Raw genomic sequence first — 55321 nt, forward strand, 5'->3', positions numbered from 1 at the left:
CCTAAGGTAGCGAAATTCCTTGTCGGGTAAGTTCCGACCTGCACGAATGGCGTAACGACTTCCCCGCTGTCTCCAGCATAGACTCAGTGAAATTGAATTCCCCGTGAAGATGCGGGGTTCCTGCGGTTAGACGGAAAGACCCCGTGCACCTTTACTATAGCTTTACATTGGCATTCGTAGTGGCATGTGTAGGATAGGTGGTAGGCTTTGAAACCTGGGCGCCAGCTCAGGTGGAGCCACCCTTGAAATACCACCCTTATTACTATGGATGTCTAACCGCGGCCCGTTATCCGGGTCCGGGACAATGTATGGTGGGTAGTTTGACTGGGGCGGTCGCCTCCTAAAGAGTAACGGAGGCGCGCGATGGTGGGCTCAGAACGGTCGGAAATCGTTCGCTGAGTGCAATGGCATAAGCCTGCCTGACTGCGAGACTGACAAGTCGAGCAGAGACGAAAGTCGGTCATAGTGATCCGGTGGTCCCGCGTGGAAGGGCCATCGCTCAACGGATAAAAGGTACGCCGGGGATAACAGGCTGATGACCCCCAAGAGTCCATATCGACGGGGTTGTTTGGCACCTCGATGTCGACTCATCGCATCCTGGGGCTGGAGCAGGTCCCAAGGGTATGGCTGTTCGCCATTTAAAGCGGTACGTGAGTTGGGTTCAGAACGTCGTGAGACAGTTCGGTCCCTATCTGCCGTGGGTGTAGGAATATTGAAAGGATCTGTCCCTAGTACGAGAGGACCGGGATGGACGGATCTCTGGTGGACCTGTTGTGGCGCCAGCCGCATAGCAGGGTAGCTATATCCGGACGGGATAACCGCTGAAGGCATCTAAGCGGGAAACCCACCTTAAAACGAGTATTCCCTGAGAACCGTGGAAGACGACCACGTTGATAGGCCGGGTGTGGAAGAGCGGCAACGCTTGAAGCTTACCGGTACTAATAGTTCGATCGGCTTGATCGTTCTCATTCCTTATGCCCATCTGACAAAGTCAGATGGATGGCACAACAAAGACCAGCGAACAGCTCTGACAGAGCCCCAGGCATTACGCCTGATGTAATGTCGTGGCCAATCGCTCAAAAGCTTCTCGAATAACGTGCGTTTTGCCGACCTGGTGGTTATGGCGGAGCGGCTGCACCCGATCCCATTCCGAACTCGGCCGTGAAACGCTCCAGCGCTGATGGTACTTCGTCTCAAGACGCGGGAGAGTAGGTCGCTGCCAGGTCTGCTAAACGCACGTTGCTTACATCCAGAAATTGGATGAAGCGAAATCACATCCAATCGGATGCTAAATCTTCTCCGCACGAAAAGGCCCGCCAAGGGACATCGGGCCGCGCAAGCGGCCCTTTCATTTGGTGAGCCATCTATCTATCTATAGGCCATCCTGTCTAAAGACACCGGCCTACACACAAGTTGACGCGGGGTGGAGCAGCCCGGTAGCTCGTCAGGCTCATAACCTGAAGGTCACAGGTTCAAATCCTGTCCCCGCAACCAAATACAGGCCCGCCTCGCGCGGGCCTTTTTGTATCTGGAGGTCGGCCGGGCTGGTTCAACCACCGCTGCCTGCTTGAGCCCATCGGCGGCTTTCCGTCTGGCCGAAGGTCCATACTGCACCATGCTCGACGCGTAGCGCATGGCAGCCTGACTTAACCCTGTTGCCTTCTCGACGAGACGGAGCGGAACAGTGCGCCGCGTGCTGAAATGTGGACGCTAGCGGTTGTTCAAGTGAGATTGTGACGGAGCGCCCGCTCCGACGACAATGTCGTAGATCCGCAAACAGACCCTCGTATTTTGATCCGCGCCAGTCAGCCATAAGCAGGAGACCACTTCAATGCCGCTCGAATCCCAAAGATCTGCCCGTTCCGGAAATCTATAGCCAGGTCGTCGTCGCGACAGGAAGCAAGCTGGTGTTCGTCTCGGGGCAGCAGCCGGAAGACATACACGGCAAGCTCGTTGGCCATGGCGATTTCGCAGCCCAGGCACGCCTGGCGTTCGGAAATCTGGGCCGTGCGCTTGCTGCCGCCGGTGCTCGGCCTGAGCACGTCTGCAAGATTACAATCTACATCGTCGACTACAAACGCGACGAACACGTGCCGATCATCGAACAGGCCCAGATCGAGCTGTTCGGGAATCACAAGCCAGCAAACGTCGTGGTCGGGATAGCTGTGATGTCTCCAGGCTACCTGATAGAGGTCGATGCTATCGCGGTCATCGGCTAAGCGCGACGTCCAGGCGACCGAGATTTGCACGATCAGTGATATCTGCCGATCTGGCCGTGGCGGCTTCATCCCTGCAGCACGATAGGAAAACCGCCTCGATCGCATAGCGACCAGGCAGCCAAGCCGGTAAGCCTCTACTTACTTTTGGTTGCCCGCGAGCTGATATCAGAGAGGTCAGGTCGTTGGGCCAAGCGGCTGCAAACTTCGGCGATAGCGACCCGGGGCCTGGCCGATCAGCCGGGTGAAAGCCTGCGAGAACGAAGGCGCCGATTCGTAGCCGACCGCTCGTCCGATCTCGTCAACAGTGCGGTTGGTTTCCCTGAGCGCCTTGGCCGCGAGATTCATCCGCCATCGCGTGACATAGGCCAGCGGTGGCTCACCGACCAGTCGCGTAAACCGCCGCGCGAACGTGGCCCGTGATTGCGAGGCACCGGCAGCCAACGATGCGACAGTCCAGAGGGCAGCCGGGCGCTCGTGGATGAGACGAAGCGCTTGTGCCACCCCCTTGTCGCGCAGGGCCCCGAACCAGCCCGCCGTGCCAAGCGGCTGGCTTTCGATCCAGGCCCGCAGCAGGAAGACCAGCACGCTGTCCAGAAGGCGCGGCGCGACGAGGTCATGGCCGGTGAGGTCGCCGCTTGCTTCGACCCGCAGCAGCTCCGTCGCCAGACGCAACGGTGCGTTGGCTTCTATCTGCGCACGGGTCAGATGGATCAGTGGCGGCAGCAGCGATATCATTGGATGCGGGCCGCTCCCGTCCAGCTGATATTTGGCGCACAGAAGCGTCGTGCCTGCGTTGTCGCCTGGTTGTTGGCTCGACCTCGCCGATAGCGCCGCGGCCATGGATGACAATGGCGCGTCTACCGGGTCGCTAAGCGTATGCCCCACTCCGCTGCCGACGAGGATTAAGTCGCCTTCCGACACACGAATGAGTTCGCCGGCCAGGCGCAGCCAGCATTCGCCACGCTGCACGAGGTGTATGGCGGCGTTCCTCATCGGCTCGACCGAGATACCCCAAGGCCGCCTCAACGCGGCGGTGCCGATCAAGACGCTGCCCAGACGTACCGAGGCCAGGACATCCGACAATACATCCACGGCCCAGCAACTCCTGCCTCGTCATATCAAGCAATCTGAGACGGTCGGATACGAATATGCAACTCCTACCCATCGATTATCTCACAACTGTCAGCGAGAATCTCGACCATGGCTGCTGCATCACCAGCGCCGCACCGAAGCTCGAGCAACAGGACAGACATGATGCGCGACCAGCAATCCGTACACACGGCAAAGACGGGCAATTCGACGGTCGAAGAAGGCAACAAGGCCGTCGTGCTCGACTTCATTGAGAAGTCGGTGAACCGGGGGGAGATAGATGCCGCCTCGGCGCATTTCGGCGAGAGCTACACGCAACACAATCCCAATATCGCCGATGGCGCCCAGGGCTTTCGCGATTATCTGCGGCAGCTCAGGCAGAATTTTCCGCTGGTGCAGGGCGAAGTCAAACGGATCTTCGCCGACGGCGATTTCGTCATCGTGCACATGCACGCGAGGCGCGAACCGCAAGAGGCAGGCCTCGCCATCGTCGACGTCTTCCGGCTGCAGGAAGGCAAGCTCGTCGAGCATTGGGAAGTCCGCCAGCCCGTCACAACAAGCGATCTGCATGACAACAGCATGATCTGAACGGTGGAGAGATCGGCACGCGACGGCGCGAGCTGTTGATGTAGACAACCCGCGCCTTGCCGAAGCTTTTCGCTGCTGGCCGCCTCAGCCGGCTCGCCGCAACGATGCCTGATAGACCAGCGATGTCCAGCTGTTGCTCGAGGCAAGGTGGCAATAGAGCAGCGCCAGCGCGCCGGATTTCCTCAGGTCGAGAAACGCCTCGTCGCTCAGCTTGTTGAAGGCCGGCTCGTCGATCACCTGGAAGTCGGTGAGGTTGAGGGTCTCACCGCCTTCCAGCGTCACCTTGCTCTGGCGCGGCGCGAACAGGCCGTGCGCGTCGATCTTGTCGATCATGGCACGCGTCGCATTGAAGTCGGTCTGGAACTGGCTGCAGAAGGCGAGCGCCTGTTTCGAGGCTTCGGCCGCCTCGTTGCCGTCGAAGAAGGGCACGATCTTGTCACCGCCCGCGCGCGATGATGCCTGCTCGACGACGCGTTCGCTGGCGCGGTCGATGCACAGCGTCAGGCGGCCGGTCGTCTTCGATTCATCGGCGAGAATGAAGGGGTAGCGGCGGACATAGGCGGGGATGTAATGCGGCTCCGCCCATTTGCCGTCGGCGCCGACGAACAGGTTCTGGTCCTGGCGCAGGCCGGTGATGATCACCGGCGCCTTGGCGTCGCCGATGAAGACGATGGGATAAGAGCGCATCGCCGCCGGCATTTCCGAGGCGACCACGGGGATGGCGTGCGCGGTGCGGGCAAAGGAGAAATCGGCCCGCGCAGCCAGGCCAAGCGAGCCGTGCCGCAGCGGATTCAGCGCCTCGGGCTTCGCGTAGAACAATGGCAGCGCGTTGACCGCCGGGGTCGGGGCCGTTTCCTGTTTCGCATCGGTCATTGTCGCTGTTCTCTCCTCTTGCGCCCACCCTGGGTTTAAGCCTGCAGCCGCCAGGGTGCAATGTGCAGCCGGCGCCTATGGACAGCTTGTCGCCGAGCGGCGCCATTGGTTGGCGACCAGGCATTCAAGGCGAGCGAGCGGCATGGCATCGGCTGACGCAAAGCCCTGGCAGATCACCTCATACGTGCTTGCGGCCGCCGGTTTCTCGGAACCAGCTGTCGGGGTAGGGATACCACCAGTCCTGGATCGCCGGTCTGTGGTCGATGATCACCATCTTCGAGCGGCGGAAGGCGTCGAGCCCCTGGCGGCCGAGCTCGCGGCCAAGGCCTGAGGCTTTCCAGCCGCCGAAGGGCAGGGCGTCATTGTCGATCAGCGGGTTGTTGACCCAGACCATGCCGGCCTCGAGCCGCTCTGCCGCCTCATGCGCCTCGGCGAGATCGGTGGTGAACACCGAGGCGCCGAGCCCGAACGGGCTGTCATTGGCGAGCCGGATCGCCTCGTCGAAATCCTTGACCCGGCAGATCGCGGCGACGGGCCCAAAGCACTCCTCGCGCACGATCGCCATGTCGGGGGTGACGCCGGTCAGGATCGTTGGTTCGTAGAACCAGCCGGTGTTGTGCGCCGACGGGATGCGCCCTCCCGTCACTGCCTTGGCGCCGCTTCGGATAGCATCGTCGACCAAGCGCATGACCTTCGCCCGCGCGGCTTCGCTGACCAGCGGGCCGATCTCGGTCTTGTCCATGCCGTTGCCGATGCGCAGCGCCCGCGTCTTCTCGGCGAACAGGTCGACAAAGCGGTCGTGCACCGAATCGACGACGAAGAAGCGCTCGGCCGAGGTGCAGACCTGGCCGGTCAGGTGGAAGGCGGCGGTGACAGAACCGGCCGCCGCGACCTCCAGCGGGGCGTGCTTGCTGATGATCAGCGGATCGCTGCCGCCTGCCTCGATGACGCACGGCTTCATGCGTTCGGCGCAGGCGACCGCCACCGCCTTGCCGGCGGTGACCGAGCCGGTGAAGGCAACCGCGTGGGTGCGGTCGGATGCGATCAGCGCCTGTGCGGTGGCGGCTGCGCCCGGCAGGCAGGAGACAAGTCCTTCAGGCAGGGAGCGGAATACGCTCATATAGTCGAGCGTCGACAGCGTCGTCGCCTCGGCCGGCTTGATGATGCAGGCATTGCCGGCGGCAAGCGATGCCGCCACCGTCCAGCACATCAGCAGGATCGGAAAGTTGTAAGGCATGATGTGGACGGAGACGCCATACGGCTCGTAGCGCGCATATTGGAACGAGCCGGCCTGTGTCGTACCGGCGATCTTGCCGGCGTCGTCGCGCGCCATTTCGGCATAGTAGCGGAAGATCGGCGCGCAATTGGCGATTTCGCCGATCGCTTCCGGATAGGGCTTGCCCATCTCGCGCACCATCAGCTCGGCGCAGCGGGTGAAGTCGGCCGCCTCGATGGCGTTGGCGACGGCATGCAGGTACTTGGCCCGGCTCTTGGCGTCGAGTTCTTTCCACGCGGCCTGCGCCGTGGTCGCCGCGGTGAGCACAGCGTCGATCTCGCCGTCGCTGGCGGCAGCGATAGCGCCGACGGTTTCCAGCGTCGCCGGATCGATCACCGGTTTTGCCGCACCGGTCATCGGCCGGTAGTCCGGATTGACGAAGAAGGTCGGCCGGTCGGGGGAGAAATGCATGGACGTCCTCTCGAGACCCGCTCAGCGGATCATGTAGACCTTCTTGATCGTCTCATGGACAGTACAGACGCCCTTCCAGTCCTGCGGGAAGAAGGCTGCCGTGTCCGGCTCGATCTCGATCACTTCGCCGGATTCATGGACGTAGGTGCAGCGGCCCTCAAGGAAGTGGCAGAACTCGTCGCGGGTGACGTGGCAGTGCCATTTGCCCGGGGTGCAGACCCACAGGCCGCATTCGGAGCGGCCTTCCGGCCCCTTGTAGAGCAGCTTGCCCGAGGTGCTGGACTCTCCTTCGATCATGGTCGGGATGACGCCCCAGTCGACGAGGTCGGTGATGGCAAGCGGGGATTGCATGATGGGCGTGGTCATAGCGGTTTCCTTGGAGCTCAGCGGCACATGAAGGCCTTGGTCAGCGTTTGCGTGATGATGGAGGTGCCGGTCCAGCCGGCGGGAAAGAACACCAGCGTGCCGGCCTCGACCGGAACCTGTTCGCCATTCTCGTGGACATAGGTCCCTTGGCCCGACAGAAAATGGCAGAACTCGTCGGCGGCAAAGGTGACTTTTCGCGAGCCCGGCGTGCACGACCACAGGCCGCATTCGCTCGAACCGTCCGGGTTCTGTGACAGGATCTTACCCGAGGCGCGCGGCGAGCCGGCAAGCGTGTTGCTGCCCGCGCCCCAATCCTCCAGTTCCACGGTCGAGGCCTGCGGCCAATGCGGTGTCGGCATGTTGTGAAGCTCCCCTACGCGGCGATGTCAGGCCAGCATGTAGACGTTGCGCATGGTCTCATGCACGGTGCATTCGCCCGTCCAGCCGGCAGGGAACATGACCACGGTCCCGGCCGCGACTTCTATCACTTCGCCGACATCCGAGCGGTAGGTCGCGCGGCCGGCAACGAAATGGCACAATTCATCGCGCGGGATCGAGAGGCGCCAGCGGCCGGGCGTGCAGACCCAGATGCCGGATTCCGGCTGGTTGTTCGGCCCCTTGTGGACAAGCCTGCCGGTCGAGTGCGAAGCGCCGTCCAACGCATCGGCTTGCGCGCCCCAGTCGACGAGATCGGTGCGGGTCGAGGCCTGGTAGAGGTGCGGGGCAGACGAGGTCACAGCAGCGCCTCCAGCAAGCCGGCAGCCTTCTCCGGGCCGTTCTGCGCCTGCATTTGCGCCGAGGTCTTCGCCAGCTTGGCCTTCATCTTCGGATCGGTCAGGCAGGTCTCGATCCTGCTGATCAGCTGGGCATCGCTCCAGTCGTAGCGCGGCATGCCGAAGCCGTGGCCGGTTTCCTGGACGCGGGTGGCGTTGTCGTGGCCGTCCCAGACATAGGGCATGATGATGGCCGGCTTGCCGAAATAGAGGCACTCGGTGAACGAGTTGTTGCCGCCATGGTGGATGACGGCATCGACCTGCGGAATGACTGAGGGCTGCGGGAACCAGCTTTCGACGATGACGTTGCCCGGCATATCCGTATACTGATCCTTGTAGCCGCCGACATTGACCAGCGCGCGGTAGCGGGTCTTGCCCAGCGTCGCGATGATGCGCTTCAGCAAATCGATATCACCGGCGCCGAGGCTGCCGAAAGAGACATAGAGCAGCGGCCCGTCATTGTTCTCGGCGAAGGTAGGCACGGTATAGGGCTTTTCCTGCCGCACGCAGCCTTCGAGATACTGGAACTTTGCCGGGTCGAGCGGATGGCGGCGCTTGAATTTTGCCGCTTCGGGATAGAGCAGCAGATTGAGATAGGGCGAGGCCTCGAAGAACTGGCCGACCGGATAGGGTGCCTCGTCGTTGGCGGTGAGGAAGGCGTTGAAGTCGTCATGGATCGGCTTGATCACGGCGTTGAAATGGTCGCGGTAGCGCTGGTGGCCGACATGGTCGTTCTCGCCGCAGCCCGACAGATGCGGCGGGATATCCTCATCCTCGATCTCGTTTTCCGAGCAGGAGATGACGCGCACCCACGGCTTGCCGAACTGCTTGATGGCTGGGAACAGGATAACGTTGTCGACGCAGATGACATCAGGCTTGATGGCGGCCAGCACGCGCGGCAAATCCTTTTGCGCCCATTTGGCGCTGTCGACGATCGCCGTCCAGCAATCCTTCACATAGTTGTCGACCTGGTCGTAGGGCGATTTGCGAAAATTCGGGATGTGGCCATTGATGAAATCCTCCCAGAATTTAGCCATCTGTTCGGGCGGCATCGGCTCCGACAGGTTCACCGGGTGCGCCTCGAAGCCGTAACCCTTGTAGACATCGACGAAGCCGGGGTCGGACAGGAACACAGCCTTGTGGCCGCGCGCCTCGACGGCCTGCGCGATGCCGACGGAATTGAGCGCCGGGCCGTAAGCGGCCTCGGGGAAAAACGCGATCGTCTTCTGCGCCATCAAGCTTCTCCTATTCTGCGAAAATTCTGACATCGGCGGCATCCCAGCCGAGTTCGATCTGGTCGCCCGACGAGACCGGCCGACGGTCGGCGGCATCGGCGGTGACGCGCACCAGGAACGGTTTGGGCGACAGCGGCGTGCGCACATGCAGTTGCAAGTCGAGGCCGTGATAGGCGAGCGCCTCGACCGTGCCGTTGGTGCGGTTGGCGGTCTGTGCCTCTGGGAACAGCCGGATGCGTTCGGGCCGCACTGAGGCGACGGCGGGCGCGCCGGATGCAAGCGCGGCGGGAACCTTCCCGGCGATACGCGCGCCGTTCGTGGCGATCACGCCATCGGCTGACGCCTTGCCCGGGACGAAATTCATGACGCCGATGAAGTCGGCGACGAAACGGTCGGCGGGATGCTCGTAGATCGCATGCGGCGTGTCGCATTGCAGCAGTCTGCCGTCCTTCAGCACCGCCATGCGGTCGGCCATGACCAGCGATTCTTCCTGGTCGTGGGTGACGATGACGAAGGTGATGCCGACCTCGTGCTGCAGGCGCTTCAGTTCCAGCTGCATGGCGCCGCGCAGTTTCTTGTCGAGCGCGCCGAGCGGTTCGTCGAGCAGCAGCAGCCGCGGCCGCTTGACCAGTGCACGGGCGAGCGCAACGCGCTGCTTCTGGCCGCCCGACAATTGCTCCGGCTTGCGGTCGGCGAAGGGGACGAGTTCGGTCGTCGCCAGGATGGCATCGACGCGGGAGCGGATTTCAGCCTTCGGCAAACGCTCCATCTCGAGGCCATAGGAGACGTTGGCGCGGACGCTCATATGCGGGAACAGCGCGTAGGACTGGAACATCAGATTGACCGGCCGCTTGTTGGGCGGGGTGCGGGCGATGTCCTTGCCGTCGAGCAGGATGCGGCCGTCGCTGGGCGTCTCGAAGCCGGCCAGCATGCGCAGCAAAGTCGTCTTGCCGCAGCCGGAGGGCCCGAGCAGCGCGAAGAACTCGTTCTCCCTGATGTCGAGCGAAATACCGTCGACGGCGGTGACGCGGCCGAAATTCTTCGACACGTGATCGATGGCCAGCAGCGTGCGCGGTTCGCTCATTGGCCGATGATCCCGCGGTTGAGCCGCTGCGACAGGGTGAGCGCGGTGATCGAAACAGCCATGACGATGGTCGCCAGCGCGTTGATCTCCGGCGTGATGCCGAAGCGGATCATGGCGTAGATCTGCATCGGCAGCGTGGTCGAGGCGCGGCCGGCGCCGGCGGTGAAGAAGGCGATGATGAACTCGTCGACCGACAGGGTGAAGGCGAGCAGCGCACCGGCGATAACCGCCGGCAGGATGACCGGCAAGGTCACGCGCCGGAAGGTGGTGATGGCGGAGGCGCCGAGATCCGCCGAGGCCTCGACAATCGACCAATCGAAGCTCTTCAGCCGGGCACGCACGACCGAGCAGACGAAGGCGAGGTTGAAGACGACATGGGCGAGGATGATGGTGTGCAGGCCCATGGTCAGGTTCAGCATGGAAAAGAACGACAGCAGCGCGATCGCCAGCACGATGTCGGGGATGATCATCGGCGCGAAGATCAGGGCTTCGAGCCCCTTGCCGTAGTGCCGGCGCATCTCGACGCCGATGGCCAGCAGCGTGCCGAGCAGCGTGGCGATGGCTGTGGACACCAAAGCCACGATCAGCGTGTTCAGCGCTGCCGACAGGATGGCGTTGTTGGAAGCAAGAGAAGCATACCATTTCAGCGAAAAGCCCGACCACGCCGTCGGCAATCCGCCTTCGTTGAAGGACAGCGCCACCAGCACGGCGATGGGGATGTAGAGGAAGGCGAAGACGAGGCTGAGCACGAGCCGGAGCGTGCGCCGCGTCGCGGGGGAGCGCTCAGCCATCGGCGCCTCCGCTCGCCTCTGCTGCCCGTCCCGCGGCGCGGTCAGCGGCCAGCGCCTGCGCCATCAGCACCAGAAGCATGATGGCGATCAACGCCATGGCGAGTGCGGCACCGAAGGGCCAGTCATTGGCGGTCAGGAACTGGTCGTAGACGAGGTTGCCGATCATCTGGAAACGGCCGCCGCCGAGCAGCGCCGGGGTGACGAAATTGCCGATCGACAGCACGAAGACGAAGACGGCACCGGCGGCGATGCCGGGCACGGTGAGCGGCAGGATGACACGGCGGAACGTCGTGGCGGCGGAAGCGCCGAGATCGCGCGAGGCCTCGGCCAGTTCCGGGTTGAGCCGCGACAGCGGCGCGTAGCAGGCGAGGATGACGAAGGGCAGGTAATTGTAGACGAGGCCGGCAATGACGGCGCCTTCAGTGTAGAGCATCGAGGGCGGCTCGCCGGTGTAGCCGAACCAGCGCAAGAGCTGCGTGATCAGGCCCTCGCGATTAAGCAGCACGATCCAGGCATAGGTGCGGATCAGGTAATTGGACCAGAACGGCAGCACGGCAAAGAACAGGAACACCGGCTGCCACCGGCGCGGGGCAGCTGCGATGGCATAGGCGGCGGCATAGCCGATCACCACAGCGATCAGCGTGGCGGTGCCGGCAATGCGCGCGGACTTCAGGAATATCCCGGCATAGAGCGGGTCGAAGACCAGGCCGAAATTCTCCAGCGTAAAAGTGTAGTCGATGCCGCCATAGATGCCGCGCCGGAAGAAGGCGAGCGCCAGCACCAATGCGCATGGAACCACCATCAACGCGGTCAGCCAGACCAGCGCGGGAGCCATCAACAGGGAGGAGCGAAGTCGGGTCTGGGACAATGTTTGGATACCGCTCAGGGCCGGCAGCAGGCGCTGCCGGCCGTGATGTCTTCGCCGCTTACTGCGCGGCCTTGATCTCGCTGACGATCTTGGAATAGTCGCGCTGGGCCTCGCCGACGTCACGCAGTTGTTCGAACTTGACGAGGTCGGCCACCGGCATCGCCATGTTGGGGAACTTTGCCAGGAAGTCGGCCGGCAGGCTTTCCATCGCCGGCTTGTTCGGCACCTTGTAGTCGATGTTCTGCGCCGCCCAGGCGTGGTTCTTGGCGTCGAGCATGAAGTTGATGAACTTGAAGGCGTCGTCCTTGTGCTCGGACGCCTTCATCACCACCATCGTGTCGACCCACAGGTCCGAACCTTCCTTCGGGATGACGTATTTGATCTCGGGCTTGTCAGCGATGCCGTAATTGCACCAGCCGTCCCAGGCCTGCACCATCAACGCCTCGCCGGAGACCAGCTTGGAGTAGAAGGTCGTGTCGTCATAGGCGAGCAAGGTCTTCTTGGCCGAGATCAAGAGGTCCTTGACCTCAGCCATCTTGGCCGGGTCGGTCTCGTTGACGGAATAGCCCTTGTCGAGCTGCCCGGCGGCCAGCAGCCAGCGATCGGTCGCCAGCATGGTCGTCTTGCCCTTCAACTCGTCGGAGGGCGCCAGCAGGTCGCTCCAGCTGGTGGGCGCCGTCTTGACCAGATCCGAACGGTAGCACAGGCCTGTCGTGCCCCAGGTGTAGGGCACCGAGAAATTGTTGCCGACATCGTGCGGCAGTTTTGTTGCTTCGGGATAGAGGTTGGCGAGGTTGGGGATCTTGGCGTGGTCGACCGGCTCGGTCAGGCCGAGCTTGTTGAGCACCTCGGCGAAGGGCGAGGAGACGAAGACCACGTCATAGCCCTTGCCGCCGGCAGCAATCAGCTTGCCCATGATCTCTTCATTGGTGGCGTGCACCACCACTTCGCCAGAGACGCCGGTCGCGGTCTTGAAGGCGGCCATGGCATCGGGCGCCATGTATCCGTCCCAGTTGGAAATGACGAGATCGGCGGCCGTCGCCGGCGCCGACAGCGCCATGGCAAGGCCAAGAGCGATTGAGGATATTTTGAGCGCACGGCGCCGCAGGCTGGTAGCGGTCATGGCAGACTCCCATTCGGTTTGATCGTCGAATTCATTTGCGGACCAAGGCCGGCGACCCGCGCCGCTGCCTCGATCCTGTTCCCTCGGTCTTTCTTGCCGATTATGCTGACAGTACTATTGCAGAAAAAAGTACGTCAATCCATAATTTGTCACCAGACCGAAGAATCTGACCGATTGTGCTCGTACTGGCGATCGGCCAAACCAATGCGGTCACATTCGTATTCTGAGAATTGTCATGCAAGCAGCAGCCCGACGACCTCGCACCAACCATCTCGATCTGGCGCAGCGCATCCTCGATGTCGCGCGCCAGCGCGGCTTCGAGCCCGGCGCCCGCCTGCCCGAGCAGCAGATCGCCTCGCTGTGCAATGTCTCGCGCACACCGGTTCGTGCCGCACTCAGCCTGCTCGCAGAGCGAGGTGTCGTGCGCTGGGAGGCCGATTCCGGTTATCATCTGGCGGTCGACCTCGCCGCGCAGCCGGCCATTGCCGCCGAGCTTCCCAGTGCTGAGGAAGACGAGCTTGCCGAAGCGATCCTGCGCGATCGCTCGGCGCGAAGGCTTGACCAGACGGTGACCGTCGCAGGGCTGATGCGGCGGTACGATGCCGACCGCAAGACGGTACTAAAAGCGCTGAATAAACTGACGGAAGAGAATCTGCTCGACCGCGCGCCCGGCCAGTCCTGGCTGTTTCGCCGCGCTCCGGACGATCCGGAGGCGCAAGGCGAAAGCTACGAGTTCCGGCTGCTGATGGAGCCGGCGGCGATCCTGACGCCCGGCTTCCGGCTGGACGGTGCGCGGGCGGCGGCGTTGCGCCAGGGCATGGAAGCGCTTTCGGCATTGCCGGACGCGACCTTGGACACGCGCGAGTTCCAGCGCTTGGACATGGATTTCCACGGCATGATCGCGGAGGGCTGCGCCAACCGCTTTGTGTCGGATGCGCTGGCCGATCATCTGCGCCTGCGCCGGCTGCCGGGCATCTATGCCGGCGTCAACGTGTTTCGGCTGCGGCAATCGCTCCGCGAACACTTAGGCATACTCGACTATCTTGAAAGCCGGCAGTATGAGGTGGCTGCCGATCTGCTTCGCATCCACCTGCGGCTCTCCCGCAACCAGCGACCGCAGGCGGCCAGCCGCGGCGCGCCCGCACTGTTCGGCATGATCAGCCGGCCGGACTGAAGAGGAATAATTGACGCGTAAAGCCAGCCCGACCATCGCGCTGTTTCCCGAAGCCAGTTTCGGCGCCGCGTTGAATTGCGTCGGTATCGCGCAGGCATTGCGCGCCAGGGGCGCCCGGCCCGTCTTCATTTGCCATGCCGGTTTCTCCGGCGTCTTTGCCGACTACGGTTTCCAGGAATACCAGCTGCCGACTGACGAGCCGCTGAGCGACAGCGAGCGCCAGAGCTACTGGCAGGCCTTCGTGCGGCGGCACCTGCCGCATTTCCGGCTGAGCCCGATCGACCAGCTCGAAACCTATGTCGCGCCGACCTGGCAGGCGATCGTCGATACCGCTGTCAATGCCGAGGCGCCGCTGCGCCAATTGCTGGCGCGGCTGAAGCCGGATGCGGTGGTGCTCGACAATGTCATCATGTTTCCGGCGATCGCAGCCGCCGGTTGCCCGTGGGTGCGCGTCGTCTCCTGCGCCGAGACGGAGCTGCCGGATGCCGAGGTCCCACCTTATCTGTCCGGGATGGCTGCCAACGACCCGCAACGCGCGGCGTTCGAGGCGCGCTATCTCGCGGCATCAGCGCCGGCGCATGACCGCTTCAACCGGTTTCGCGCGGATGCCGGTCTGACGCCGTTGCCCAAGGGGCTGTTCCTCGAAACATCGCCCGACCTCAACCTGCTGCTGACGCCAACGATCGTGCGGCGTGAGCGCGCCGAGCCGCTCGATCCGGAGCGCTTTGTCTATCTCGAAGGCTGCGTACGGTCGGAAGGGCCGTTCGAGGTGCCGGTGTTTCCGCGCAATGGCGGGCCGCTGGTCTATGTCAGCTTCGGCAGCTTGGGCGCCATGGATGTCGGGCTGATCGAGCGGATGCTCACCGTCTTCGACAGGCTGCCGGCGCGCTTCATCGTCAACGTCGGCGGCCTGCGCGATGCCTATCGCGCGGTGCCGGACAATGTCTATCTCGACGCCTGGTTTCCGCAGCCTTCGGTGGTGGCGAAATCGGACCTGTTTATTCACCACGGAGGCAACAACAGCTTTTGCGAGGCACTGCGCTTTGGCGTGCCGTCGCTGATCGTGCCCTATTGCTGGGACGGACATGACAATGCGCAACGCGCGGGAGAGACGGGCGTCGGCGACCATATCGGTCGCGATGCCTGGACCGAAGGGGGATTGGAGAGAGCCATTCTCGGCCTGCTGGCCGACGATGTGATGCGCGCCCGCCTCAGGGAGAATGCAGCCCGGATGGCGCTGACCCCTGGAACGGATGTGGCCGCGCAAGCCATACTCTCTCTCATAGGTACGTGAACCAAAATGCAGGACAAAAATACCAACACCGCTCTCTTCACCGGCAACGATCCCAAGAGCTGGCTCACCCAGCACGGCATCACCGAAGTCGAATGCCTGGTGCCCGACATTAACGGCGTGCTGCGCGGCAAGGCGCTGCCGGCGGCAAAATTCCTCAAGGCGCTGGAAGACCGCGCGCTGTTCCTGCCGAGCAGCGCTTTCCTGGTCAGCATTGACGGCCGCTATTCCGGCTCGATCGACGAAGGCTTTGCCTATCAGGACCCGGATATGCGCATGGTGCCCGATGTCTCGACGCTGTGTCTGGCCCCGGGCGGCGGCGTGGGCAAAGCGTACGTCTTCGCCGATGCTTTTCACATGGACGGCCGGCCCTGGATGGCCTCGCCGCGCCATGTCTTGAGGGCCGTGCTCGACCTCTACCGCCAGCGCGGCTGGCGCGCGGTGGTCGCGCCCGAGGTCGAATTCTATCTGACCGCGCCCAATCCCAATCCCGACCAGCCGCTGACCGCGCCGGTCGGCGCCAATGGCCGCGCCGAAGGCTCGCAGCATCCCTACGACATGGTGGCGCTGGAAGAATTCGAGCCGGTGATAAGGCGTGTCTACGACTATGCCGCCGCCGCCGGCCTGCCGCTCGACACGCTGATCCATGAATCCGGCACGGCGCAGCTGGAGATCAATCTGCTGCATGGCGACGCGGTGCCGTTGGCCGACCAGGTGCTGCTGTTCAAGCGGCTGACGCGCCAGGCGGCGCAACAGAGCGGCATGCATGCCACCTTCATGGCCAAGCCGATTGCCGCACAGGCAGGTAGCTCGATGCACCTGCACATGTCCGTCGTCGATGAGAAGACGGGCGCTGCGTTGTTTGCCGATACCGACGATGCCGACACCGAGATGTTCGGCCATTTCATCGGCGGCCTGCAGAAATATGTGCCCGAGATCATGCCGCTGTTTGCGCCCAACGTGAATTCGTTCCGCCGCATCCGGCCGAACCACAGCGCGCCGGCCAACATCGAGTGGTCGCACGACAACCGCTCCTGCGGCCTGCGGGTGCCGGCCGGCGGGCGCGCGGCGCGACGGGTGGAAAACCGGCTGCCGGGTGCGGATTGCAATCCGTATCTGGCGATCGCCGGCTCACTGCTCGCCGGCTATCTCGGCATCGAGCAGAAGCTGGCGCGCTCGGCGGAAGCCACGGGCAATGCCTACAAGATCAAAAGCACGCTGCCGAAAACCATGGAGGAGGCGCTCGACCGCTTCACCGCATGTGAGCCGGTACGGGCGCTGCTTGGCGAGGATTTCTTCCAGACCTATCTGCGCGTCAAGAGCGTCGAGCTCGACCTGTTCCAGAGCGTGGTGACGAGCTGGGAACGCGATCACCTGCTGTTGAAGGTGTGATCATGGCCTCTAGTTCAACGGGTTTCAATTCCGGTCTCGATATCGGCAAATCCTATTATGTCGCCACCGCCAATCCGGCGCCGGACCATCCGGCGCTGGTGGGCGATGTCGACGCCGACCTGGTGGTGGTCGGCGGAGGCTGCACCGGCCTGTCGGCCGCCCTTCATGCCGCCGAGCGCGGCCTGAAGGTGGTGCTGCTCGAAGGCGGCAAGATCGGCTGGGGGGCATCGGGCCGCAATGGCGGCCAGATGATCCCCGGTCTGCGCAAGGGCGCCAAGGGGCTGGTCAAGCTCTACGGCTCCGAGCGGGCGAAGGTGCTGTTCGATCTCGCCTTCGAGGCGCGCGGCCTGGTGCTCGACATTATCGAGCGCCACGCCATCGATTGCGATCTGAGGCTGACCGGCCATCTGGTCGGTGCAGTCAACGGCTCTGATCTCAAAGATCTTGAAGACGAGGCCAAATGCCTCGAAAGCGTGATGAAATTCCGCGACGTCGAGATCCTGTCGGCGGCGGAGGCGCGGGCCAAGGTCGATACGCCTTACCACGGTGCGATGTATGAGCCGCTCGGCGGCCACATGCATCCGCTGAACTACACGCTCGGGCTTGCCCGGGCCGCTGTCGCGGCCGGTGTCGTCATCCATGAGAATTCGGTGGCGGTGAAGCTGGAGCGCGAGCCTTCGATCCGGGTCTCGACCGCGAAGGGGTCGGTGCGGGCCAAGCATGTCGTGCTTGCCGGCGATGCGTTGCTCCACGGGTTGGAGCCGCGCGTCAACAGCCGCATCATGCCGGTCGGCAACTACATCGTCGCCACCGAGCCGCTGGAGGGCAAATGCAACGTCATCCCGGCCAATGTCGCCGTGTCCGACACGCGCTTCGTCGTCAACTACTACCGCATGTCGGCGGACGGTCGCCTGCTGTTCGGTGGCGGCGAGCGCTACACGCCATCGCCGCCGGCCGACATTGCCGGCTTCGTGCGGCCGCATATGGAAGCCACTTTCCCGCAACTGAAGGGCTGTCGCATCGACCATGCCTGGGGCGGGCTGGTGTCGGTGACGACGTCGCGGCTGCCGCATGTCGGGCACTATGGCGAGGTCTATTTCGCGCATGGCTATTCCGGCAAGGGCGTCATCCTGTCGACCCTGTCGGGCAAGCTCCTGGCCGAAGCGATTACGGGCGACGCCTCTCGGCTCGATCTGTTCTCGACGCTGACGCCGCTGCCGTTCCCGGGCGGCACGGCATTGCGCGGCCCGCTCTATGTGCTGGGCATGTTGTGGTACGCCATGCGCGACCGCATCAAGCACTGAGGTTGCGGGAGAGACGACGGAGAGGTTTTGCGCCGCGCTACGATGCGCGGGCAAGAAAGGTCTGGTAGTCGGATTTTGCCTGCAGCAAACGAAGGATGTTGTTGCGCGATCCGCGGATGTGGGCGCGGGTAAGCTCGACGGCCCGCGCCGCATCGCCGGCGCAGATGGCCTCGACGATCTCGAAGTGCTCGTCGCGGGCTATTCCCCATTCGTCCAGCCTGAGCAGTTCCATCCAGACATAGTGCTGGCATTTGTCGAGAATGCCGTTCAGCAGGCCGCTCAGCATCACATTGCCGCTGATTTGAGCAATGGTGCGGTGGATGTCCATGCCGATCTGCAGTTCMTGGAACATGTCATCAGAACTGCGTGTCGGCAGCGCGGCCAGCCGCTCGCATTCCCGCACCATTTCGCGAAGACGCTCCTTGTCCGCGGCCGTGACCCTGGCGGTCGCCAGTTCAGTCGCATAGCCGTCCAGCAATTCCCTGATCTCGAACGCCTCGCGGAACATATGGATGTCGAATTCCTTGACGAGGTAGCCCTGGCGCGGGCGGCCGACAACCAGGCCGTCCTGCTCGAGCCGGTTGAGCGCCTCGCGCACCGGCGTGCGGCTGACCTTCAACCTGATCGCCAGATCGTTCTCGGTGACGCGCGCTCCGGGAGGCAGCTGCCCGGTGACGATCATCGCTTTCATCGATCCGTAGACGGATTCGCGAAGCGTGTTCTTTTTTCTCGTGGGCATTGCGATGTTCCGTCTCCCGTACCGATCGTCGAGGCCTGGTCCAAATTGCGTTGCGTTGACGAAGTCACGCCTGGACGGCGTGGCTGCGTACCGTGCGAAGACCAAGGTGCATCTTCCGCCATGGAGCGGCAAGCCTGTCGAGAAAAGCGCGATCTTTCAAGTTGACATCCGTTTTCCGGGCAAGTTACATTCGAAATTGTATACAAAATAGAATGCCAGATCAACAAATGGCTTCAGGGGAACACGAACGATGAGAAAATCAAGAGTTGTCAGCGCGTTAGCTGTGATTGGGATAACCGTACCTGTTGCACAGGCGCTTGCCGCAGATACGATTGCGGTGGCTTCCTGGGGTGGCACTTATCAGGAAGCGCAGGCCAAGGCGTTCTTCAAGCCAACCGCCGATGCGCTCGGCATTACGATCAAGGAAGACACCACCAACGGTCTCGACGACGTCCGGCTTCAGGTGACCGGCAATGCCGTCAAGTGGGACATCACCGAGCTTGGCGCGGATGAATGCGCGCGGGGCTCCAAGGAAGGCCTGTTCGAGAAGCTTGACTACAATGTCATCGACAAGAGCGGGATCAACCCGAAGCTTGTGCACGACGACTGGGTTGGCATCTCCTATACCTCGGTCGTGCTGATCTACAGGACCGACGTCTTCGGCGAAAAAGGACCAAAGACCTGGGCCGATTTCTGGAACGTCGAGAAGTTTCCCGGCCGGCGTGCACTGAGCGGAAGCCAGGCGACTGAAACGCTCAGCGTTGCTGCGCTTGCGGAAGGCATCCCCATCGACAAGGTCTATCCCGTAGACGTCGACGGCGCGCTCAAATCAGTCGACAAGATCCGCGGTCATATCGATGCCTGGTGGACCTCCGGCGCCCAGGCCATGCAACTGGTCAAGGACGGCGAAGTCGACATGGCAAGCATCTGGAACGGACGCGCCGGCACCTTGAAGAAAGAAGGGGCTCCGGTCAGCTTCTCGTTCGATCAGGGTGTGCTGACGGCAGACTGCATGGTCATTCCCAAGGGCTCGAAAAACAAGGACATCGCTATGAAGGCGCTTGCCATGTTCGTGAGCCCGCAACTCCAGGCCAATCTGCCATTGTATGTCGACAATGGGCCGGTGAACGAGAAGGCTTTCGAGACCGGCAAGATTCCGCAGGAGAGGATCAAGGACATCAATTCCGCTCCCGAGAACGTCAAGAAGCAAGTTCTGCAGGATGCGGAATTCTGGCGCGACAACCTCGTGGAGGCCACGGAAAAGTTCGACAATTTGATCCAGCAGTGAGCAGGCCAATCGATGATTGGGTGATCCAGCGGGCCGACGCAGGTTCGATCGGCCCGCTACCCGCTTCGCGCCGCAAGTATCCGAAGGAGCACTGAAATTGTCCATTGCGCGTTCGGCGCCGCCGATCAACATTCGAGGGATCGCCAAGCGTTTTGGCAGCGTGCCAGTCCTCAGCGACCTCAACCTCGATGTGGCTCCCGGCGAATTCCTGACGCTTCTGGGTCCGTCGGGATCGGGCAAGACCACACTGCTGATGATCCTGGCCGGGTTCGTCCGCGCCAATGCCGGAAGCATCGGCATTGGCGGCGAGGAAGTCATCGCCAAGCCGCCGCACAAGCGCAACATCGGCATGGTGTTCCAGAATTATGCGCTTTTCCCGCATATGAACGTCTTCCACAACATCGCCTTTCCGTTGAAGCAGCGCCGCACGCCCGCGGCGGAAACGGCCGAGCGCGTGGAGAAGGCGCTCGATCTGGTGCAGTTGCAGGGCCTGGCCGACCGTCGGGTCGACCAATTGTCGGGCGGACAGCGCCAACGCGTCGCGCTGGCGCGGGCGATCGTGTTCGAGCCGCGCATCGTGCTGATGGACGAGCCGCTTTCGGCGCTCGACAAGGGGTTGCGCGAACATATGCAGATCGAGTTGCGCAGCCTGCACCGCCGGCTCGGCATGACCACCGTCTATGTGACCCACGACCAGCGCGAAGCGATCACCATGTCGGACCGCATCGCGGTCATGAACAAGGGCCGCATCGAACAGCTCGACCGGCCTGAAACGCTCTACGCCAGGCCCCGCACCAGGTTCGTCGCCGGCTTCATCGGCGAATCGAACTTCATTCCCGTCGAAGGCCGCAACGACAGTGTCTGGTATGCGGCAAAGCGGGTTTACACTGCTTCGCCCTTGCCTTCGCCGGGGCGGCACTGGTTGGTGGTGAGGCCTGAAAGGGTGCGGCTCGCCGCCGATGCCGAACCAGTTGCCAACACCAACCTGCTCGACGCCACGGTGCGCGATGTCGTCTATCAAGGCGACAGCTTCATCTGCTACGCCACGCTGGCGGATGGCCAGCAGATCGCGCTGCGCGATTACTGCCGTGGCGACGTGCTGGCCCGTCTGCCAGGTGCTGGCCAACCGGTGCGGCTTCGCATCGAGGCGGAGGATGCGATCCTGCTGGTGGACGAGATATGAGCGCGGCGCCCGCAGACCTTCCAAACCGCGGCGGCCTGAACGCGGACGTGCTGAGCGCCGACGCCCGGCGTGAGTCTTGGGCTCTGCTCGGCCTGTGCTCTCCCGGCATCGTCCTGGTCGGCATCATCATCGTCGTGCCGATCGGCTGGCTGTTCTGGCTCTCGCTGTTCGACGAGGCCGGAATGCTGAGCGGCGCGAACTACGCCCGCTTCGTCGAGCAGGCTTCCTATGTCAGGACCTTCATCACGACATTCGAGGTGGCGTTCATCGTCACCGGCCTGTGCGTTCTCCTCGGTTATCCGCTGGCCTATATGCTGTCGCAGTTGCCTCGGCGCGCCGCCTCCATCTGCCTGATCTTCGTCATCCTGCCGTTCTGGACATCGGTGCTGGTGCGCACCTACGCATGGCTGGTGATCCTGCAGCGCAAGGGCCTGTTGAACACCTGGCTCATGGATCTTGGCGTGATCAGCCAGCCGCTGCCGCTCGCGCATAATTTTGCCGGCGTCGTCATCGGCATGACGCATATACTGCTGCCGTTCCTGGTGCTGCCGCTCTACGCTTCGATGAAGGCGATCGATGCCGACTATCTGCGCGCGGCGATGAACCTCGGTGCGCCGCCGCCGGCGACTTTCTGGCAGATATTCTTTCCACTTTCACTTCCGGGCCTCGCCGCCGGCGTGGTCATCGTCTTCATCCTGTGCCTCGGGTTCTTCGTCACCCCCGCCCTGATGGGCGGCGGCAAGGTCATCATGTGGGCGATGCGCATGGAGCAGACCACCAGCCTCTATTCCAACTGGGGCGCCGGCAGTGCGCTGGGTGTCGTTTTGCTCGCCGTCACCCTCGGCCTGCTCGGCCTGTTCCGGTGGCTGTTAGGCGCGCGGGCGACCAGCGTGTGGGGTGCGCGATGAACGACGATCTCGGCCTGCCGATTTCGCACTGGCGACGGCTTTGGCTCTATACAGCTGGCGCCCTTGTGCTGTTGTTCCTGATCGTGCCGTCACTGATCATTGTGCCGATGTCATTCTCCGGCTCGACACTGTTGCAATTCCCGCCGGAAAGCTGGTCGCTGCGATGGTACGAGGCCTATTTCCAGTCGGTCGAATGGCGCGACGCAACGATTGTCTCGCTGAAGGCAGCGGTGTTGACGACCATGGTCGCGACACCGATCGGTGTCGCCGCCGCCTATGCACTCAATTCGGGGGCGCCGCGTTTCGCCGGTTTCATCAATGGGCTGCTGACCGCCTCGCTGATCATTCCGGTTATCCTGATCGGCATCGGCACGTTCTTTCTTTATGCGCGCATCGGCCTCAACAACACGCTGACCGGTCTCGTGCTGGCGCATACGGTGCAAGCACTGCCGCTGGTCGTGCTGACGGTCCTTTCGGGCTTTCGGTCCTACGACATGAACCAGGAGCGCGTGGCACGCAGCCTGGGTGCCGGGCGCCTGGCGGCCTTCTGGCAGGTGACCGTGCCGCAGATCCGGTTTTCCATCGTGTCCGGCGCACTGTTTGCCTTCATCACCTCATTCGACGAGGTGGTGGTGTCGCTGTTCATATCAGGCGGCGAAACGACGACGTTGACACGTCGCATGTTCAGCGCGTTGCGCGATCAGATCGACCCGACGATCGCCGCGATTTCGACATGCCTGATCGTGCTGTCGGTGGTGCTGCTTTCGGCAGCACAGCTCTTTGGTCGCAAGCGTTAGAGCATGACCCAAAAAAGTGGAATCCGGTTTTCGGAAAGATCATGCTCAAACAGAAAAGCAGAGGCCCATCCCGATTCCATTGGAATGGCACAGGCTCGGAATTTTCCTCGGTAGATTGGACAGTGCATGCGTGATTTTCAATTCCCCGGCCGTTCGCCGGTTCGCGCTACGGAAGCGATGGCGGCGACATCGCATCCGCTGGCGACGCTGGCCGCTATCGACATGCTGCGCTCCGGCGGCAACGCCATGGACGCCGCGGTTTGTGCCGCGGCGGTGCAAGCGGTGGTCGAGCCGCAATCGACCGGGATCGGCGGCGACTGCTTTGTTCTCTACTCTCCCAAAGGCGAGGGCGAGGTGCTGGCCTTCAACGGCTCGGGGCGTTCACCCGCTGCCGCGACAGCGGACTGGTATCTGGGCAAGGGATATTCGGAATTGCCTGGAACTGGACCCCATGCAGTCACCGTGGCGGGCGCCATCGATGCCTGGTGCCGGCTGCTCGAGGACCACGGCCGGAAGGGCATCGACGCCGCACTGGCGCCCGCCATTCGCTATGCCGAACAGGGCTATGTCGTTCACGATCGCGTCGCCTTCGACTGGGCGGACGAGGTCGCCCTGCTCGCTGCCGATGAACATGCCGCGCGCATCTTTCTGCCGGAGGGAAAAGCGCCAAAGGCCGGCGATCTGCACCGTCAGCCGGAACTCGCGAAAACCCTGCGCACTATCGCGAGCCAGGGCCGCCGCGGCTTCTATGACGGGGAAGTAGCGGATGATCTGGTGGCGCGCCTTCGCGCGCTCGGCGGGCTGCATACAGTTGAAGATTTCGCCGCGACAAAGGGCGACTACGTCAAGGCCGTAAACACGTCCTATCGCGGCCACGACATCCACCAGATGCCACCGAACAATCAGGGTATGACGGCGCTCATCATGCTCAATGTGCTGTCTGGCTTCGGCCTCGGTTCGCTGGAGCCGAACAGCGCCGAGCGGCTACATCTCGAGATCGAAGCCGGCCGGCTTGCCTACCAGGACCGTGACCGATTCATCGGCGACCAGGATTTCGTTGATGTCCCCGTCGAGCAACTGTTGTCGGCAGCCTATGCGGAGCGGCTGCGCGCCACCATCGACCCGGCCCGCGCCATGACGCATCTGCCGCGGCTTGAGCTTGCGCGCAGCGACACCGTCTATATCTCGGTGGTCGATCGCGACCGCAATGCGGTCAGCTTCATCAACTCGACCTTCGGTTCATTCGGCAGCGGTGTCGTCGGTCCCAAGACAGGTGTCGTGTTGCAGAATCGTGGCAGCAGTTTCCGGCTGACTGAGGGCCATCCAAACCGTATCGCGCCGAAGAAACGCCCGATGCACACCATCATGCCGGGCATGGCGACGCGAGGGGGTAAGGTGGTTATGCCGTTCGGGGTGATGGGTGGCGGCTACCAGCCGTTCGGCCATGTCCATCTGCTCACCAACATGATCGATTTCGGCATGGATCCGCAGCAGGCGCTGGACGCGCCACGGGTGTTTTACAAGGACAATGCCGTGCTGGCGGAGCGCGGCATTCCCGCCGAGGCGATTGCTGGTTTGCGCAAGCGCGGCCATCAGGTGTCCATCGCGGAAGAGCCGCATGGCGGCGGCCAGTTGGTGCTGATCGACTGGGAAAAGGGCACGCTGATCGGCGCCTCCGATCCACGCAAGGACGGCTGCGCGCTCGGCTATTGATGGTGGCTATTCAGAACCAGATCAGCCAGACAAGCTGCAGGATGACCAGCGCGATGGCGTCCCAGAAGATGAGTTCGCCGGTCGAGAACCAGCGCCTCGATTTGTTGAAGCTGTAGAACAGCCGCCAGACCACAGCGGCGGCGGCCAGCGGCACCAGAGCGAGCAGCGTGCTCACGGCAGCCGCGCTCCCGACACCGCATCGAAGGTGTGCAGCGCTGCCGGCGGAAAGCGCAGATGCAACGGCTGGCCGGGATCGTAGGCGCGATCGTCATTCACGGTTCGGACGATCAGCGCGTTTGCCTCGCTCTTGGCGAAGATCAGCACGTCGGGTTCGACCGGCTCGACGACATCGACGGCAAAACGGATCGCGTCGCTTGCGGAGGCGTCGACGAGTTGGATCTGCTCGGGGCGGATGCCAAGCACGATGGGACCGTCAGGCTTTCCCGGCAGCGGGCAGGTAAAGCCGCTGGCGTGAAAGACGCCGCCGCGGACATCGCCGTCGAACGTGTTCATTGCCGGACGGCCGATGAATTCGGCGATGAAGCGGTTGGCCGGCCGGCGATAGATTTCGCGCGGGTCGTCGTACTGGATCAGCGCGCCCTCGCGCAGCACCGCGACCCTTGTCGCCAGCGTCATCGCCTCTTCCTGGTCGTGGGTGACGAAGACGAAGGTCTTTTTCAACTCTCGATGCAGTCGCTTCAACTCGGTGCGCATGTGGAGCCGCAGCAAGGCGTCGAGATTGGACAGCGGCTCGTCCATCAGGCACAGGCTCGGCTGCCAGACCAGCGCGCGAGCCACCGCGACGCGCTGCGCCTGGCCGCCCGACAATTGCGAGGGCCGGCGGTCGAGATAGCGGGTGATTTCGAGCAGTTCGGCCATGGCGCGCACGCAGCGGTCGAGCTCGGCGGCCGGCATCTTCCGGATGCGCAAGGGATAGGCGATGTTCTCGTAGACGCTCTTGTGGCTGTAGAGCGCATAGTTTTGGAACACCATGCCCATGCCGCGCAGGCGCGGCGGCAGGTCGGTGACATCGCGGCCCTCGACCATGATGCGGCCGGCGGTCGGACGCTCGAGGCCAGCAAGCAGCCGGCAGGCAGTCGTCTTGCCCGAGCCGGACGGGCCGAGCAGGACGAGGAATTCGCCGGGCTCGAAAGCAAGGTCCAGCGCCTGCAGCGCCACCGTCCCGTCCGGGAAGGCCTTGGTGACGCCGTCGAAAACAATTGCCATGCGAGATCCCTTCAACCCTTGACCGCGCCGAAGGTGAGGCCGCGCACGAGCTGTTTCTGGACAAGGAACGTGAAAAGCACGATCGGCAGCGTCGCCACGATGGCGACCGCCGCGACCTGTCCCCACAGCGTGCCATGCGGCGTCACCAGCCCGGGTATGCCGACGGTGAGCGGGCGCCCGTCGAAGGCGACGAGGATGAAGGCATAGAGGAATTCGTTCCACGACAGGATGAAGCAGAGCACGGCGGTCGCGCCGATGCCGGGTGCCGCCAGCGGCGCGACAACGAAGACGAAGGCGCCGAGCCGCGAGCGGCCGTCCATCATCGCGGCTTCGTCGATCTCCCTGGGGATTTCGGCGAAGAAGCCGCGCATCATCCAGACGACCAGCGACAGGTTGAAGGAAGTGTGGGCGATCACCACGGCATAGATGGTGTCGATCAGGCCGAGCGAGGTGAAGAACAGGAACAGCGGCACGGCGATCGAGATCGGCGGCGCCATGCGCGTGGTCAGGAAGAAGAAGAACAGGTCTTCCTTGCCCGGAAAATCCGAGCGGGCAAAGCCATAGGCGGCCGGCGCACCGATCAGAATGCACAGCACCGTCGACGACACCGAGATCAGCACCGAATTGATCGCCAGCGGCCAGTATTCCTTGTCGATGAAGACGGCTGGATAGTTGGTGAGTGTCGGCGTGAAGACCCATTTCGGTACCGACGACAACAGGTCGACGCGGTTCTTGAACGACGCCAGCACCATCCAGACGTAAGGCGTCAAGGCGACCACGACGGCGACCAGCAGCACGGCCCAGGCAAAGCTTTTCCAGGCGCGGTTCGAGGATTGGTCGATCATCGCCGCGCCCTCAAAACGCGGCCGCCGGCTTGCGGCTCGACCAGTAGACGGCCTTGTAGAAGACCGAGCACAGGATCAGGACCACAAGATAGATCATGAAGGCGACCGCCGCGCCGTAGCCGAGGTCCCAGTTGCGGAAATTGACGCGGTAGGCGTAGATCGAGACCAGTTCGGTCAGCGTTCCCGGTCCGCCGCCGGTCATCAAAAACACCTTGTCGAATTCCTTGAAGGCATCGATGCCGCGCAACAGCAGCACCAGCGCGATGACGGGCCGCAGCAGCGGCAGCATGACGTCGCGAAAGATCTGGAACGGTTTGGCGCCATCCATCATCGCCGCCTCGAACGGCGCGCGCGGCAGGCTCATCATGCCGGCCAGCATGATCAGGGTGACGAAAGGCGTCCACTGCCAGACGTCGATGGCGATGATGGTCGGAAAGACCAGGTCGGGCGCCGAAAGCACGGCAGCATTCTGCGCCAGCAGGCCGACCTTGCGCATGTAGAAGGTGAGCATGCCGAAATCGCCCTGCAAGAGCAGGCGCCAGATCAGCCCGACCGCGACCGGCGCGATCATCATCGGGATGAGCAGCAGCGTGGTCCAAAGCCGCTGGCTGGCGACGAAGCGGAAGATCAGGAAGGCGAGCGCAAAGCCCAGCAGGAATTCGAGGCCCACGGCGATGACGACGAATTTCAAGGTCAACGCAAACGATGCCCAGAAGAACGGATCGTTGCGCATCAGCTTGCGGAAATTGTCGAAGCCGACAAAGGCGCCGGAATGGCTGGCATCGGCAAAGCTGAGATCAGTCAGCGCGGTGTAGACCATGTAGTAGAACGGGCCGACCAGGAAGATGACGACGAGCAGCGTTGCCGGCAGCATCAGCAGCGGTCCCACCCCACGGTCGAGAAGCGGCATTCCGCGCGGCGATGGAGTGCGGTTCGTCACGGGCGTTTCCTGCGGACAAGAACGGCTACCCGCATGTGCGGGTAGCCTCTGCGCGACATTTGAGACCTATCGTGCCGGATAGGTCATGGGTGCGCAAGAACCGAGCAATGTCGAGATGTCGGTGGCGGCGGTGTCGAGGGCAGCCTGCGCTTCCTTCTCGCCGGCGAGGTAGGATGACAGCTCGCGCACCAGTATGTCGGTCATCTCGGCCGATTGCGGCAGCGTCGCCTTCGGCACCGCATGCTCGTTGGCCTCCATCGAGGCCTTGGCATAGGGCAGTTTCTGCACCTCGGCCGAGGCGTATACATCGGGCCGGCCGGAAGCGCCGCCATTGAGGTGCTGTTCGAGCTGGCGGTCATAGCCCATCATCCACTGGACGAAGAGGAAGGCCGCCTGCTGGTTCTTCGAATAGACCGGGATGAGATAGGTCCAACCCTCGACCTGGCCGATCTTGCCGCCTTCGCCTTGCGGCACGAGGTCGAAGCCGACCTTGCCGACGACGGTGGAGGCAGTGGTGTCGACCGATACGGCATAGGTGGCGTCGTTCCACATGATCAACTCGGCGACCTTGGCCTGCTGCATCAGCGCCATGACGTCGTCCCAGAAATAGTTGAGGCTGTCCGGCGGCGAGAACTGCAGCAAGCTCTTGTAGTATTCGAGCGAGGCGACGGCCTTGGGGCTGTTGACGATCACCGGGCCGCAGGCCGAGCCGCTCTTCACGTCGAGCACATCGCCGCCGAAGGAATAGAGGAAGTTGAGCCACTCATACCACAGCGCCTCGTGGCGCTTGCCTTGCAGGGCGGTGCCGTAAAAGCCCTGGTCGGGGCGGTAGAACCATTCGGCGATGTCGCGGTACTGCTTCCAGTCCTTGGCAGGCGCGAGGTCGTAGCCATACTTGGCCTTGAAGCCTGCCTGTTCCTTGGGATCGGCGAGCAGGTCCGAGCGATACCACATGAACATGTTGAGCACGGTGAAGGGGAAGCCGTACTCCTTGCCGTCATACCAGGAGATCTCGTGCCAGGCGGTCTGGTAGAGCTGCTTTTCCGGCTCGAAGGTCGGATCGCGCAAAGCCGGATCGGCCATCATCTTGGCGATTTCGACCAGATGGTTGTTGGTGGCGAACTTGCCGAGTTCGCGATGCGGCTGGATGATGACGTCGTAGCGGCCGCGATGCGAGTTGAGATCGAGCTGCACTTTGTTGACGGCTTCGGAGTGCTCGTACATCTCGACTTCGACATGGATGCCGGTCTGCTTTTCGAACTCCGGCGCCATTTTCTTCAGCGCCTCGAGCGGCGGCAACGCCTCGCCGACCATGCGGATGGTCTGGCCGCTGTAGGGCTTCGACGCCTCGGTCAGATCCCACGCCGCAGCCTGTGTGATTTGCCACATAAGGGCGGCGAGAACGAGGAGTCCGGATGCGGTACTCCCACGTATCAGCGGCTTGAGCATTCTTCCCTCTCCCTAGAAGTCGTGCCTGGCGGGCCAGCGCCCGTTTTGTCATAAAATGTGTGGTACTGCAAATCAAAATGTGGCACCTTGCAACAAATGGTTGGGGGGTGTTAACAGACCGGCAGTAACCCGGCTTTCCCGACCAGGCGAGGGACCTTCGGATGGACTTCATCTTCATGCTGACGCGTAACGATCGCACCGTCGAGGATTGCCTCGACCTGGTCGACTTGATCGAGCCGGTCGGCCTGAAGCATGTCGGCTTCAAAGACATCGGCGTTACGCCGGATGTGCTGCGCAAGCTCGCCGCCGCCATTCGCCGGACAGGCGCCACCACTTACATGGAGGTGGTGTCGACGACAGCGGAGGCCTGCCTCAACTCGGCGCGCATCGCCCGCGACCTCGGCATCCAGCGGCTGCTTGGCGGCACCCAGATCGATGAGATCATGGCGCTGCTGGAAGGGAGCGACACCGAATACTACCCTTTTCCGGGGCGGCCGGTCGGCCATCCGACCAAGCTCGGCGGCTCCCCGGGAGATGTCGAGGCCGATTGCCGCGCGTTCGCCGAGAAGGGTTGTGCGGGATGCGACATCCTCGCCTATCGCGCTACCGAGGCCGACCCGGCCGACCTGATACTCGCCGCCCGGCGGGGGCTTGGTCCGGACGGGCATCTCATTGTTGCCGGCGCGGTGGCCTCGGCCGACCGGATCAAGGCAATCAAGCAGGCCGGCGCCAACGCTTTTACCATTGGCACAGCGGTTTTCGACGGTTCCTATTCGCCGACGAAAGGTTCTATCCTCTCGCAACTGCGGGATGTCCTCGCGGATTGCGAGCGTGTCTAATGGCCGTCATCGGCATCGATCTCGGCACACAGAGCCTGAAGGCAATCGTCGTCGATGACGAATTGCGGCTGCGTGGCGAGGCCGGTGTGCTTTACCAGCCCACCTTCCCGGCGCCGGGATGGGCCGAACAGAAGCCGACGCTGTGGCTGGCGGCGCTGAAGCCCGCCATTGCCGGCGCACTCGACAAGGCCGGGCTGGCGCCCTCCGACATCAAAGGCATCGCCCTTGCCGGGCAGCTCGACGGCTGTGTCGCTGTCGATAGCAGCGGCCGGGCGCTGGCGCCGTGCATCATCTGGATGGATCGGCGCGCGTCGGCAGAGATCGCCGGCATCGACCCGGACTTCATCCGGGAGCGCACCGGTCTCGTTCTGGACGCAACGCATATGGCGGCGAAGATCCGCTGGGCCGCGCGCAACCTGCCTGAGGCGTCTCAGGTGGCGCTCTGGCACCAGCCGGTATCGTTCGTGGTCGCGGCGCTGTGCGGCCGCACCGTCATCGACCATGCGCTGGCCTCGACGACCATGCTCTATGGGTTGAAGGAGCGCTTCTATGCCGGCGATCTGCTAGCGGCCTTCGACATTGATGCAGCCAAATTGCCGGGCATTGACGATGCATCGGCGGTCGCAGGCGCCTTGACCCGCGCCGGCGCCGAGCTGACCGGCCTGCCTGTGGGGATACCGCTGGCGGTCGGCACCGGCGATGATTTTTCGGCGGCAATAGGCGCCGGCGTTGTCGTGCCCGGTATCGTTGCCTGCAATCTCGGCACCGCCGAAGTGGTCGGCGCGGTGTCCGATACGCTTCGCCTCGACCCCGGCGGCCTGGTCGAGACTCATGGTTTTCTCGACGACCGCTATTTCGTCTCCAATCCCGGATGGCTTTCGGGCGGTGCGGTGACCTGGTTCCTGTCCACCTTCGGCGTCGATTCTCCGGCGGCAATGTCGGAGCTGGCGGCGACGGTCGTTGCCGGCAGCGACGACCTGCTGTTCCTGCCGGCACTGTCCGGCGCCATGGCGCCGCGCTGGATCGCCGAGGCGCGGGGCGCTTTCTACGGCCTCACGTCCTTCCACGGCAAAGCGGCTTGCGCCCGCGCGGTGTTGGAGGGCTGCGCCTTCGCCATGCGCGACGTGGTCGACCGGCTGGACGAGCTCGGCATCGCCACGGATCGTGTCCGGCTTTCCGGCGGCGGCGCGCGCAGTCGGGTATGGGCGCAGATCCGTGCCGATGTCAGTGGCAGGCCGGTGGAAATTGCCGATGCCGCCGACGCCTCGCCGATCGGCGCGGCAATTCTTGCTGCCGCCGCCATCGGCCTTTCGTCTTCAGTGCAGCAGGCGGCCGAAAGGTTGAGCGGTGGCATCGAGACGATCGACCCCAACCCGTCGGCCAAGGCCGCCTACGACAGAAGTTACCGCCGGTATCGGACCCTGTTCGATACCCTGACCCCGCTCCATGCTGACTGATTGGACGGCATCCCGATGTCCAAAGAAATGCTCGATAGTCTCATTGCCGGCACGCTGCCTGACCCGGATAGCGAGGGAATGCTGTCGGTGCCGCTGAAGACCATCGTCATCGGGCGCGGGCTCGGCGACGAGGCCGATGCGCTGGTCAGGCCGTTGCCGCTCGGCCGCAAGCTCGCCGTGGTCATGGATCCCGACACTAGGCTGGCGCTGGGTGAGAGGGTGTCGATCGCGCTGCGTGGCAGCAGCGATGTCGACAAGATCATCCTGCCGCGCCATCCGCATCCGGACATGGACGCCGTGCGATCGGTGATCGCCCGCACGAAAGACGCCAGCGGCCTGGTCGCGGTCGGATCGGGCTCGATCAACGACATCGCCAAATATGCCGCGCATCTCACCCAGAAGCCCTATGCGGTGTTCGGCACCGCGCCATCGATGAACGGCTATACCTCGGTGTCGGCGGCGATTACCGAGGATGGCCTGAAGAAATCGCTGACGGCGAGCCTGCCGGTCGGTGTATTCCTCGACCTCGACGTGATGGCGCGGGCGCCGCACCGGCTGATCGCCGCCGGCTTCGGCGATTCGATGGCGCGACCGACCGCGCAGACCGACTGGCTGATGGCGCATCTTTTGCTCGGCACGCCTTACAGGCAGGCGCCTTTCATGCTTCTGGCCGAGGACGAGAAGGCGCTCATCGCCAAGGCCGGCGAACTGAGGACCGGCGACCTCTTGGCAATGGAAGTGCTGGTGCGCACGCTGGTCATGTCCGGCCTCGGCATGACCTTGTGCGGTGGCTCCTATCCGGCCAGCCAGGGCGAACATCTGATCGCCCATTATATCGACATGCGCGGCCAGGGACTGCCCGAGGCGCATCACGGCGAACACATAGCGGTGACGACGTTGACGATGGCGCGGCTGCAGGAGCGCGTGCTGGCGCTGCCGGAGCTGCGGCTTGCGCCGTCTGCCGATACACCGGACCGCTTCATCGAGATCTTTGGTGAAACGCTCGGACGCTCATGCTGGGCTGCGTTCAAACCCAAGCTGCTTGACCGTGAGCGGGCGACCGCCCTCAACACCGTGCTGGCGGAGCACTGGCGCTCGCATCGCGAAAGGCTTTCCCGCGTGGCCCGCCCGGCACGTGAGATCGCGGCAGCACTGCGTGCCGCCGGTGCGCCGACCACGCCGCAAGAGGTCGCCATACCGGCTGCCTTCTACGACGAGGCGGTCGCCAACGCCCGGCTGATCCGCGACAGGTTCACTATGCTCGATGTCGCGGCTGCCTCGCTCGAAACGGTTGCGGCGGGAGCCTGAGCGGGTGCTGCGTCCACTCGCCGACTTCACCGCGCGCGACCGTCGCAAGATCGCCGTCGTGCTGACCGACATAGACGACACCTTGACCGACAAAGGGCGGCTGCCGGCCAAGGCCTATGCGGCTTTGGAGCGGCTGAAGCAGGCCGGATTCATCGTTGCGCCGGTCACCGGCCGGCCGGCCGGCTGGTGTGACCTGATCGCGCGGCAATGGCCGGTGGATGGCGTGATCGGCGAGAACGGCGCCTTCTATTTCCGCTATGACGACACGGCCAAGCGGATTGTTCGCCACTATGCCAGGAGTGCCGGGGAAAGGCAGGCCGACGCGGCGCGCCTGCGCGAGATCGAACGAGCCGTGCTCGCGGAAATTCCGGGTGCGGCGGTCGCCGCCGACCAGACCTATCGCGAAGCCGATCTGGCGATCGATTTTCGCGAGGATGTCGCGCCGCTGCCCAAAACCGAAGTGCTGAAGATCGTCGGGATATTCCAGCGCTATGGAGCAACGGCGAAAATCTCGTCCATCCATGTCAATGGCTGGTTCGGCAGATACGACAAACTGTCAACAAGCCGGCTATTCTTGCGCGACTGTTTTGGTATAGACATAGACCACGACAAGGACAGCATTGTCTTCGTCGGCGATAGTCCAAACGATGCGCCAATGTTCGGCTTCTTCCCCAACAGCGTCGGTGTCGCTAATGTGCTGGACTTCGCCGGCGAACTTCCGGCATCTCCTGCCTTCGTCACAAGCGGGCGCGGCGCGCAAGGATTTGCCGAGCTTGCCGATGCGTTGATTGCTGCAAAGGGAATGGAATAGCCATGGATCAAGGCCGACTGACGAAGAAGGAGCGGCACGCGCTTATCCTTTCGGAAGTGCGCCGGTCGGCGTCCATTCGCATCTCCAAGCTTGCGCGCCGCATCGGCGTCGCCGGCGAGACGATCCGCCGCGATCTCATCGAACTCGGCGATGCCGGGCTGATCAACCGCACTTATGGCGGCGCGACGATCTCGCTGGTGACATCCGAGCCGGTGATTTCGGAGCGCGGCCTGACCCTGATCGAGGAGCGCGCCCGCGTCGGCCGCGGCGCGGCAAGCCTGGTCGAGAGGGGCCAGATCGTGATGATCGATGGCGGCTCGACCACCTATGAGGTGGCGCGCAACCTTTCGCAGCTGAAGCGCGATCTGACCATCATCACCAATTCCACCGGCGTGGCCTCGGTGGCCGGCGCCAATCCGACCTTCCGCGTTCTGCTCTGCCCCGGAACCTATGACAGCCGGGAAGGCAGCGTGATGGGCGAAGACACGGTCGAGTTCGTGCGCCGCTACAATGCCGACGTCGCCATCATCGGCGCCTCTGGGTTAAGCGCGGACGGTCCGAGCGACATGATCTCGGGCGCTGCCGCGGTCAAACGCGCAATGATATCGCGATCGCTGTCGACTGTGCTGGTGGTGACCCACGACAAGTTCGGCCGCTCCAGCCTGGAACGCATCTGCGGACTGGACGACATTGCCGATATTGTCACCGACAGCGAACCGAAGGCCGACCTGCGCACTGCTGCAGAACAAGCGGGCACGGAACTGCATGTGTTTGCCGCGGACTGATCAGTTTCCTTGTTGGAGCATGATCTTTTCCGAAAACCGGTTTCCACTTTTCGGGATCATGCTCTGTCCCGGTTGGTCAGCGCGATGTGGCAGCATCCCGGGCCGTGGCCCGGCGTCCAGGTGACATTGTCGAAGCGCACGCCCGTCGCCTCGAACAGGCCGCGGTCGAATGCGCCGGCGATGCGGCAGAGTGTGGCGAGCTTTTCGTCGCCGACACCGGCCTCGACCCAGGCGTCCTTCAGCGGGCAACGCTTCACCTTGAAGGCGATGTGGTCCGGTCCGCGCTCGACGTCGGTCGGATACATCAGGCCGCCATCCGGGCTGACGGCCAGGAACGCTTCGCCGATGGCCGGCGCGTCATTGGGTCCGAAGCGGTCGAAGGCAGCTGCTGCCACCTCCTTGCCGCGCTGCTCGATGGTGCGGACCATGATCGCTTCGGCCTTCTCCGCGCCCAGTTCGCCGGTCAGTTCATCGAGGAGCAGGCGGTAGAGATCGGCGCGGTTGCGGAAGGCGGAATCGAGTTCGCGGGAGAGCTTTTCGGCTCGGGTTTCGGCGTCTGTCATGATGCGTCCTGTGTTCGATTGAGTCTTGGTGCCGCCGCAACCAGTGCCTTGCCGATTGCCGATTGCGGCGCGTCGATGACGGCGCGGGCATCGCCGCTCTCGGCGATCCGCCCGGCGTCGAGAAGGACGACGCGGTGGGCGATGGCCCGCACCACGCCGAGATCATGCGAAATGAAGAGATAGGCGATCCGTTCCCTGGCTTGGAGGTCGAGCAGCAGTTCGAGGATCTGTCCTCGCACGGAAACGTCGAGTGCCGACACCGCTTCGTCGAGAACGATCAGCGACGGGTTTGTGGCAATGGCGCGGGCAATTGCCACGCGCTGGCGCTGGCCGCCGGAGATTTCGTGAATGGCGCGGCTGGCGAGGTCGGCCGTCAACCCAACACGCTCGAGCAAGGCAGCGATACGGGACGGCCGCTCGGCGCGGGAAGCGATGGCATGGATGCGCAGGGGATCGTCGAGCACGCGCGCCACCGTGGCGCGCGGGTTGAAGGCGGCGAGCGGATCCTGGAACACCATTTGCAGGCGGGCGCGGCGCGCACGTAGCGCGGCACCCTTCAACGCAAGGAAATCGCCGCCTTCGAATTGGATGGTTCCGGCATCGGGTTCGATCAGCCGCAGCACCAGCCGCGCGATCGTAGACTTGCCGCTGCCGGAAGGCCCGGCCAGCGCCAGCGTCTCGCCGGGTTCGATGGCGAAGGAAACGCCATCGACAGCAGCGATGGTCTTGCCGCCGCGGCGGTAGCGTTTGGTCAGATCGGAGACAGCGAGCAGGCTCATGCAGGCGCCCGTCGCAGCAGCGGTTCGGCGTCGAGGCCGAGATGGGCGTCGAGCAGCGAACGCGTATAGTTCTGGCACGGGGCATTGACGATTTGCGCCGTCGGGCCGATCTCGATCAGCTCGCCATGCCGGAACACGGCGATGCGCTCGGCCAGTTCTGCGGCAAGCGCGATGTCGTGGCTGATAAACAACAGCGTCATGCCGTCCTCCGTCACCAATTGCCGGATCAGGGCGACGATCTCGGCCTGGACGATGGTATCCAGCGCACTGGTCGCCTCATCGGCGATGAGCAGTTTCGGTCCGGCCGCGATCGCAGCGGCGATGGCAACACGCTGCTTCTGGCCACCGGAGAGTTGATGCGGGAAGGCGCGCATGGCCGAGGCCGGGTCGGGCAGGCGGACGCGTTCGAGCAGGTGCTTTGCCTTGGCATAGGCCCGCGGCCAGTCGAGGCCGAGATGGGTGCGGGCGACCTCGGCGATTTGCTTGCCGATGGTCATGACGGGGTCGAGGCTGGCGGACGGATCCTGGAAGACAAAGCCGATGTCGCGGCCGGGGAGGGGGATTTGGGTTTCGCCAATCGTCGAAGGTTGGCGTTCCGTCACACCCCCCTCTGTCCTGCCGGACATCTCCCCCTCAAGGGGGGAGATTGGCAGTTTTGCCGCTGGCGCTCTTCCTACAATGCTGGTGATTGGCGAAAGCCGAGATGAGAGCTCAATCTCCCCCCTTGAGGGGGAGATGCCCGGGAGGGCAGAGGGGGGTGTCTTGGCGCTTGCCTCTCCTGTCGATCCCAGGAACCAGTCGATCCTTCCATCGACTTTGGCGCCACCCGGCAGCAGTCCCGCAATCGCCAGCGCCAGCGTGCTCTTTCCCGAACCACTCTCGCCGATGATCGCCAGCCGCTCGCCGGCGACAACATCAAGGCTGATGCCTTTCAGCACCGCCACCTCGGCCCCATCCCGCCGATAGCGAACCGAGAGATCGCGGATCTCAGCCAGCACGGTCACGACAGGCTCCTCCGCACGGCGGTCGTTTCGACCACGCCTTCGCCGGCGAGATAGATGCCGAGCACGGTCAGCACCAGCGCTACGCCCGGGACGATCGACAGGAAGGGCGCGGTGCGCAGCACGGTGCGGCCTTCGGCAATCATGCCGCCCCAGGTGACGCGGTTGGGGTCGCCGAGGCCGAGGAAGGACAGTGCCGCTTCGGTGAGGATCGCGGCGGCGACGATCACCGAGGACAGCGCCAGCACCGGCGGCAGAGCGTTAGGCAGTACTTCGCGAAAGGCGATCGCCAGCGGATGCATGCCGATGACGCGGGCGCCGGCGACAAAATCGCGCTCGCGGATCGACAGCACTTCGGCCCGCGCCACACGCGCCGGCCCGGTCCAGGCGCCAAGCGCGATCCCCGCGACGACGATGCCGAGCGACGGGCCGACGACGCTAACGAAGGCCAGCGCCAGGAGAAAGCTAGGCACGGTCTGAAAAGCATCGGTGATGCGCATCAGCACCTCGTCGACGAGGCCGCCGACAAAGCCGGCCAGCGTGCCGATGACCGCGCCGATGAAGAGCGCTGCCGCTGCCGCCGCCAGCCCGACCGCCAGCGAGGTGCGGGCGCCGTGGAACAGCTCGGCCAGCACGTCGCGGCCGAGCCTGTCGGTGCCGAGCGGCAGCGACCAGTCCTCGAAGGGCGGCAGCAGCGCCGGGCCGGCTATCGCCTGCGGGTCGCCAGGGAACAGCAGCGAGGCAAACAGCGCCATGGCGAAAAGCACCACCAGGATGATCGCGCCGGCGACCGCTTCCGGCCGGCGCAGGAACCGATTGAGCGGGTTCACGCGGCGGCCTCGCTGGCGCCGACGCGCGGGTCGAGGAAGGCATAGGCGATGTCGACGGCAAGGTTGATGGCGATGACCAGAACGGCGCTGGTGAGGATGATGCCGAGCAGCAGCGGCGTGTCGCGCGACGCCACCGCTTCCTGCGCCAACCGGCCGAGGCCGGGCACGGCAAAGACGGTCTCGATGACGACGCTGCCGCCGAGCATCTGGGCCGATTGCAAGCCGAGCATGGTGATGAGCGGCAACAGCGCATTGCGGGCGACATGGGCAAGCACGATGCGGCGGCGCGAAAGGCCCCTGGCGCAGGCGGCAAGGACAAAATCCTGCCGCCAGGCCTCGGCCATGCCGGCGCGCATCATGCGCAGGTAGAGCGCGAGATAGATGAAGCCCAGCGCGGAAACCGGCAGCACGAGATGGATGGCGATGTCGGCGACACGGGCCAAGCCTGTCTTGTCGGAGGCCAGGCTCTCGATGCCGCCGATCGGCAACCAACGCAGGTCGACGGCAAAGACGACGATGAGCACGAGGCCGAGCCAGAAACCGGGCACGGCATAGAGCGCCAGCGAGCCGATGGAGAGGAAACGGTCGCGAAAGCTGCCGGGTCTGGCGCCGGCATAGATGCCGAGCGCCGAGCCCAGACCGAAGGAGAGTGCGGTGGCGCCGACCATCAGGAGCAATGTTGTCGGCAGGCGTTCCAGGATGACGTCGCGGATCGGCCTGGAGAAGGTAACGGACTGGCCGAGGTCGAGATGCAGCAGCGCCCAGAGATAGTTGGCGAGCCGGGTCAGTTCGGACTGGTCAAGGCCCCAGCGATGACGCAGCAGTTCGATCATGCCGGCATCGCCGCCGGTCGAGACGATGTAGGCATCGACAGCGTCACCAGGGGCCGCTTCGAGGAGAAGGAAGGTGCCGATGATGACGATCAGCAGCACGAAGACGCTGCCGACGAGACGACGGCGGATGAGGGTGAGGGCGCGGGTCATGGAGAAGGCATGGCGCTGTGCCGGTCGAGAGGAGTGCAGTGTCTAGGCACCCCCCTCTGTCCTGCCGGACATCTCCCCCGCAAGGGGGGAGATTGGATGTCGCCTCCGCCTTCGCAAATCTTCGACGCCGAATGTGCGCGACAGCAAAGCTGCTGATCTCCCCCCTTGCGGGGGAGATGTCCGGCAGGACAGAGGGGGGTGTGAAGGAACACGGCCTTTGGCCAGCTTTCCACACCCATTTCTTCGCGAACTCTCATCCGCGCAAATGTGTCACGATTCCAAATACGTGTCCGCCCAGTTCGAAACCGCCCAGCGCGGATTGTTGGCAATATTCCCCACCGTATCGCGCGCGACGCTGATGAAGCTCCACTCCGCGACGTTGATCAGCGGCAGGTCTGCTGCCACCTCCTTCTGGAATTCCTTGTACAGATCGGTGCGCGCCGTGGTGTCGAGCGTTTCCGATGCCTTGGCGATCAGCGCGTCTAGCGCCTCGTTCTTGTAGCCGCCCTGGTTGGAGAACGGCACGCCGTCGGGAATGCCGCTCTGTACCAGGATGGTGGTCGAGATCGCCGGGTCGCCGCGGAACACCGGCGGGCCGACGGCGAGGTCGAAGGCGTGATCGGTGTAGACCGCCTTGATGTGCGCCGGCGAGTCGTTGTTGACGATCTCGGCGTCGATGCCGATTGCCGCCAGCGCCTGGCGCAGATAGTCGCCGAACTGTTTTGTCTCGTTGAAATAGGGCGCCGGCAAAAGCCTGAGCGCAAAGCGCTTGCCATCATCGGCCTTGGCGTAGCCGGCCTCGTCGAGCAGTGCGTTGGCCTTGGCGACGTCGAACGGATAGGTCGGCACGTCGGCGGTGTAGAACTGCGGGTCGTTCTTCGGCACCGGGCCGGTGGCGGCCGCGGCATAGCCGAGGAAGACCGTCTTGACGACGAAGTCCTTGTCGATGGCATGCGCGATCGCCTGGCGCACTTTTACGTCGGCGAGTTCCTTGCGGCGATGGTTGATCTCGACGACCAGCTGGTAGGTCAGCCCTTCATAGCCCTTGGAGATGACCTTCAGGCCCGGCACCTTGGAGATGCGGTCGAGATCGGCCAATGGCACGGCGGAGAAGGCGGCAAGCTGGATCTCTTCGGCCTCGAGCGCGGCCGCGGCCGAGGTGCGGTCGGGCAGCACCTGATAGATGATCTCGTCGAGATAGGGCTCGTCCTTGCCCCAGTAGTCAGGATTCTTCGTCAGCTTGTAATACTGGCCGGCCTTGTACTCGCCGAACTTGAACGGGCCGGTGCCGATCGGCGCATTGTTGGCCGGGTTTTCCTCGACCTTGCCGACCTCATAGATGTGCTTCGGCACCACGCTTGACAGCGCCGGCAGTGCGTTGCGGATCAGCTGGAACGGCGTCGGCTTGGCGAATTTGAACACGGCGGTGAAGTCGTCCGGGGTGTCGACGCTGGCCAGATCCTTGAACACGGTGCGGCCGAGATTTTGCAGCGGCTTCCAGACCTGCAGCGCCGAGAAGGCGACGTCGGCTGAGGTAAACGGCTTGCCGTCATGCCATTTGACGCCCTCGCGCAGCTTGAAGGTCACGGACAGCCCGTCGGCGGCACCTTCCCAGGAGAGTGCCAGGCGCGGCTGCAGCCCATCCTTGCCGTCGAACGAGGCTTCGGCCAGCGTCTCGACGATCTTGCTGGAGATGAAGAAAACGCCGTTGGAGGCGACAATCGCCGGATTGAGGTTGCGCGGCTCGGAATCGGCAGCAAGCACGAGGCGGCCGCCCTTCTTCGGTGTCTGCGCCCAGCCCAATGCCGGCATGGCGGTGGAGGCCAGCAACAGGGCTGATCCCGAAAGCAGCGTGCGCCTGGAAATGGTGAAATCTGACATGATCAACCTCCGTCCTCTCCGCGACCCTGCCGGGCGCGCCAATCCCCTTGGGCGCTGGCAGGCCGCCAGCATCCTTGCGGCGATTATGGCCCTTGCCAAGGGTTTCGCCAGAGACGGAATTGGCGCATCCTTGCTTGGCTTTGAAATTTTCGTCCGCTGGACCAGTTAGAAGCAGTGGTTCCATCGAGCTATTCTGGTAGGACCAGATTTGGCCGATGCCTATCGAATGACGACTTGGTGACCGGCAAGCGATGCTATTTGCTGTGTTCTGGCTGGACCAGAGTGGGCAAAATGGTGCAGATTTGACCAACAGCCAGCGGATCGGGCGCAGAGCGACCGACGATCCCAAGCAATCAGGGAGAGAACAATGAACATCGCCCCGGGCAAGAGCGCCGTCAGCAATATCCCGTTCGACCAGGCAAGGGTCGACCGGCTGATGGAGGAGGCCGGCATCGATGTGTTGCTCGCGACGTCCAAGCACAACACGCAATATCTGCTCGGCGGCTACAAGTTCATCTTCTTTGCCGCCATGGATGCGATCGGCCACAGCCGCTATCTGCCCGTTGTCGTCTACGAAAAAGGCGGGCCGGACCATGCCGCCTATATCGGCAACCGCATGGAGGGCGCCGAACACCAGAACAATCCGTTCTGGACGCCGACGCTGCACGCAGCCTGCTGGGGCACGCTCGACGCCGCCAACCTCGCCGTCGAGCATGTTCGCAAGATCGGCAAGGCGGGCGCCCGCATCGGCGTCGAGCCGGCCTTCTTGCCATCCGACGCCTATGCGCTGATCCGCAAGGCACTGCCGGAGGCCAAGCTGATCGACGCGACCGACATGCTGGAGCGCATGCGCGCCATCAAGACAGAGGCCGAGCTGGAAAAGCTGCGCATCGCTTCCGAGCTGATCACCGATTCCATGCTGGCGACCATCCAGTGGGCGCGCGAGGGCACGACCAAGACCGACATCATCGAGCATCTGCGGCGCGAGGAAACCAATCGCGGCGCGCATTTCGAATATTGCCTGCTGACACTGGGCGCCAGCCACAACCGCGCGGCGTCACCGCAGGCGTGGAAAAAAGGCGAGGTGCTGTCGATCGATTCCGGCGGCAATTATCACGGCTATATCGGCGATCTCTGCCGCATGGGCATTCTGGGCGAACCGGATGCCGAGCTGGAAGATCTGTTGGCCGAGGTCGAGACGGTGCAGCAGGCGGCGTTTTCCAAGGTCAAGGCGGGCACCATCGGCGGCGACATGATCTCGCATGCCGAGGGCGTGCTGAAGGCCTCGAAGGTCGCGCCCTATACGGATTTCTTCGCCCACGGCATGGGGCTGATCACCCATGAAGCACCGTTCCTGATGACCAACCATCCGGTGACGTATGAAGGCACCTACGCCGCCAAACCGCTGGAGACGAACATGGTGCTGTCGGTGGAGACGACCATGCTTCACCCGACGCGGGGATTCATCAAGCTGGAGGACACGGTTGCGGTGACGGATACCGGGTATGTGATGTTCGGCGATCGGGCGCGGGGGTGGAACAGGGGTGGGATTTCGTAAGGCCGAAAAGTCGGCGCCGCCCCTCRTCCGCCTGCCGGCACCTTCTCCCCGTAGAACGGGGAGAAGAGAGCAGCTTCGGCGATTTGCGAAATCGTTGATGACAGCGTCTTTCTCCCCGTTCTACGGGGAGAAATGTCCGGCAGGACAATGAGGGGCGGCGCTGCCCTCTAAGGTTATCTCCCGCCCGCCGGGATCAGCCTGAAGTCCGGCAATTCCCGCAGCACAAGTTCCGGCCCGGCCGGCGAATAGACAACAAAGAGCTGCATCGGTCCGTCACCGGTATTCAGCGTCGAATGAAAGCGGCTCTCAGGCACATAAACGGTGCATCCAGGGCCGACCTTGGCGACGACCGGGTTGCCGTTCTCGTCTTCGACCATCTGCTCGCCATGGCCCGAGATGACGAAGATGATTTCTTCCGCGCGGGGATGGTTGTGCCGCGTGTGGCCCTTGCCGGAGGGAAGGTCGACGACGCCGCCGGAAAAGCGCTCGGCTCCGTTCACTTCAGGCGCGACCGTCAGCGCAAGTTTGCCCCAGTCGAAGCCGAAGGCACTGACGTCCTTGGGGTATACAAACACCTTGCTCTTGTCGGTCATCTCTCATCCCTTCTTCTTGTTCGGCGTTGTCTTGCGGCCGTGCAGCGTGACGGCTTTGAAATCCGCCGTCTGTCTAGCGATCGCGGCTTCGGCCGGCAGCCGCTCCATCGAGCTTGCGCCATAGAAACCATGCAGGCCCTTGCAGCGGTCAAGGATGTAGCGGGCGTCGTCCGGCATCGAGATCGGTCCGCCGTGGCAAAGCAGGATGACATCCTTGCGCACCGAACGCGCGGCGTTGGCGATGGCGTCGATCTCGACCACGCAGTCGTCGAGCGACTTCGCCGACGTCGCGCCGATCGAGCCGCCTGTCGTGACCCCCATATGGGCGACGATGATGTCGGCGCCGGCTTTTGTCATGGCGCGGGCCTCGTCCGGGTTGAAGACATAGGGCGTGGTCAGAAGGTCGAGCTTGTGCGCCTCGGCGATCATGTCGACCTCGAGCCCGAAGCCCATGCCGGTTTCCTCGAAGCTTTGGCGCATGCTGCCGTCGAACAGGCCGATGGTGGGGAAATTCTGCACGCCGGAAAAGCCCATCGTCTTCAACTCGGTGAGCAGCAGCGGCATGATGACGAAAGGATCGGTGCCGTTGACGCCGGCCAGCACCGGGGTGTTCTTCACCACCGGCAGCACCTCATAGGCCATTTCCTTGACGATCTCGTTGGCATTGCCATAGGCGAGCAGACCGGCGGCCGAGCCGCGTCCGGCCATGCGATAACGGCCGGAATTGTAGATGATGATGAGGTCGATGCCGCCGGCCTCCTCGGCCTTGGCCGACAGGCCGGTGCCGGCGCCGCCGCCGACGATCGGTACGCCGTCGGCGATCATCGCCTTGAACTTCTTCAGTATGTCCTTGCGCGGTACGGCGGCCATGTCTGGGCTCTCACTGTCTGGCGATATCGAGGAAGGCCGCCGTTGCGGCCTTGGCAAATTCCGGATCGTTGATGTGTAGCGGCAGCCGCGTGACGCGGCGCGTGGCGTTCAGCTTGATGGTGCGCTCGATGGCCTCGAACAACACTGCGTCGGCCTCCGGATCGAAAAAGGCGCCGCCCTCGATGTCGAGCGCCGAGACGCCCCTTTCCGGGATCAGGAAGTGGACGGGACCCTCGCAGCGGCTCAGCCGTTCGCCGATCCATGCGCCGATCCTGCGGCATTCGTCCACTGTGGTGCGCATCAGCGTGACGTTGGGATTGTGCTCGTAAAACAGCCGGCCACGATACTTCTCGGGAATGGTCGGCGGCGCCCAGAAATTGACCATGTCGAGCGCACCGACCGAACCGACATAGGGCAGCTTGGTGCGGGCAATGGCGCCGAAGCGATCCTCGGTGGCCGGCAGCACGCCGCCGAACAGCAGGTCGCAGACCTCCGTCGTGGTGATGTCGATGACGCCGGCGAGCAGGCCACTGTCGGCGAGCTTCTCCATCGAGCGGCCGCCGGTGCCGGTGGCGTGGAAAACCATGCAGTCGTAGTTTGCCCGCAACTGGTCGGCGATGGCCGTCACGCAAGGCGTGGTGACGCCGAACATGGTGAGCCCGAGCGCCGGTTTGCCGGTTGCGGCCGGCGCCGGCTTTGCGGCCATGCCGGCGATGGCCTGCGCGGCATTGTGGAGCACTGTGCGGGAGAGCCGGTTCAGTCCCGCCATATCCGTCACCGACGGCATCATGATGATGTCGGAGACGTCGACATAGGGCGCTGTGTCGCCGGAGGCGAGCGTCGAGACCATAATCTTGGGCAGGCCGAGCGGCAGTGCGCGCATGCCCGATGTGACGATCGAGGTGCCGCCGCCACCGCCAATGCCGATCACGCCGGATATGTCGTCGCGCGACTGGATGAAGTTGCTGAAGGCGGCGCCCATGCCGGCCACTGCCGTGCCGCGATCGTCGATGCCGAGCACGGCGCCGGCTCCGTCGGGATGATGTGCTGCGACGTCGCCGGCTGGAATATCGACCGCCACGGTGGCGCCGCGCGTGCCGATGTCGACGCGGGTAACCGAACTGCCGGTGGCGGCAATCGCGTCGGCCAGGAAGGCAAGTTCCTCACCCTTGGTGTCGGCGGTGCCCACCACGTAGATGCGCTTCATCGCGTTTCCCCGTCTTCGCTGTGCTGGGTCTGGCCGCGAAGGCCATTGCAATTTTTTGAGACGCGCGTATCGTATTGACATGAATGTCTCACGTCAACAAGCCGCAGTGAACGACGACGCCAAGGAGGCTGCCGAACGCGGCCCACGTGCCCGCACAAAACGGCTGATGCTGGAGACGGCAACGCGGCTGATGCAGGCGGGCGTCACCCCGTCAGTCAGCGAAGTCGCGGAGGCGGCCGAGGTGTCGCGCGCCACCGCCTATCGCTATTTCCCGAGCCAGGCAGCCCTGGTGCATGCCGTGGTCGACGAGGGGCTCGGGCCTATCCTGACCTGGCGATCGGCTTCGAAAGATCCACAACGCCGCGTCGCCGAACTGTTCGACACCGCCATGCCGCGCATCGAGGCTTTCGAGGCGACCTTCAAGGCGGCGCTGAAACTGTCGCTCGACCAGTGGGCGCAGCGCCAGGCGGGCACGCTGGGGGGCGAGCCGCAGTTCACGCGCGGCCATCGCGTCCAGCTGTTGAAGGATGCCATTGCGCCGCTCAAGGGGCAGCTGCCGCCGCGCGAATTCAAGCGCCTGGCGCAGGCGCTGTCGATGATGTTCGGCGTCGAATTGCTAATCGTGCTGAAGGACATATGGGGGCTCGACAGCCGCGGCATGCGGTCGGTTGCGCAATGGGCTGCGGGCGCCCTGGTGCGCGCCGCGATAGCGGAATCGATGACAGAAGCGGATGCGGTTCGGCCGGCGGCAGCGGCGAAATAGCGCCAATCTGGTTCGACCAGATTTGAGCGACCACTACTGATGTTAACCAGGATGTAGGTGCCGAAACAAGGCTCTCCTATATCAAGGAGTAGGAAAATTAAGGGAAAACAGTCAGATACATGAAGAATCCGGTTATACAAGCTCCGGCTGCAGTCCAAGAAAGAGCTTGACGGCTATCCAAAATTGGTAATACCAGATCAGGACAGAAAAAGCGGATCGAAAGTGAGAGCTGCGATCCATTTTCCGGCAAAAGCGAGGAGGCTTGGAACCGGAACGGTGCGATCTCGGGAGGAACTACCAGGGCCGGCCCCGTTGCCGGCTCGCATGATACGGTAGAATGCGCACAAGGGAGGAAACATTATGCGCAAGACAATGACCAGCCTGCTTGCTGGTATCGGCTTAGTGCTTGCCTGCGGAACGTCCGTTTACGCGCAGGATAAATCGCTCACCATTTTCTGGGCGGAATGGGATCCGGCCAATTACCTGCAGGAACTCGGCAACGAGTACGAGAAGGAAACCGGCGTCAAGATTACGGTGGAAACCACACCGTGGCCCGACTTCCAGACCAAGGCCTTCACCGAGTTCAACGCCCATGGCGACGCCTATGATATGGTCGTCGGCGACTCGCAATGGCTCGGCGCCGGCTCGACCGGTGGCCACTATGTCGACCTGACCGACTTCTTCAACAAGCACAAGGTCGGTGACGTGATGGCGCCGGCGACGGTGAAATACTATGCCGAATATCCGGGCGGCAGCAGCAAGTACTGGGCCATCCCGCTCGAAGGCGACGCCGTCGGCTGGTCCTATCGCAAGGACTGGTTCGAAGACCCCAAGGAAAAGGAAGCCTTCAAGGCCAAGTATGGCTACGATCTCGACGTGCCGAAGGATTTCAAGGCGTTGCGCGACATCGCCGAATTCTTCCACCGGCCGGACCAGAAGAAATACGGCATCGCCATCTACACCGACAATACCTATGACGCGATGGCGATGGGCTTCGAGAACGCGCTGTTCTCCTATGGCGGCGAACTGGGTGACTATTCGACCTACAAGGTCGATGGTTTCATCAACTCCGACAAGGCGATAGCGGCGCTCGACGCCTACAAGGAACTCTACACGTTCACGCCTCCGGGCTGGGCCAAGTCGTTCTTCGTCGAGGACAACCAGGCGATCACCGAGAACCTGGCCGCGATGAGCATGAACTACTTCGCGTTCTTTCCCTCGCTGATCAACGAGGCGTCGAACCCGAACGCCAAGAACACCGGCTTCTTCGCCAACCCCCCGGGCCCGAACGGCGACCAGTTCGCCGCACTCGGCGGCCAGGGCATCTCCATCGTCTCCTATTCCAAGAAGCAGGACGAGGCGGTGAAATTCCTTGAATGGTTCATCAAGGACGAGACCCAGAAGAAGTGGGCAGCCCTCGGCGGCTACACCTGCAGCGCCGCGGTGCTGAAGTCGGACGAGTTCCAGAACGCCACGCCCTACAACAAGGCCTTCTATGAGACCATGTTCAAGGTGAAGGACTTCTGGGCGGTGCCCGAATATGCCGAACTGCTGCAGCAGCTCAACCAGCGCATCTATCCCTATGTGATCGGTGGTCCCGGCACCGCCAAGGAGACGCTGGACGCGCTTGCCGCCGACTGGAACGCGACCTTCAAGAAATACGGCCGCGGGCAGTAACCGACTTCTTCACGGAGGGGGCGATTGGTGCCTCCTCCGTTTTCTTTTTCAGAACCGGGAGCAGGGTCTTGGCGACCACGATGATCACCACGCTGGACAGGTCCTCGCGAGCCGCTGCACGCGGTCTCAGCGACATTTCGATCCGCAACCTCTTCATCATTCCGACGATCCTGTTCCTGATCGTCTTCAACATCTTCCCGCTGATCTATTCGCTGGGCTATTCCTTCACCGATTTCCGTGCGTCGACCAATGCGCCGGCAAATTTCGTCGGGCTGCAGAATTATCGCGACCTGCTTGGCGACCCCTATGTCTGGTCCAACTTCGCTGTCACGGCGAAATACGTCATCATCTCGGTCGCCGGCCAGCTGCTCGTCGGTTTCGGCGTCGCGATGCTGCTCAATCGCGACATCCCGCTCAAGGGCTTGCTGACGACGCTGCTGCTTTTGCCGATGATGTTGTCGATGGCGGTCGTTGGCCTGTTTTGGAAACTGCTCTACGATCCTTCCTTCGGCATCATCAACTATGCGCTCGGCCTCGGCACGTTTGAATGGCTGTCGGATCCCAAGATGGCGCTCTATGCGGTTGCGTTGACCGATATCTGGATGTGGTCGCCCTTCGTGATGCTGTTGTCGCTGGCTGGCCTCTCAGCGGTGCCGAAGCATCTCTATGAGGCCGCCGCGATCGACCGCGCCGGACCGTTCTACACCTTCTTCCGCATCACGCTGCCGCTGGTTGCGCCGATCCTGATGATCGCGGTCATCTTCCGCACCATGGAGGCGTTCAAGACCTTCGATCTCGCCTACATCCTGACCAGCCAGCCGACGGCCGAACTGATCTCGATCCGGCTCTACAAGATGGCGTTCCAGGAATGGCAGACCGGGCGCTCCTGCGCACTCGCCTACATCGTGCTGATCATGGTGCTGGCGATCACCAACATCTACGTGAAGTACCTCAACAAGGTGAAGGAGCGCTGAGATGGCCGCCGTCCGCACTTCGTCCGAAATAGGCTTCAACCGCGTCGCCATCGTCGCTGTCCTGCTGGTGACGATTATCTTCCTGGCGCCGATCTACTGGATTGCCTCGACGGCGTTCAAGCCGCGCAATCTCGCCACCACCATCCCGCCGACGGTCGTCTTCCAGCCGGAAATATCGCCCTTCGTGAAGCTGTTCGCCAAGCGCTCGCAGATGCGCAACCCGGCGTCGCCGGAGGAGTATGCAGCCGCTCCCTGGTGGGAGCGGGTCGTTTTCGACGGTGGCGAAAAGATCGTGCGCGACGGCAAGGGCGAGGTGCAGTGGTCCGGCTATCCGAGCCGCTTCATGAACTCGTTGATCGTGGCCATAACCTCGACGGTACTGGCGGTCGGCATGGGCACCTTCACCGCCTACGGCTTCTCACGCTTCAAGGTGAAGGGGGAGGCGGACCTGCTCTTCTTTATCCTGTCGACGCGCATGCTGCCGCCGGTGGTCGTCGCCATCCCGATGTTTCTGATGTACCGCGCGGTCGGGCTCAACGATTCCCATCTCGGCCTGGTCATTCTCTATACCGCTTTCAACCTGTCCTTCTCGGTCTGGCTAATGAAAGGCTTCATGGACGAGATCCCGAAGGAATATGAGGAGGCGGCGCTCGTCGATGGCTATACCCGCATGGAGGCCTTCTTCAAGATCGTGCTGCCCGAGGCCGCCACCGGCATCGCTGCCACCGCCGTCTTCTGCTTTATCACGGCTTGGAACGAATATGCCTTCGCACTGATCATGACCAGCCGCCGTGCCCAGACGGCACCGCCCTTCATCCCCAGCCAGATCGGGTCCGGCCTGCCGGACTGGACGGTGATTGCCGCCGGGACCTTCCTGTTCTTGCTGCCGGTCGCGATCTTCACCTTCCTGCTGCGCAATCACCTGCTGCGCGGCATGTCTTTCGGAGCGATCCGCAAATGAGCTTTCGCACCATCAACCAGAAATATCTAGAACCCGGCTCGCAGATCCTGATGGTGCTCGGCATCGTTGCGCTCTGCCAGCCCTGGAACATGCTGCTGCATAGTTATGGCGTGACCATCATCCTGATCGGCCTGATCGGCTTCAACATCACCTCGAAGATCGCGCCGGAAGAGAAAGCCGGCACCGGCCATGGCGCGGACGAGTCGGCGCGAAATCCGGGAGCACCGCATTGACCCAGATCGAGCTTCGCGGCGTCCAGAAATTCTTCGGCGCCGTCCAGGTCATCAAAGACCTCAACCTCAAAATCGATGACAACGAGTTCATCGTGCTGCTCGGCCAGTCCGGCTGCGGCAAGACGACGACGCTGAGGGCCATTGCCGGGCTGGAGACGATCGATGGCGGCGATATACTGATCGACGGCAAGCCGGTGCAGCACCTCAAGGCCGCCGAYCGCGACATCGCCATGGTGTTCCAGTCGTTCTCGCTCTATCCGCATATGAGCGTCTACGAGAATGTTGCTTTCCCACTAAGGGCAACGCGCAAGAGCAAGGCCGAGATCGACCAGGAAGTGCGTTCGGTCGCCAAGACGCTGCAGATCACCGACCTGCTCGCCAAGAAGCCGTCGGCGCTGTCGGGCGGCGACATGCAGCGCGTCGCCATCGGCAGGGCGCTGGTGCGGCGCCCGAAGGCGATGCTGATGGATGAGCCGATCGGCGCGCTCGACGCCAAACTGCGCGAGGAGATGCGGGCCGAGATCAAGCGGCTGCACATCAAGCAGGGCTCGACCACCATCTATGTCACCCACGACCAGATCGAGGCGATGAGCCTCGCTGACCGCATCGTCATCATGCATGAAGGCGTGCTGCAGCAGGTCGGCTCACCGGACGAGGTCTATTCGCACCCGGCCAATCTGTTCGTCGCGCAGTTCGTCGGCAGCCCGGTGATGAATGTCGCCGATGCGGCGATCGCAGAAACGGGTTCGTCGGCCTCGGTCACCGTCGGTGGCGCTGCCGCCGGTTTCGAATTCCCGCGTGCGCTTCTGTCCAAGCTCAACGGTCATGCCGGCGGCCAGCTGGCGCTCGGCATCCGGCCCGAAGGCGTGCTGGTGCGCCATGAGGCGGCGGAAGGTTTCCTGCCGGTCGAGACGCAGATCGTCGAGCCGCTCGGCTCGTTCGACATTGTCGACCTCAAGGTCGGCTCCAAGATGCTGCGCGCCCGCACCAAGAGCGGCTTCGTCGGCGGCCCCGGCGAGAAGGTCTTTGCCAGGATCGATCCGACACAGGCGCATTTCTTCGACACGGCAAGCGGCAAGTCGCTTGGAGTGAGGCTCTGATGGCGCATATCCAGCTCAAGAATATCTCGAAGAGCTTCGGCAACCACACGGCGCTGACCGGGCTCAATCTGGAGATCGGCGATGGCGAGTTCTTCGTGCTGCTCGGCGAGACCGGTGCGGGCAAGACGACGACGCTGCGCATGGTCGCCGGCCTCGAAAAGCCGAGCGAGGGGCAGGTGTTCATCGACGGCGTCGATGTCGCCGACTGGGGGGCGGCCGAGCGCGACGTGGCGCTGGTGCTGCAGCAATATTCGCTCTATCCGCGCTACACGGTGCGCGAGAACCTCGAATTCCCGTTGAAGCCGAAGATTCGCCGGCTGCCGGATGCCGAGATCAAGGACCGCGTTGCGCGCGCGGCCAAGACACTGCGGATCGAACATCTGCTCGACCGCAAGACCGATCGCCTCTCAGGCGGCGAGATGCAGCGCGTTTCGATCGGCCGCGCCATCGTGCGCAAACCGCGCGTGTTCCTGATGGACGAGCCGCTGTCGGCGCTCGACGCCAAATTGCGCGAGGCGCTGCGCACGGAACTGAAGAACCTGCAGATACAGCTCGGCGCCACCTTCCTGTTCGTCACCCACGACCAGATCGAGGCGATGTCGATGGGCGACAAGGTCGGCGTATTGAACCACGGCCGCATCGTCCAGACCGGCACGCCGCACGAGATCTACAACAATCCGCGCGACACCTATGTGGCGAGCTTCGTCGGCTCGCCGCCGATGAACCTCATCGACGGCCGGCTGGTCGATAATCGCGCTGTGATGGCGCCGATGAATTTCGAGCTGCCGCTTTCAGGGGGAGCCAGGACGGGCGGTGCGACCGACGGTCGGCCGCTCGTCTTCGGCATCCGTCCCGAAGATGTCTATCTCGAGAGCGGCGCGCCGGTCGAGGCGCGCGTCCACGATGTCGAGAACCATGGTGTGGAAAAGATCCTGACGCTCAGGGTAGGCGACACGACGCTGCGCGCCACCGTGCCGGCGCGGACCGATGTGGCGATCGAGCAATCGGTGCGCTTTGCCTGGAACGCGGACAAGGTCGTGCTGTTCGACAAGGGCAGCGGCGTGAGCCTGCGGCACGCCAGCTAGGCTCTGCTGCAGACCTACGCCGGCGAAAATCTGCGGGCGCCTTCTATTTCTGGAAATAAGTCTCGTAGGGCGTCGTTGACCATAACCTACTCAAGCAGCGGCCCGACAACCATCACGGTCTTCGGGCCGCTGTCTTTGTGATGGCGGTGACGAAACGGTTGAGGCTGTCCTCGACATAGGCGGCCACCTCGGTCGTTGGGTCGAAACTCCACCACAGCAACGAGCCCTGCCAATGCGACGCCATCAGCAGGCCGACGTCGCGCGGCATGTCTGGCGTTCCTGCGAAGCAGGAAGCAAGGGCCTCGCTCAGAAACGCCTTCCAAGCGGCGCCGCGTGCTCTCAGCACGGGATCGCGCAAATCCTCGCGCAGCACGAGCAGGCCCTCGGCGTAGGCTTCGATGCCGCCATAGCCCTGCGACAGTCCAACCAGAAGTTGGATGGCGCCGGTCGGGGTCTTGGCAACGGTCTCCGTCAGCTCCCTCGTCTTGGCGTCGAGGCCGTCCCAAGCGTGGAGCAAGGTGCGCTGCTTCAGTTGCGCCTTGTTGCCGAAACGCTGCACCAGTGTCGCGCCGGACAGGCCGCACGCCTTTGCCAGCCGTTCGAAAGTGAGCGCCTCGGGGCCATGCTCATGGATCAGGCGGTGTGCGACTTCCAGCACCTGCTCGTCGGATTGGGTTTTTGGTCGTGTCACCTTGACATCTCAGTATAACCGAATGATCATTTATATATGATGTGAGCGGTTGAGGCCAGCTCGATTGGTCCACAGATTCGTTGAGGAGCCTACCATGACGTTGCAAGGAAAAGTCGCTCTGGTCGCCGGCGCCACGCGTGGCGCCGGGCGGGGAATCGCGGTTGAGCTGGGCGCTGCCGGTGCCACCGTGTATGTCACCGGGCGCACCACACGCAGCCATCAATCCGAATACGCCCGGGCCGAAACCATCGAGGAGACGGCGGAGCTGGTCTCTTCGAATGGCGGCAAAGGTATTGCCGTGCAGGTCGATCACCTGGTAGCCGACGACGTGCGCAAGCTGGTCGAGCGCGTCCGGGCCGAACAGGGCCGGCTCGACATCCTCGTCAACGATATCTGGGGCGGCGAAAAACTGTTCGAATGGAACAAACCGGTCTGGGACCATAATCTTGAGAACGGCCTGCGCCTGCTGCGGCTCGGCATCGACACGCATCTGATCACCGCGCACCATGCGCTGCCGCTGATGATCGAGCGGCCGGGCGGGCTGCTGGTCGAAGTCACCGACGGCACCGCCGAGTACAATGCCGAGCACTACCGGCTGTCGCCCTTCTACGACCTCGCCAAGGTGGCGGTGAACCGCATGGCATGGGAACACGCCAAGGACCTCGCGGCGCATGGCGCCACCTCGGTGTCGCTGACACCCGGCTGGCTGCGTTCGGAAATGATGCTGGAGGCCTTTGGCGTCACCGAAGACAATTGGCGCGACGCCACCGCCAAGGTGCCGCATTTCGTCATTTCCGAGACGCCGCGCTTTGTCGGCCGCGCCGTTGCGGCAATTGCCGCCGATCCGGACCGTGCACGCTGGAACGGCCAGTCGCTGTCCAGCGGCGGGCTGGCGCAGGTCTACGGCTTTACCGATCTCGATGGCTCGCGCCCGGATGCCTGGCGCTACGTTCCGGAGGTGCAGGACGCCGGCAAGCCCGCCGATGCGACGGGCTACCGCTGATCGAGAGGGTCAGACCGCGCGGCCGTCGAAGTCGAAGATCGACAGGCTGGCAGGATCGATATCCGCAACGCAGTTGAGGTTGACGTAGGCGCTGCGTCCGCCGCCCTGACGGACGTCCTCGGCAAAGGGGTGGATGCCGCAGGTGCGGCAGAAGCGATGCGCCATTGCGTGATTGCCGAATGTGTAGGTGCCGAGATCGTCGCCCCACGCCAGCACCGTCAGGCTGTCGTGCGGGATGGCGCACAAAAGCGAGCCCTTGCGCGAACAGATCGAACAATTGCACCGCACGGCGCCGGTCAGCTCGGCCTTGAATTTGAAGGCTACCTTGCCGCAGTGGCAGCTGCCTTTGTACAGCATCAGTCTCTTCCTATCGCTGGCAGGTGCAAAGGCACGCTCGCCGGGTTATCCCTTCCGCAGGCCGAACCGGCGGCCTGAACTCTTTGTGCTTGCTTTAAAGACGTTGCATCCTGGCGGAGTCCGACATCGACATGCAATCAATCCGCGATCGTCTCGAAATCATCCTGTCACGTCTTGCCAATCGGGCAGCGGGCGAGAAGGTCTACACAAAGCTCTATATCGAGGCGGCGCGGGCCGCTGCCAATGCCAGCGATGCGCGCAAAAAGGCTGGCGTGACGCTCGGGCCGCTCGACGGCACCATTGTCTCTATCAAGGATCTGTTCGACGTCGCCGGCGAGCCGACCACAGCCGGTTCGCTGATGCTGAAGCGTGCAGCACCTCCCCTGTGGGACGCGGCCATCATCAGCCGGCTGCGGCAGGCCGGCGCGGTCATCATCGGCAAGACCAACATGACCGAATTCGCCTTCACCGCGATCGGCGACAACATGCATTACGGAACGCCCGGCAATGCGGCCGACGCCAGCCGCATACCTGGCGGCTCGTCCTCGGGCGCCGGCGTCTCCGTGGGCGAGGGCACGAGCGAGATCTCCATCGGTTCCGACACGGGCGGGTCAATCCGTATTCCGGCAGCGCTGAACGGCGTCGTCGGGTTCAAGCCGACGGCGCGGCGGGTGCCGTTGACCGGCGCTTATCCGCTGTCGGCGACGCTAGATTCGGTCGGGCCGCTGGCGCACAGCGTTGCCGAATGTGCCGTTGCCGACGCGATCATGGCAGGCGAGGAACCAGTGCCGCTCCGGCCGGTTTCGCTCGTCGGGCTTCGCGTCGGCGTCCCGCGCGGTTTGCTGTTAGAAGACACGGAGCCGGAGATCGCAGCAGGCTTCGAGGGATGCTTGCGCGCGCTGGAACAAAGCGGTGCGCGTGTCGTCGACATGCCGATCGACGATCTGATTGCCGAGATGCGGCAAGCAACCAAACGTGCCTCGATCGCGTCGATGGAAGGTGCGGAGGTTCATGCCGACTGGCTGTCCGTCGGAGCATCGGTGCCGGTGGACCCGCATGTCAGCGGGCCGCTTTCGCGAGCACTCGCCGTTCCTGCCTCGGTCTATATCAGAACCATCCGCCGCCGCGGTGAGCTCGCCGCTGCCATGGCCGAGCGCCTGGCGTCGATCGATGTGCTGGCCCTGCCGACCGTACCGATCGTCGCGCCCTCAATCGCCACCATGGCCAGCGACGAAGCGCTGCGCAACAAGGCCGAGGGACTGCTGTTGCGCAACACCCAGGTCGCCAACCAGTTCGACCTCTGCGCGATCTCGCTGCCGATGCCCGGCATGACGCCGCCGGCCGGGCTGATGCTGTTGGCGCGCAATGGCCAGGACCATCATTTGTTGCGTATCGCGGCCGAGGTCGAAAGGCTGCTCGGGTCGTAACCGGCCTCAGCGCGCCGCGCAGCGCTTGCGCTCGGCTTTCCTGGAAGCGCGTTCGATGTTGGTAGCGACCAGCATCGGTGGATCGTTGGGGTCACGATGCTGGATCGATCCTCGAACGACGAGCTTTCCCGCATGGAGTTTGTCGGAGAGGTCAGGTGCCGATCTGTCCAGTGGCGGCAATTCAGTGGCGTTGAGAGAAACGCCTTTGATGATCCTGCCGGTGGCCAGATCGAGCGCATTGCCCGACGGGCAGGGGGCCATCATGCAGACGATCCCATTGCTGCAATAGACGTAACTGCTGTCGGCCAGAGCGAGCGACGGCAATGCCGTGATCGAAGACGTGGTGATAGTGAGGAGGGTGAGGCGAAGACTGGACATGGTTCAACGTCGCGGAGAATTGGGGCGAAAGCGCGATGTCAGGGATCGGCCGGAAACCGCCTGCGGTAGTGCTCGACCACGTCGGGGTTGCGCAGGTTGACCGGGAGCCGGTTGGCCAGCACCAGCAAGGTTTCGCCGGCAGCACCCACACCCATCCGCATCATCGACTGTTCGGTAATGCCAGCCATATGCGGGGTGACGATGACATTGTCGAAACCGAAATAGGGGTGATTTGCCGGCAGCGGCTGCGTGGCAAAAACA

General features: G+C 63.4%; 57 protein-coding genes, 1 tRNA gene and 2 rRNA genes (2 of these 60 only partly in view). 30 read left to right on the forward strand and 30 right to left on the reverse strand.

Translation table 11 applies throughout. The features are described from left to right. From AC1DZ8_RS09195 to AC1DZ8_RS09210, 4 genes are all read left to right on the forward strand, one after another. A 23S ribosomal RNA gene (locus AC1DZ8_RS09195) occupies positions 1 to 963 on the forward strand; it begins 1839 nt to the left of the window's first position. 147 nt (positions 964 to 1110) lie between these two features. Beyond that, a 5S ribosomal RNA gene (gene rrf, locus AC1DZ8_RS09200) occupies positions 1111 to 1225 on the forward strand. Between the two features lie 192 nt (positions 1226 to 1417). After that, positions 1418 to 1494 (forward strand) — tRNA-Met (locus AC1DZ8_RS09205). Positions 1495 to 1733: 239 nt separating this feature from the next. Next, complete coding sequence (locus AC1DZ8_RS09210) at positions 1734 to 2219, forward strand: RidA family protein (RefSeq protein ID WP_477400737.1); 486 nt, start codon at positions 1734 to 1736, stop codon at positions 2217 to 2219. A 174-nt stretch (positions 2220 to 2393) separates the two neighbouring features. Here the strand turns inward: AC1DZ8_RS09210 and AC1DZ8_RS09215 are convergent, their stop codons facing one another. Next, complete coding sequence (locus tag AC1DZ8_RS09215; protein ID WP_477310007.1) at positions 2394 to 3311, reverse strand: AraC family transcriptional regulator; 918 nt, start codon at positions 3309 to 3311, stop codon at positions 2394 to 2396. A 162-nt stretch (positions 3312 to 3473) separates the two neighbouring features. Between AC1DZ8_RS09215 and AC1DZ8_RS09220 the strand changes: the two genes are divergently transcribed. Next, on the forward strand, positions 3474 to 3896 hold the full coding sequence (locus AC1DZ8_RS09220; RefSeq protein WP_477310009.1) for a nuclear transport factor 2 family protein: 423 nt from the start codon (positions 3474 to 3476) through the stop codon (positions 3894 to 3896). Positions 3897 to 3980: 84 nt separating this feature from the next. Here the strand turns inward: AC1DZ8_RS09220 and AC1DZ8_RS09225 are convergent, their stop codons facing one another. The 10 genes from AC1DZ8_RS09225 to AC1DZ8_RS09270 form a co-directional block, all read right to left on the reverse strand. Beyond that, on the reverse strand, positions 3981 to 4769 hold the full coding sequence (locus AC1DZ8_RS09225; RefSeq protein ID WP_477310010.1) for a SapC family protein: 789 nt from the start codon (positions 4767 to 4769) through the stop codon (positions 3981 to 3983). A 178-nt stretch (positions 4770 to 4947) separates the two neighbouring features. Continuing rightward, positions 4948 to 6456 carry an aldehyde dehydrogenase family protein gene (locus AC1DZ8_RS09230; protein ID WP_477310012.1) on the reverse strand — a complete coding sequence of 503 codons (1509 nt, stop codon included), beginning with the start codon at positions 6454 to 6456 and terminating at the stop codon, positions 4948 to 4950. A gap of 21 nt (positions 6457 to 6477) precedes the next feature. Beyond that, on the reverse strand, positions 6478 to 6822 hold the full coding sequence (locus AC1DZ8_RS09235) for a cupin domain-containing protein (RefSeq protein WP_477310014.1): 345 nt from the start codon (positions 6820 to 6822) through the stop codon (positions 6478 to 6480). A 17-nt stretch (positions 6823 to 6839) separates the two neighbouring features. Beyond that, complete coding sequence (locus AC1DZ8_RS09240) at positions 6840 to 7181, reverse strand: cupin domain-containing protein (protein ID WP_477310016.1); 342 nt, start codon at positions 7179 to 7181, stop codon at positions 6840 to 6842. Between the two features lie 27 nt (positions 7182 to 7208). Then, positions 7209 to 7559: a cupin domain-containing protein gene (locus tag AC1DZ8_RS09245; protein WP_477310018.1), complete on the reverse strand. Its 351-nt coding sequence runs from the start codon at positions 7557 to 7559 to the stop codon at positions 7209 to 7211. After that, the gene (locus AC1DZ8_RS09250) at positions 7556 to 8830 is read right to left on the reverse strand and encodes a glycosyltransferase (protein WP_477310020.1); all 1275 of its coding nucleotides are present in this window, start codon (positions 8828 to 8830) and stop codon (positions 7556 to 7558) included. The genes AC1DZ8_RS09245 and AC1DZ8_RS09250 overlap by 4 nt, the downstream gene beginning before the upstream one ends. Positions 8831 to 8840: 10 nt before the next feature. Further along, complete coding sequence (locus tag AC1DZ8_RS09255) at positions 8841 to 9914, reverse strand: ABC transporter ATP-binding protein (RefSeq protein ID WP_477310022.1); 1074 nt, start codon at positions 9912 to 9914, stop codon at positions 8841 to 8843. Next, complete coding sequence (locus tag AC1DZ8_RS09260; RefSeq protein WP_477310024.1) at positions 9911 to 10705, reverse strand: ABC transporter permease; 795 nt, start codon at positions 10703 to 10705, stop codon at positions 9911 to 9913. Before AC1DZ8_RS09260 ends, AC1DZ8_RS09255 begins: the two co-directional genes overlap by 4 nt. Continuing rightward, the gene (locus tag AC1DZ8_RS09265; RefSeq protein WP_477310045.1) at positions 10698 to 11540 is read right to left on the reverse strand and encodes an ABC transporter permease; all 843 of its coding nucleotides are present in this window, start codon (positions 11538 to 11540) and stop codon (positions 10698 to 10700) included. Before AC1DZ8_RS09265 ends, AC1DZ8_RS09260 begins: the two co-directional genes overlap by 8 nt. A 91-nt stretch (positions 11541 to 11631) precedes the next feature. After that, positions 11632 to 12696, reverse strand: coding sequence for a polyamine ABC transporter substrate-binding protein (locus AC1DZ8_RS09270; protein ID WP_477310026.1), 1065 nt, complete (start codon positions 12694 to 12696; stop codon positions 11632 to 11634). A 235-nt stretch (positions 12697 to 12931) separates the two neighbouring features. Between AC1DZ8_RS09270 and AC1DZ8_RS09275 the strand changes: the two genes are divergently transcribed. The 4 genes from AC1DZ8_RS09275 to AC1DZ8_RS09290 are packed head-to-tail and all read left to right on the forward strand — an operon-like array spanning position 12932 to position 17857. After that, a complete protein-coding gene (locus AC1DZ8_RS09275) occupies positions 12932 to 13870 on the forward strand; it encodes a GntR family transcriptional regulator (RefSeq protein ID WP_477289237.1) in 939 nt (312 codons plus the stop codon). A 10-nt stretch (positions 13871 to 13880) separates the two neighbouring features. Beyond that, positions 13881 to 15164 carry a glycosyltransferase gene (locus tag AC1DZ8_RS09280; protein WP_477310029.1) on the forward strand — a complete coding sequence of 428 codons (1284 nt, stop codon included), beginning with the start codon at positions 13881 to 13883 and terminating at the stop codon, positions 15162 to 15164. Positions 15165 to 15170: 6 nt separating this feature from the next. After that, entirely contained in the window at positions 15171 to 16553 is a 1383-nt protein-coding gene (locus AC1DZ8_RS09285; protein WP_477310031.1) for a glutamine synthetase family protein, read from the forward strand. 2 nt (positions 16554 to 16555) lie between these two features. Beyond that, a complete protein-coding gene (locus AC1DZ8_RS09290; RefSeq protein ID WP_477310033.1) occupies positions 16556 to 17857 on the forward strand; it encodes an NAD(P)/FAD-dependent oxidoreductase in 1302 nt (433 codons plus the stop codon). A 37-nt stretch (positions 17858 to 17894) separates the two neighbouring features. Here the strand turns inward: AC1DZ8_RS09290 and AC1DZ8_RS09295 are convergent, their stop codons facing one another. Continuing rightward, on the reverse strand, positions 17895 to 18596 hold the full coding sequence (locus AC1DZ8_RS09295) for a GntR family transcriptional regulator (RefSeq protein WP_477400742.1): 702 nt from the start codon (positions 18594 to 18596) through the stop codon (positions 17895 to 17897). 250 nt (positions 18597 to 18846) lie between these two features. Between AC1DZ8_RS09295 and AC1DZ8_RS09300 the strand changes: the two genes are divergently transcribed. The 5 genes from AC1DZ8_RS09300 (at position 18847) to ggt (ending at position 24485) form a co-directional block, all read left to right on the forward strand. Beyond that, complete coding sequence (locus AC1DZ8_RS09300; RefSeq protein WP_477310037.1) at positions 18847 to 19884, forward strand: ABC transporter substrate-binding protein; 1038 nt, start codon at positions 18847 to 18849, stop codon at positions 19882 to 19884. Positions 19885 to 19981: 97 nt separating this feature from the next. Next, positions 19982 to 21067: an ABC transporter ATP-binding protein gene (locus tag AC1DZ8_RS09305; protein WP_477310039.1), complete on the forward strand. Its 1086-nt coding sequence runs from the start codon at positions 19982 to 19984 to the stop codon at positions 21065 to 21067. Continuing rightward, positions 21064 to 21975, forward strand: a complete 912-nt coding sequence (locus AC1DZ8_RS09310; RefSeq protein ID WP_477310041.1) for an ABC transporter permease — start codon at positions 21064 to 21066, stop codon at positions 21973 to 21975. The genes AC1DZ8_RS09305 and AC1DZ8_RS09310 overlap by 4 nt, the downstream gene beginning before the upstream one ends. Next, complete coding sequence (locus AC1DZ8_RS09315; RefSeq protein WP_477310043.1) at positions 21972 to 22772, forward strand: ABC transporter permease; 801 nt, start codon at positions 21972 to 21974, stop codon at positions 22770 to 22772. The genes AC1DZ8_RS09310 and AC1DZ8_RS09315 overlap by 4 nt, the downstream gene beginning before the upstream one ends. A 126-nt stretch (positions 22773 to 22898) precedes the next feature. Continuing rightward, a complete protein-coding gene (gene ggt, locus AC1DZ8_RS09320; RefSeq protein ID WP_477309368.1) occupies positions 22899 to 24485 on the forward strand; it encodes a gamma-glutamyltransferase in 1587 nt (528 codons plus the stop codon). Positions 24486 to 24495: 10 nt separating this feature from the next. Here ggt and AC1DZ8_RS09325 read toward each other — a convergent pair whose 3' ends face one another. The 5 genes from AC1DZ8_RS09325 to AC1DZ8_RS09345 all read right to left on the reverse strand — a co-directional run bounded on the left by AC1DZ8_RS09325 (position 24496) and on the right by AC1DZ8_RS09345 (position 28946). Next, a complete protein-coding gene (locus AC1DZ8_RS09325) occupies positions 24496 to 24660 on the reverse strand; it encodes a hypothetical protein (RefSeq protein ID WP_477309365.1) in 165 nt (54 codons plus the stop codon). Next, a complete protein-coding gene (locus AC1DZ8_RS09330; protein WP_477309364.1) occupies positions 24657 to 25712 on the reverse strand; it encodes an ABC transporter ATP-binding protein in 1056 nt (351 codons plus the stop codon). The genes AC1DZ8_RS09325 and AC1DZ8_RS09330 overlap by 4 nt, the downstream gene beginning before the upstream one ends. Before the next feature lie 11 nt (positions 25713 to 25723). Further along, positions 25724 to 26557 carry a carbohydrate ABC transporter permease gene (locus AC1DZ8_RS09335; protein WP_477309363.1) on the reverse strand — a complete coding sequence of 278 codons (834 nt, stop codon included), beginning with the start codon at positions 26555 to 26557 and terminating at the stop codon, positions 25724 to 25726. A 10-nt stretch (positions 26558 to 26567) separates the two neighbouring features. Continuing rightward, the gene (locus AC1DZ8_RS09340; protein ID WP_477309362.1) at positions 26568 to 27497 is read right to left on the reverse strand and encodes a carbohydrate ABC transporter permease; all 930 of its coding nucleotides are present in this window, start codon (positions 27495 to 27497) and stop codon (positions 26568 to 26570) included. A gap of 66 nt (positions 27498 to 27563) precedes the next feature. Next, entirely contained in the window at positions 27564 to 28946 is a 1383-nt protein-coding gene (locus tag AC1DZ8_RS09345) for an ABC transporter substrate-binding protein (protein WP_477309361.1), read from the reverse strand. Between the two features lie 161 nt (positions 28947 to 29107). Between AC1DZ8_RS09345 and AC1DZ8_RS09350 the strand changes: the two genes are divergently transcribed. From AC1DZ8_RS09350 to AC1DZ8_RS09370, 5 genes are read left to right on the forward strand one after another with little or no spacing between them, the layout of a single operon-like run. Next, positions 29108 to 29785, forward strand: coding sequence for a beta/alpha barrel domain-containing protein (locus AC1DZ8_RS09350; protein ID WP_477309360.1), 678 nt, complete (start codon positions 29108 to 29110; stop codon positions 29783 to 29785). Beyond that, positions 29785 to 31242, forward strand: a complete 1458-nt coding sequence (locus AC1DZ8_RS09355) for a xylulokinase (protein ID WP_477309359.1) — start codon at positions 29785 to 29787, stop codon at positions 31240 to 31242. The genes AC1DZ8_RS09350 and AC1DZ8_RS09355 overlap by 1 nt, the downstream gene beginning before the upstream one ends. Positions 31243 to 31257: 15 nt before the next feature. After that, positions 31258 to 32550 carry an iron-containing alcohol dehydrogenase gene (locus tag AC1DZ8_RS09360; protein ID WP_477309358.1) on the forward strand — a complete coding sequence of 431 codons (1293 nt, stop codon included), beginning with the start codon at positions 31258 to 31260 and terminating at the stop codon, positions 32548 to 32550. A 7-nt stretch (positions 32551 to 32557) separates the two neighbouring features. Then, a complete protein-coding gene (locus AC1DZ8_RS09365; RefSeq protein ID WP_477309367.1) occupies positions 32558 to 33361 on the forward strand; it encodes an HAD-IIB family hydrolase in 804 nt (267 codons plus the stop codon). A 2-nt stretch (positions 33362 to 33363) separates the two neighbouring features. Continuing rightward, positions 33364 to 34146 carry a DeoR/GlpR family DNA-binding transcription regulator gene (locus AC1DZ8_RS09370; protein ID WP_477309357.1) on the forward strand — a complete coding sequence of 261 codons (783 nt, stop codon included), beginning with the start codon at positions 33364 to 33366 and terminating at the stop codon, positions 34144 to 34146. A gap of 56 nt (positions 34147 to 34202) precedes the next feature. Here the strand turns inward: AC1DZ8_RS09370 and AC1DZ8_RS09375 are convergent, their stop codons facing one another. The 6 genes from AC1DZ8_RS09375 to AC1DZ8_RS09400 all read right to left on the reverse strand — a co-directional run bounded on the left by AC1DZ8_RS09375 (position 34203) and on the right by AC1DZ8_RS09400 (position 40183). Then, the gene (locus AC1DZ8_RS09375; protein ID WP_477309356.1) at positions 34203 to 34709 is read right to left on the reverse strand and encodes an L-2-amino-thiazoline-4-carboxylic acid hydrolase; all 507 of its coding nucleotides are present in this window, start codon (positions 34707 to 34709) and stop codon (positions 34203 to 34205) included. Continuing rightward, positions 34706 to 35488, reverse strand: coding sequence for an ATP-binding cassette domain-containing protein (locus AC1DZ8_RS09380; RefSeq protein WP_477309355.1), 783 nt, complete (start codon positions 35486 to 35488; stop codon positions 34706 to 34708). Before AC1DZ8_RS09380 ends, AC1DZ8_RS09375 begins: the two co-directional genes overlap by 4 nt. Next, positions 35485 to 36492, reverse strand: coding sequence for an ABC transporter ATP-binding protein (locus AC1DZ8_RS09385; RefSeq protein WP_477309354.1), 1008 nt, complete (start codon positions 36490 to 36492; stop codon positions 35485 to 35487). Before AC1DZ8_RS09385 ends, AC1DZ8_RS09380 begins: the two co-directional genes overlap by 4 nt. Next, positions 36489 to 37319: an ABC transporter permease gene (locus AC1DZ8_RS09390; protein ID WP_477309353.1), complete on the reverse strand. Its 831-nt coding sequence runs from the start codon at positions 37317 to 37319 to the stop codon at positions 36489 to 36491. The genes AC1DZ8_RS09385 and AC1DZ8_RS09390 overlap by 4 nt, the downstream gene beginning before the upstream one ends. Next, on the reverse strand, positions 37316 to 38302 hold the full coding sequence (locus tag AC1DZ8_RS09395; protein ID WP_477309352.1) for an ABC transporter permease: 987 nt from the start codon (positions 38300 to 38302) through the stop codon (positions 37316 to 37318). The genes AC1DZ8_RS09390 and AC1DZ8_RS09395 overlap by 4 nt, the downstream gene beginning before the upstream one ends. 270 nt (positions 38303 to 38572) lie before the next feature. Next, positions 38573 to 40183: an ABC transporter substrate-binding protein gene (locus AC1DZ8_RS09400; RefSeq protein ID WP_477309351.1), complete on the reverse strand. Its 1611-nt coding sequence runs from the start codon at positions 40181 to 40183 to the stop codon at positions 38573 to 38575. Between AC1DZ8_RS09400 and AC1DZ8_RS09405 the strand changes: the two genes are divergently transcribed. Both AC1DZ8_RS09405 and AC1DZ8_RS09410 read left to right on the forward strand, forming a co-directional pair. Beyond that, on the forward strand, positions 40182 to 40352 hold the full coding sequence (locus AC1DZ8_RS09405; protein WP_477309350.1) for a hypothetical protein: 171 nt from the start codon (positions 40182 to 40184) through the stop codon (positions 40350 to 40352). The genes AC1DZ8_RS09400 and AC1DZ8_RS09405 overlap by 2 nt on opposite strands. Before the next feature lie 198 nt (positions 40353 to 40550). Then, complete coding sequence (locus AC1DZ8_RS09410; protein WP_477309349.1) at positions 40551 to 41741, forward strand: M24 family metallopeptidase; 1191 nt, start codon at positions 40551 to 40553, stop codon at positions 41739 to 41741. 173 nt (positions 41742 to 41914) lie between these two features. Here the strand turns inward: AC1DZ8_RS09410 and AC1DZ8_RS09415 are convergent, their stop codons facing one another. Genes AC1DZ8_RS09415 through AC1DZ8_RS09425 form a run of 3 tightly spaced genes read right to left on the reverse strand, consistent with a single transcriptional unit; the run spans position 41915 to position 44411 of the window. After that, positions 41915 to 42334, reverse strand: a complete 420-nt coding sequence (locus AC1DZ8_RS09415; protein ID WP_477309348.1) for a cupin domain-containing protein — start codon at positions 42332 to 42334, stop codon at positions 41915 to 41917. Positions 42335 to 42337: 3 nt separating this feature from the next. Continuing rightward, positions 42338 to 43204, reverse strand: coding sequence for a phosphoenolpyruvate hydrolase family protein (locus AC1DZ8_RS09420; protein WP_477400750.1), 867 nt, complete (start codon positions 43202 to 43204; stop codon positions 42338 to 42340). A gap of 10 nt (positions 43205 to 43214) precedes the next feature. After that, positions 43215 to 44411, reverse strand: coding sequence for a Tm-1-like ATP-binding domain-containing protein (locus AC1DZ8_RS09425; protein ID WP_477309346.1), 1197 nt, complete (start codon positions 44409 to 44411; stop codon positions 43215 to 43217). A gap of 79 nt (positions 44412 to 44490) precedes the next feature. On the opposite strand from AC1DZ8_RS09425, the gene AC1DZ8_RS09430 reads away from it, so the two are divergent. The 7 genes from AC1DZ8_RS09430 to AC1DZ8_RS09460 all read left to right on the forward strand — a co-directional run bounded on the left by AC1DZ8_RS09430 (position 44491) and on the right by AC1DZ8_RS09460 (position 51204). Next, positions 44491 to 45174: a TetR/AcrR family transcriptional regulator gene (locus AC1DZ8_RS09430; RefSeq protein WP_477400752.1), complete on the forward strand. Its 684-nt coding sequence runs from the start codon at positions 44491 to 44493 to the stop codon at positions 45172 to 45174. A gap of 360 nt (positions 45175 to 45534) precedes the next feature. Beyond that, the gene (locus AC1DZ8_RS09435; protein ID WP_436261452.1) at positions 45535 to 46851 is read left to right on the forward strand and encodes an ABC transporter substrate-binding protein; all 1317 of its coding nucleotides are present in this window, start codon (positions 45535 to 45537) and stop codon (positions 46849 to 46851) included. Between the two features lie 68 nt (positions 46852 to 46919). After that, positions 46920 to 47825, forward strand: a complete 906-nt coding sequence (locus AC1DZ8_RS09440; protein ID WP_203280437.1) for a carbohydrate ABC transporter permease — start codon at positions 46920 to 46922, stop codon at positions 47823 to 47825. A gap of 1 nt (position 47826) precedes the next feature. Next, positions 47827 to 48786, forward strand: coding sequence for a carbohydrate ABC transporter permease (locus tag AC1DZ8_RS09445; protein WP_477309344.1), 960 nt, complete (start codon positions 47827 to 47829; stop codon positions 48784 to 48786). After that, positions 48783 to 49019, forward strand: a complete 237-nt coding sequence (locus tag AC1DZ8_RS09450; RefSeq protein ID WP_477309343.1) for a hypothetical protein — start codon at positions 48783 to 48785, stop codon at positions 49017 to 49019. The genes AC1DZ8_RS09445 and AC1DZ8_RS09450 overlap by 4 nt, the downstream gene beginning before the upstream one ends. Continuing rightward, positions 49016 to 50119 (forward strand): ABC transporter ATP-binding protein, encoded by a 1104-nt coding sequence (locus AC1DZ8_RS09455; RefSeq protein ID WP_477309342.1) that lies wholly within the window; start codon positions 49016 to 49018, stop codon positions 50117 to 50119. Before AC1DZ8_RS09450 ends, AC1DZ8_RS09455 begins: the two co-directional genes overlap by 4 nt. After that, positions 50119 to 51204: an ABC transporter ATP-binding protein gene (locus tag AC1DZ8_RS09460; protein WP_477309341.1), complete on the forward strand. Its 1086-nt coding sequence runs from the start codon at positions 50119 to 50121 to the stop codon at positions 51202 to 51204. Before AC1DZ8_RS09455 ends, AC1DZ8_RS09460 begins: the two co-directional genes overlap by 1 nt. Positions 51205 to 51316: 112 nt before the next feature. On the opposite strand, the gene AC1DZ8_RS09465 is transcribed toward AC1DZ8_RS09460, so the two are convergent. Further along, on the reverse strand, positions 51317 to 51895 hold the full coding sequence (locus AC1DZ8_RS09465) for a TetR/AcrR family transcriptional regulator (protein WP_477309340.1): 579 nt from the start codon (positions 51893 to 51895) through the stop codon (positions 51317 to 51319). Between the two features lie 94 nt (positions 51896 to 51989). Here AC1DZ8_RS09465 and AC1DZ8_RS09470 point away from each other — a divergent pair, with 94 nt between their 5' ends. Continuing rightward, complete coding sequence (locus tag AC1DZ8_RS09470) at positions 51990 to 52898, forward strand: SDR family oxidoreductase (RefSeq protein WP_477309339.1); 909 nt, start codon at positions 51990 to 51992, stop codon at positions 52896 to 52898. Between the two features lie 9 nt (positions 52899 to 52907). On the opposite strand, the gene AC1DZ8_RS09475 is transcribed toward AC1DZ8_RS09470, so the two are convergent. After that, positions 52908 to 53255 carry a GFA family protein gene (locus AC1DZ8_RS09475; RefSeq protein ID WP_477309338.1) on the reverse strand — a complete coding sequence of 116 codons (348 nt, stop codon included), beginning with the start codon at positions 53253 to 53255 and terminating at the stop codon, positions 52908 to 52910. A gap of 131 nt (positions 53256 to 53386) precedes the next feature. On the opposite strand from AC1DZ8_RS09475, the gene AC1DZ8_RS09480 reads away from it, so the two are divergent. Beyond that, positions 53387 to 54682, forward strand: a complete 1296-nt coding sequence (locus AC1DZ8_RS09480) for an amidase (protein WP_477309337.1) — start codon at positions 53387 to 53389, stop codon at positions 54680 to 54682. A 6-nt stretch (positions 54683 to 54688) separates the two neighbouring features. On the opposite strand, the gene AC1DZ8_RS09485 is transcribed toward AC1DZ8_RS09480, so the two are convergent. Together AC1DZ8_RS09485 and AC1DZ8_RS09490 are read right to left on the reverse strand one after the other, a co-directional pair. After that, positions 54689 to 55060, reverse strand: coding sequence for a hypothetical protein (locus AC1DZ8_RS09485; RefSeq protein WP_477309336.1), 372 nt, complete (start codon positions 55058 to 55060; stop codon positions 54689 to 54691). Between the two features lie 38 nt (positions 55061 to 55098). After that, positions 55099 to 55321 carry the final stretch of an NAD(P)-dependent oxidoreductase gene (locus AC1DZ8_RS09490; protein ID WP_477309335.1) on the reverse strand. The gene runs 758 nt beyond the window's last position, so only the last 223 of its 981 coding nucleotides appear in the window; the start codon falls outside the window, past its right edge; its stop codon occupies positions 55099 to 55101.

This window comes from Mesorhizobium sp. P2_F7 (assembly GCF_056403695.1).

Bases quoted from the DNA above. Each gene is read 5' to 3' on its own strand.
- AC1DZ8_RS09425 (WP_477309346.1), bottom strand. From the start codon at position 44,411: ATGAAGCGCATCTACGTGGTGGGCACCGCCGACACCAAGGGTGAGGAA.
- AC1DZ8_RS09270 (WP_477310026.1), bottom strand. From the start codon at position 12,696: ATGACCGCTACCAGCCTGCGGCGCCGTGCGCTCAAAATATCCTCAATC.
- AC1DZ8_RS09300 (WP_477310037.1), top strand. From the start codon at position 18,847: ATGAGAAAATCAAGAGTTGTCAGCGCGTTAGCTGTGATTGGGATAACC.
- AC1DZ8_RS09290 (WP_477310033.1), top strand. From the start codon at position 16,556: ATGGCCTCTAGTTCAACGGGTTTCAATTCCGGTCTCGATATCGGCAAA.
- AC1DZ8_RS09310 (WP_477310041.1), top strand. From the start codon at position 21,064: ATGAGCGCGGCGCCCGCAGACCTTCCAAACCGCGGCGGCCTGAACGCG.
- AC1DZ8_RS09235 (WP_477310014.1), bottom strand. From the start codon at position 6,822: ATGACCACGCCCATCATGCAATCCCCGCTTGCCATCACCGACCTCGTC.
- AC1DZ8_RS09315 (WP_477310043.1), top strand. From the start codon at position 21,972: ATGAACGACGATCTCGGCCTGCCGATTTCGCACTGGCGACGGCTTTGG.
- AC1DZ8_RS09420 (WP_477400750.1), bottom strand. From the start codon at position 43,204: ATGGCCGCCGTACCGCGCAAGGACATACTGAAGAAGTTCAAGGCGATG.
- AC1DZ8_RS09250 (WP_477310020.1), bottom strand. From the start codon at position 8,830: ATGGCGCAGAAGACGATCGCGTTTTTCCCCGAGGCCGCTTACGGCCCG.
- AC1DZ8_RS09475 (WP_477309338.1), bottom strand. From the start codon at position 53,255: ATGCTGTACAAAGGCAGCTGCCACTGCGGCAAGGTAGCCTTCAAATTC.
- AC1DZ8_RS09450 (WP_477309343.1), top strand. From the start codon at position 48,783: ATGAGCTTTCGCACCATCAACCAGAAATATCTAGAACCCGGCTCGCAG.
- AC1DZ8_RS09220 (WP_477310009.1), top strand. From the start codon at position 3,474: ATGCGCGACCAGCAATCCGTACACACGGCAAAGACGGGCAATTCGACG.
- AC1DZ8_RS09350 (WP_477309360.1), top strand. From the start codon at position 29,108: ATGGACTTCATCTTCATGCTGACGCGTAACGATCGCACCGTCGAGGAT.
- AC1DZ8_RS09415 (WP_477309348.1), bottom strand. From the start codon at position 42,334: ATGACCGACAAGAGCAAGGTGTTTGTATACCCCAAGGACGTCAGTGCC.
- AC1DZ8_RS09395 (WP_477309352.1), bottom strand. From the start codon at position 38,302: ATGACCCGCGCCCTCACCCTCATCCGCCGTCGTCTCGTCGGCAGCGTC.
- AC1DZ8_RS09330 (WP_477309364.1), bottom strand. From the start codon at position 25,712: ATGGCAATTGTTTTCGACGGCGTCACCAAGGCCTTCCCGGACGGGACG.
- AC1DZ8_RS09470 (WP_477309339.1), top strand. From the start codon at position 51,990: ATGACGTTGCAAGGAAAAGTCGCTCTGGTCGCCGGCGCCACGCGTGGC.
- AC1DZ8_RS09345 (WP_477309361.1), bottom strand. From the start codon at position 28,946: ATGCTCAAGCCGCTGATACGTGGGAGTACCGCATCCGGACTCCTCGTT.
- AC1DZ8_RS09445 (WP_477309344.1), top strand. From the start codon at position 47,827: ATGGCCGCCGTCCGCACTTCGTCCGAAATAGGCTTCAACCGCGTCGCC.
- AC1DZ8_RS09435 (WP_436261452.1), top strand. From the start codon at position 45,535: ATGCGCAAGACAATGACCAGCCTGCTTGCTGGTATCGGCTTAGTGCTT.
- AC1DZ8_RS09230 (WP_477310012.1), bottom strand. From the start codon at position 6,456: ATGCATTTCTCCCCCGACCGGCCGACCTTCTTCGTCAATCCGGACTAC.
- AC1DZ8_RS09405 (WP_477309350.1), top strand. From the start codon at position 40,182: ATGATCAACCTCCGTCCTCTCCGCGACCCTGCCGGGCGCGCCAATCCC.
- AC1DZ8_RS09355 (WP_477309359.1), top strand. From the start codon at position 29,785: ATGGCCGTCATCGGCATCGATCTCGGCACACAGAGCCTGAAGGCAATC.
- AC1DZ8_RS09375 (WP_477309356.1), bottom strand. From the start codon at position 34,709: ATGACAGACGCCGAAACCCGAGCCGAAAAGCTCTCCCGCGAACTCGAT.
- AC1DZ8_RS09480 (WP_477309337.1), top strand. From the start codon at position 53,387: ATGCAATCAATCCGCGATCGTCTCGAAATCATCCTGTCACGTCTTGCC.
- AC1DZ8_RS09240 (WP_477310016.1), bottom strand. From the start codon at position 7,181: ATGCCGACACCGCATTGGCCGCAGGCCTCGACCGTGGAACTGGAGGAT.
- AC1DZ8_RS09400 (WP_477309351.1), bottom strand. From the start codon at position 40,183: ATGTCAGATTTCACCATTTCCAGGCGCACGCTGCTTTCGGGATCAGCC.
- AC1DZ8_RS09260 (WP_477310024.1), bottom strand. From the start codon at position 10,705: ATGGCTGAGCGCTCCCCCGCGACGCGGCGCACGCTCCGGCTCGTGCTC.
- AC1DZ8_RS09380 (WP_477309355.1), bottom strand. From the start codon at position 35,488: ATGAGCCTGCTCGCTGTCTCCGATCTGACCAAACGCTACCGCCGCGGC.
- AC1DZ8_RS09370 (WP_477309357.1), top strand. From the start codon at position 33,364: ATGGATCAAGGCCGACTGACGAAGAAGGAGCGGCACGCGCTTATCCTT.
- AC1DZ8_RS09225 (WP_477310010.1), bottom strand. From the start codon at position 4,769: ATGACCGATGCGAAACAGGAAACGGCCCCGACCCCGGCGGTCAACGCG.
- AC1DZ8_RS09430 (WP_477400752.1), top strand. From the start codon at position 44,491: ATGAATGTCTCACGTCAACAAGCCGCAGTGAACGACGACGCCAAGGAG.
- AC1DZ8_RS09265 (WP_477310045.1), bottom strand. From the start codon at position 11,540: ATGGCTCCCGCGCTGGTCTGGCTGACCGCGTTGATGGTGGTTCCATGC.
- ggt (WP_477309368.1), top strand. From the start codon at position 22,899: ATGCGTGATTTTCAATTCCCCGGCCGTTCGCCGGTTCGCGCTACGGAA.
- AC1DZ8_RS09410 (WP_477309349.1), top strand. From the start codon at position 40,551: ATGAACATCGCCCCGGGCAAGAGCGCCGTCAGCAATATCCCGTTCGAC.
- AC1DZ8_RS09360 (WP_477309358.1), top strand. From the start codon at position 31,258: ATGTCCAAAGAAATGCTCGATAGTCTCATTGCCGGCACGCTGCCTGAC.
- AC1DZ8_RS09255 (WP_477310022.1), bottom strand. From the start codon at position 9,914: ATGAGCGAACCGCGCACGCTGCTGGCCATCGATCACGTGTCGAAGAAT.
- AC1DZ8_RS09460 (WP_477309341.1), top strand. From the start codon at position 50,119: ATGGCGCATATCCAGCTCAAGAATATCTCGAAGAGCTTCGGCAACCAC.
- AC1DZ8_RS09275 (WP_477289237.1), top strand. From the start codon at position 12,932: ATGCAAGCAGCAGCCCGACGACCTCGCACCAACCATCTCGATCTGGCG.
- AC1DZ8_RS09485 (WP_477309336.1), bottom strand. From the start codon at position 55,060: ATGTCCAGTCTTCGCCTCACCCTCCTCACTATCACCACGTCTTCGATC.
- AC1DZ8_RS09285 (WP_477310031.1), top strand. From the start codon at position 15,171: ATGCAGGACAAAAATACCAACACCGCTCTCTTCACCGGCAACGATCCC.
- AC1DZ8_RS09335 (WP_477309363.1), bottom strand. From the start codon at position 26,557: ATGATCGACCAATCCTCGAACCGCGCCTGGAAAAGCTTTGCCTGGGCC.